At 37.8% G+C, this 57,671-nt stretch carries 52 protein-coding genes and 1 riboswitch (1 of these 53 running past the window's edge); of the genes, 8 read left to right on the top strand and 44 right to left on the bottom strand.

Going from position 1 to position 57,671, the window contains the following annotated elements; all coding sequences use genetic code 11:
* The 4 genes from rnz to miaA all read right to left on the bottom strand — a co-directional run.
* Positions 1–672, bottom strand: partial view of a ribonuclease Z gene (rnz, locus tag E0E02_RS01315; RefSeq protein WP_074559701.1) — the 5' portion only. The gene continues 258 nt to the left of window position 1, outside the view; only the first 672 of its 930 coding nucleotides appear in the window; its start codon is at positions 670–672; its stop codon lies beyond the left edge, outside the window.
* Positions 673–713: 41 nt separating this feature from the next.
* The gene (locus E0E02_RS01310) at positions 714–1,352 is read right to left on the bottom strand and encodes a cystathionine beta-lyase (protein WP_039697133.1); all 639 of its coding nucleotides are present in this window, start codon (positions 1,350–1,352) and stop codon (positions 714–716) included.
* Complete coding sequence (gene hflX, locus E0E02_RS01305; RefSeq protein WP_039697134.1) at positions 1,345–2,583, bottom strand: GTPase HflX; 1,239 nt, start codon at positions 2,581–2,583, stop codon at positions 1,345–1,347. Before hflX ends, E0E02_RS01310 begins: the two co-directional genes overlap by 8 nt.
* Before the next feature lie 84 nt (positions 2,584–2,667).
* Positions 2,668–3,567 carry a tRNA (adenosine(37)-N6)-dimethylallyltransferase MiaA gene (gene miaA, locus E0E02_RS01300; protein ID WP_133017625.1) on the bottom strand — a complete coding sequence of 300 codons (900 nt, stop codon included), beginning with the start codon at positions 3,565–3,567 and terminating at the stop codon, positions 2,668–2,670.
* Positions 3,568–3,753: 186 nt separating this feature from the next.
* Here miaA and E0E02_RS01295 point away from each other — a divergent pair, with 186 nt between their 5' ends.
* Entirely contained in the window at positions 3,754–3,930 is a 177-nt protein-coding gene (locus E0E02_RS01295; RefSeq protein WP_074481996.1) for a DUF3042 family protein, read from the top strand.
* 49 nt (positions 3,931–3,979) lie between these two features.
* On the opposite strand, the gene E0E02_RS01290 is transcribed toward E0E02_RS01295, so the two are convergent.
* Positions 3,980–4,714, bottom strand: a complete 735-nt coding sequence (locus tag E0E02_RS01290) for a PHP domain-containing protein (RefSeq protein ID WP_133017624.1) — start codon at positions 4,712–4,714, stop codon at positions 3,980–3,982.
* Positions 4,715–4,740: 26 nt separating this feature from the next.
* Positions 4,741–5,181, bottom strand: a complete 441-nt coding sequence (locus E0E02_RS01285; protein WP_133017623.1) for a cytidine deaminase — start codon at positions 5,179–5,181, stop codon at positions 4,741–4,743.
* Positions 5,182–5,364: 183 nt separating this feature from the next.
* Here E0E02_RS01285 and E0E02_RS01280 point away from each other — a divergent pair, with 183 nt between their 5' ends.
* Positions 5,365–6,510, top strand: coding sequence for a cobalamin-independent methionine synthase II family protein (locus tag E0E02_RS01280; RefSeq protein ID WP_133017622.1), 1,146 nt, complete (start codon positions 5,365–5,367; stop codon positions 6,508–6,510).
* A gap of 102 nt (positions 6,511–6,612) precedes the next feature.
* Here E0E02_RS01280 and addA read toward each other — a convergent pair whose 3' ends face one another.
* From addA to E0E02_RS01180, 20 genes are all read right to left on the bottom strand, one after another.
* Positions 6,613–10,239, bottom strand: coding sequence for a helicase-exonuclease AddAB subunit AddA (gene addA, locus E0E02_RS01275; RefSeq protein WP_133017621.1), 3,627 nt, complete (start codon positions 10,237–10,239; stop codon positions 6,613–6,615).
* The gene (rexB, locus tag E0E02_RS01270; protein ID WP_133017620.1) at positions 10,229–13,471 is read right to left on the bottom strand and encodes an ATP-dependent nuclease subunit B; all 3,243 of its coding nucleotides are present in this window, start codon (positions 13,469–13,471) and stop codon (positions 10,229–10,231) included. The genes addA and rexB overlap by 11 nt, the downstream gene beginning before the upstream one ends.
* 146 nt (positions 13,472–13,617) lie before the next feature.
* A complete protein-coding gene (pheT, locus tag E0E02_RS01265; protein ID WP_133017619.1) occupies positions 13,618–16,023 on the bottom strand; it encodes a phenylalanine--tRNA ligase subunit beta in 2,406 nt (801 codons plus the stop codon).
* 69 nt (positions 16,024–16,092) lie between these two features.
* Positions 16,093–16,617, bottom strand: coding sequence for an N-acetyltransferase (locus E0E02_RS01260; RefSeq protein ID WP_133017618.1), 525 nt, complete (start codon positions 16,615–16,617; stop codon positions 16,093–16,095).
* A 32-nt stretch (positions 16,618–16,649) separates the two neighbouring features.
* Positions 16,650–17,693 (bottom strand): phenylalanine--tRNA ligase subunit alpha, encoded by a 1,044-nt coding sequence (pheS, locus tag E0E02_RS01255; protein WP_014334511.1) that lies wholly within the window; start codon positions 17,691–17,693, stop codon positions 16,650–16,652.
* Positions 17,694–17,984: 291 nt separating this feature from the next.
* Positions 17,985–18,851: a DNA/RNA non-specific endonuclease gene (locus tag E0E02_RS01250; protein WP_133017617.1), complete on the bottom strand. Its 867-nt coding sequence runs from the start codon at positions 18,849–18,851 to the stop codon at positions 17,985–17,987.
* A 104-nt stretch (positions 18,852–18,955) separates the two neighbouring features.
* Positions 18,956–19,144: a DNA-directed RNA polymerase subunit beta gene (locus tag E0E02_RS01245; protein WP_133017616.1), complete on the bottom strand. Its 189-nt coding sequence runs from the start codon at positions 19,142–19,144 to the stop codon at positions 18,956–18,958.
* A gap of 3 nt (positions 19,145–19,147) precedes the next feature.
* A complete protein-coding gene (murA, locus tag E0E02_RS01240) occupies positions 19,148–20,422 on the bottom strand; it encodes a UDP-N-acetylglucosamine 1-carboxyvinyltransferase (RefSeq protein ID WP_307770178.1) in 1,275 nt (424 codons plus the stop codon).
* Between the two features lie 61 nt (positions 20,423–20,483).
* Positions 20,484–20,720: a DUF1146 family protein gene (locus E0E02_RS01235; protein ID WP_004231090.1), complete on the bottom strand. Its 237-nt coding sequence runs from the start codon at positions 20,718–20,720 to the stop codon at positions 20,484–20,486.
* Between the two features lie 121 nt (positions 20,721–20,841).
* Complete coding sequence (locus E0E02_RS01230) at positions 20,842–21,258, bottom strand: F0F1 ATP synthase subunit epsilon (protein WP_004231089.1); 417 nt, start codon at positions 21,256–21,258, stop codon at positions 20,842–20,844.
* Between the two features lie 12 nt (positions 21,259–21,270).
* Positions 21,271–22,677 carry a F0F1 ATP synthase subunit beta gene (gene atpD / locus E0E02_RS01225; protein WP_039697146.1) on the bottom strand — a complete coding sequence of 469 codons (1,407 nt, stop codon included), beginning with the start codon at positions 22,675–22,677 and terminating at the stop codon, positions 21,271–21,273.
* A gap of 66 nt (positions 22,678–22,743) precedes the next feature.
* The gene (locus tag E0E02_RS01220; protein ID WP_020916491.1) at positions 22,744–23,619 is read right to left on the bottom strand and encodes a F0F1 ATP synthase subunit gamma; all 876 of its coding nucleotides are present in this window, start codon (positions 23,617–23,619) and stop codon (positions 22,744–22,746) included.
* 14 nt (positions 23,620–23,633) lie between these two features.
* Positions 23,634–25,139 carry a F0F1 ATP synthase subunit alpha gene (gene atpA / locus E0E02_RS01215; RefSeq protein WP_039697147.1) on the bottom strand — a complete coding sequence of 502 codons (1,506 nt, stop codon included), beginning with the start codon at positions 25,137–25,139 and terminating at the stop codon, positions 23,634–23,636.
* Positions 25,140–25,154: 15 nt separating this feature from the next.
* The gene (locus E0E02_RS01210; RefSeq protein WP_039697148.1) at positions 25,155–25,691 is read right to left on the bottom strand and encodes a F0F1 ATP synthase subunit delta; all 537 of its coding nucleotides are present in this window, start codon (positions 25,689–25,691) and stop codon (positions 25,155–25,157) included.
* On the bottom strand, positions 25,691–26,188 hold the full coding sequence (gene atpF / locus E0E02_RS01205; RefSeq protein ID WP_039697149.1) for a F0F1 ATP synthase subunit B: 498 nt from the start codon (positions 26,186–26,188) through the stop codon (positions 25,691–25,693). The genes E0E02_RS01210 and atpF overlap by 1 nt, the downstream gene beginning before the upstream one ends.
* Positions 26,189–26,202: 14 nt before the next feature.
* Positions 26,203–26,922: a F0F1 ATP synthase subunit A gene (gene atpB, locus E0E02_RS01200; RefSeq protein WP_039697150.1), complete on the bottom strand. Its 720-nt coding sequence runs from the start codon at positions 26,920–26,922 to the stop codon at positions 26,203–26,205.
* A gap of 38 nt (positions 26,923–26,960) precedes the next feature.
* Positions 26,961–27,164: a F0F1 ATP synthase subunit C gene (locus E0E02_RS01195; RefSeq protein WP_039697151.1), complete on the bottom strand. Its 204-nt coding sequence runs from the start codon at positions 27,162–27,164 to the stop codon at positions 26,961–26,963.
* A 318-nt stretch (positions 27,165–27,482) separates the two neighbouring features.
* The gene (locus tag E0E02_RS01190; protein ID WP_039697152.1) at positions 27,483–28,508 is read right to left on the bottom strand and encodes a diacylglycerol kinase family lipid kinase; all 1,026 of its coding nucleotides are present in this window, start codon (positions 28,506–28,508) and stop codon (positions 27,483–27,485) included.
* A 20-nt stretch (positions 28,509–28,528) separates the two neighbouring features.
* Positions 28,529–30,487, bottom strand: a complete 1,959-nt coding sequence (gene ligA / locus E0E02_RS01185; protein WP_133017615.1) for an NAD-dependent DNA ligase LigA — start codon at positions 30,485–30,487, stop codon at positions 28,529–28,531.
* A gap of 109 nt (positions 30,488–30,596) precedes the next feature.
* A complete protein-coding gene (locus E0E02_RS01180; protein ID WP_074563380.1) occupies positions 30,597–31,106 on the bottom strand; it encodes a QueT transporter family protein in 510 nt (169 codons plus the stop codon).
* A riboswitch (PreQ1 riboswitch) is annotated at positions 31,104–31,216 on the bottom strand. It overlaps the preceding gene by 3 nt.
* Positions 31,217–31,244: 28 nt before the next feature.
* Between E0E02_RS01180 and E0E02_RS01175 the strand changes: the two genes are divergently transcribed.
* The gene (locus tag E0E02_RS01175; RefSeq protein ID WP_074563378.1) at positions 31,245–31,670 is read left to right on the top strand and encodes a GtrA family protein; all 426 of its coding nucleotides are present in this window, start codon (positions 31,245–31,247) and stop codon (positions 31,668–31,670) included.
* 12 nt (positions 31,671–31,682) lie between these two features.
* Here the strand turns inward: E0E02_RS01175 and E0E02_RS01170 are convergent, their stop codons facing one another.
* The 7 genes from E0E02_RS01170 to metK all read right to left on the bottom strand — a co-directional run bounded on the left by E0E02_RS01170 (position 31,683) and on the right by metK (position 39,164).
* Positions 31,683–32,603 carry a YihY/virulence factor BrkB family protein gene (locus tag E0E02_RS01170; RefSeq protein ID WP_074559668.1) on the bottom strand — a complete coding sequence of 307 codons (921 nt, stop codon included), beginning with the start codon at positions 32,601–32,603 and terminating at the stop codon, positions 31,683–31,685.
* Between the two features lies 1 nt (position 32,604).
* On the bottom strand, positions 32,605–33,465 hold the full coding sequence (locus tag E0E02_RS01165; RefSeq protein ID WP_133017614.1) for a methionyl aminopeptidase: 861 nt from the start codon (positions 33,463–33,465) through the stop codon (positions 32,605–32,607).
* Between the two features lie 112 nt (positions 33,466–33,577).
* Positions 33,578–34,861 carry a CBS-HotDog domain-containing transcription factor SpxR gene (gene spxR / locus E0E02_RS01160; RefSeq protein WP_074563377.1) on the bottom strand — a complete coding sequence of 428 codons (1,284 nt, stop codon included), beginning with the start codon at positions 34,859–34,861 and terminating at the stop codon, positions 33,578–33,580.
* Positions 34,854–35,408, bottom strand: coding sequence for a GNAT family N-acetyltransferase (locus E0E02_RS01155; RefSeq protein WP_074564748.1), 555 nt, complete (start codon positions 35,406–35,408; stop codon positions 34,854–34,856). The genes spxR and E0E02_RS01155 overlap by 8 nt, the downstream gene beginning before the upstream one ends.
* A 77-nt stretch (positions 35,409–35,485) precedes the next feature.
* Positions 35,486–36,745, bottom strand: coding sequence for a UDP-N-acetylglucosamine 1-carboxyvinyltransferase (locus tag E0E02_RS01150; RefSeq protein ID WP_039697159.1), 1,260 nt, complete (start codon positions 36,743–36,745; stop codon positions 35,486–35,488).
* 266 nt (positions 36,746–37,011) lie between these two features.
* Positions 37,012–37,857, bottom strand: coding sequence for an AraC family transcriptional regulator (locus tag E0E02_RS01145; protein ID WP_133017613.1), 846 nt, complete (start codon positions 37,855–37,857; stop codon positions 37,012–37,014).
* Between the two features lie 116 nt (positions 37,858–37,973).
* Positions 37,974–39,164, bottom strand: a complete 1,191-nt coding sequence (metK, locus tag E0E02_RS01140) for a methionine adenosyltransferase (RefSeq protein WP_074563374.1) — start codon at positions 39,162–39,164, stop codon at positions 37,974–37,976.
* Positions 39,165–39,549: 385 nt separating this feature from the next.
* Between metK and birA the strand changes: the two genes are divergently transcribed.
* Positions 39,550–40,482, top strand: a complete 933-nt coding sequence (gene birA / locus E0E02_RS01135; RefSeq protein WP_133017612.1) for a bifunctional biotin--[acetyl-CoA-carboxylase] ligase/biotin operon repressor BirA — start codon at positions 39,550–39,552, stop codon at positions 40,480–40,482.
* On the opposite strand, the gene E0E02_RS01130 is transcribed toward birA, so the two are convergent.
* Positions 40,463–40,657 carry a DUF3272 family protein gene (locus E0E02_RS01130; RefSeq protein ID WP_039697242.1) on the bottom strand — a complete coding sequence of 65 codons (195 nt, stop codon included), beginning with the start codon at positions 40,655–40,657 and terminating at the stop codon, positions 40,463–40,465. The two genes, birA and E0E02_RS01130, sit on opposite strands and share 20 nt — an antisense overlap.
* A gap of 329 nt (positions 40,658–40,986) precedes the next feature.
* On the opposite strand from E0E02_RS01130, the gene E0E02_RS01125 reads away from it, so the two are divergent.
* The 3 genes from E0E02_RS01125 to E0E02_RS01115 are packed head-to-tail and all read left to right on the top strand — an operon-like array spanning position 40,987 to position 44,606.
* The gene (locus tag E0E02_RS01125; protein WP_133017611.1) at positions 40,987–41,577 is read left to right on the top strand and encodes a TetR/AcrR family transcriptional regulator; all 591 of its coding nucleotides are present in this window, start codon (positions 40,987–40,989) and stop codon (positions 41,575–41,577) included.
* Positions 41,578–41,591: 14 nt separating this feature from the next.
* Positions 41,592–42,299 (top strand): ABC transporter ATP-binding protein, encoded by a 708-nt coding sequence (locus tag E0E02_RS01120; protein WP_133017610.1) that lies wholly within the window; start codon positions 41,592–41,594, stop codon positions 42,297–42,299.
* A gap of 6 nt (positions 42,300–42,305) precedes the next feature.
* A complete protein-coding gene (locus E0E02_RS01115) occupies positions 42,306–44,606 on the top strand; it encodes an FtsX-like permease family protein (RefSeq protein ID WP_133017609.1) in 2,301 nt (766 codons plus the stop codon).
* 71 nt (positions 44,607–44,677) lie between these two features.
* Here E0E02_RS01115 and dnaX read toward each other — a convergent pair whose 3' ends face one another.
* From dnaX to udk, 8 genes are all read right to left on the bottom strand, one after another.
* The gene (gene dnaX, locus E0E02_RS01110) at positions 44,678–46,357 is read right to left on the bottom strand and encodes a DNA polymerase III subunit gamma/tau (RefSeq protein WP_133017608.1); all 1,680 of its coding nucleotides are present in this window, start codon (positions 46,355–46,357) and stop codon (positions 44,678–44,680) included.
* Complete coding sequence (locus E0E02_RS01105; protein ID WP_014334492.1) at positions 46,357–46,854, bottom strand: GAF domain-containing protein; 498 nt, start codon at positions 46,852–46,854, stop codon at positions 46,357–46,359. The genes dnaX and E0E02_RS01105 overlap by 1 nt, the downstream gene beginning before the upstream one ends.
* A gap of 152 nt (positions 46,855–47,006) precedes the next feature.
* Positions 47,007–47,597: a 3-isopropylmalate dehydratase small subunit gene (leuD, locus tag E0E02_RS01100; RefSeq protein WP_133017607.1), complete on the bottom strand. Its 591-nt coding sequence runs from the start codon at positions 47,595–47,597 to the stop codon at positions 47,007–47,009.
* A gap of 12 nt (positions 47,598–47,609) precedes the next feature.
* Positions 47,610–48,998, bottom strand: coding sequence for a 3-isopropylmalate dehydratase large subunit (leuC, locus tag E0E02_RS01095; RefSeq protein ID WP_133017606.1), 1,389 nt, complete (start codon positions 48,996–48,998; stop codon positions 47,610–47,612).
* 38 nt (positions 48,999–49,036) lie between these two features.
* Positions 49,037–49,315, bottom strand: coding sequence for a DUF1294 domain-containing protein (locus E0E02_RS01090; protein WP_133017605.1), 279 nt, complete (start codon positions 49,313–49,315; stop codon positions 49,037–49,039).
* The gene (gene leuB, locus E0E02_RS01085) at positions 49,312–50,349 is read right to left on the bottom strand and encodes a 3-isopropylmalate dehydrogenase (protein ID WP_039697170.1); all 1,038 of its coding nucleotides are present in this window, start codon (positions 50,347–50,349) and stop codon (positions 49,312–49,314) included. Before leuB ends, E0E02_RS01090 begins: the two co-directional genes overlap by 4 nt.
* Positions 50,350–50,394: 45 nt before the next feature.
* Entirely contained in the window at positions 50,395–51,960 is a 1,566-nt protein-coding gene (locus E0E02_RS01080; RefSeq protein WP_074563365.1) for a 2-isopropylmalate synthase, read from the bottom strand.
* A 308-nt stretch (positions 51,961–52,268) separates the two neighbouring features.
* A complete protein-coding gene (gene udk / locus E0E02_RS01075) occupies positions 52,269–52,901 on the bottom strand; it encodes a uridine kinase (protein ID WP_039697172.1) in 633 nt (210 codons plus the stop codon).
* A 155-nt stretch (positions 52,902–53,056) separates the two neighbouring features.
* Between udk and E0E02_RS01070 the strand changes: the two genes are divergently transcribed.
* Positions 53,057–54,139, top strand: coding sequence for a DEAD/DEAH box helicase (locus E0E02_RS01070; RefSeq protein ID WP_133017604.1), 1,083 nt, complete (start codon positions 53,057–53,059; stop codon positions 54,137–54,139).
* A 101-nt stretch (positions 54,140–54,240) separates the two neighbouring features.
* Here the strand turns inward: E0E02_RS01070 and E0E02_RS01065 are convergent, their stop codons facing one another.
* The gene (locus E0E02_RS01065) at positions 54,241–55,884 is read right to left on the bottom strand and encodes a phosphoenolpyruvate carboxykinase (ATP) (protein WP_074559644.1); all 1,644 of its coding nucleotides are present in this window, start codon (positions 55,882–55,884) and stop codon (positions 54,241–54,243) included.
* A 183-nt stretch (positions 55,885–56,067) separates the two neighbouring features.
* Entirely contained in the window at positions 56,068–57,498 is a 1,431-nt protein-coding gene (locus E0E02_RS01060; RefSeq protein WP_133017603.1) for an NADP-dependent glyceraldehyde-3-phosphate dehydrogenase, read from the bottom strand.
* Positions 57,499–57,671 lie beyond the last annotated feature (173 nt).

Here is a 57,671-nt window from a genome sequence, read left to right as displayed (position 1 = left end):
CACACTAGCATCAGTCTTACGTGTATCACCTAAAACAGTGATAACTTTTCCTTTTTTCGGTGCTGAGATGTAATCTTTGGCGATAATTTTTGTGCCATCTTCTAAGACAACATCTTGACCGCTCTTGATTTTTCCAAATAATGGACCAAATGGCACACCTGCAGCTTTCAACGCTTCTGCATCAAGTGTTCCTTCCAAATCTTTTTGCATCACACGATAACCAATACAGAAAATAGTGTGGTCCAATTTTTCAGCATATACCACGAACTTGTCAGTTTCCATGATTTTGCCCAGACTGTTTTCGTCAAATTCATGAAAATGAATACGGTATGGCAAACGAGCACCAGACAAGCGCAAACTGCTCAAAACGTATGAACGAATACCAACAGGACCATAAATATCAAGGTCAGTTTGTTCTTCATTTGCTTGGAAAGCACGACTTGCCAAAAAGCCAGGAAGACCAAAAATGTGATCACCGTGCAAGTGCGTGATAAAAATGCGTTTCACTTTACGAGGACGGATCGTTGTTTCTAAAATCTGACGCTGTGTTCCTTCACCACAGTCAAACATCCACACCTCATTAATCTCGTCAAGTAACTTTAACACTAAGCTTGACACATTACGTGACTTTGAGGGCTGACCCGCTCCTGTTCCCAAAAATTGTAATTCCATATATACCTATAAAAACCGAAGTTTTTACTTATCCTTCCTATTTACGATACTTTTACATAAGCGATAAATTCACGTTGATCAAACGTATAATAAACTTGCCCTTGATAGTGAGCTAGCAAGTCTGACAATTCATCGCGATTAAAACTTTTTAGCTTAACCATATTTCCTTTTAATTTTGAAACATGGCTGAGCAAACTACTTTCTGGTGTAAGGTCTTCAAGTTCTTGGTCATCAAAAGTGATTTTTGACATTTTGATTTTACCATTTTCAACATAAATTTTATATTGAGGAAAGACCTGAGCCAATTCAAACAAGACATCTCTTGTCAAAGCTTCATCTTTTTCAGAAAAGACAAGAGCAACCTCTTTATCATTTTCATAAGTGAAACCATATGATTTCCCTGATAAATTCAAACGAATAAAAGGCTTGCGTTCGTCAAAAGATGGCTTATCATTTAAAAGCTGCAATTCTTTTGATAGTTCAAAATAGTAATCTGTTGCGGCTTGCGGAGATTGTTTTTGATACATTTCTGCAAAATAAGCATTGATAACACTTGGAGGTGGTGTGATGAAACTCAATTTTTGTTCATCTGTTAAATCCTCCAAAACATTTTGCAAATACACTTTATCTAGTGACGTAAAGCCACCATATTTTAAAGCTAAGCTTATATAATCAGTCATAAAATTCTTCTAGTCTCCATTTATTTTTTGGATTAATGTAACCAGTGATATTTTCGTATTCTTCAACAAAATCATAACGATCAAGCAGCGCGATTTTATTTAAATCGTATAGCTTATAGGCTTGATTTTGGTGAACACGAATGCTAAATGGTTCAAAAATCTCACGAATTTCATTGATAATCAAACGGCGCAAAAGTGAACGAGCATCTTTATCACGCGCAGAAATACGCACATTTGGAAAAGCTGTCGCTGCAAAGTGCTCCGCCACATCCATCTTGTTATAAACAGCTAAACGTGGAATGTCCAACATATCTAACTCTTTTAACAAATTCAAAACCACTTTTTCGTGTTCAGCATGATTTGGATCACTGGCATCAATCACGTGTAGCAACAAATCAACATGACGGCTTTCTTCCAAGGTTGACTTAAAGGCCGCCACCAACTCAGTTGGCAAATTTTGAATAAAACCAACCGTATCTGTAAGCGTCACTTGAAATTGATTTTGCAGGTAAATTTGCTTAGTAGTGGCGTCCAGTGTCGCAAATAACTCATCAGCCTCATACTGCTTATCATTCGTTAACACATTCATAATGGTTGATTTACCAGCGTTTGTATAACCAATGAGTCCAATTTTAAAGACTTGTGATTCTGTACGTTTTTCACGACCAGTTTCACGATTCTTTTCAACCACCTTCAATTGGCGTTCAATATCTGAAATCTGATTACGAATCGAACGGCGGTTCAATTCCAATTGACTTTCACCAGGTCCACGGCTACCAATTCCACCTGCTTGACGGCTAAGCATAACCCCTTGACCGACAAGGCGTGGCAACATGTATTTGAGTTGAGCCAGATGAACTTGCAATTTACCTTCGTGACTACGAGCACGCATGGCAAAAATATCCAAAATCAACTGCATGCGGTCAATGACTTTAACCCCAAGCTCTGATTCTAAGTTAACATTTTGACGGGGTGTTAAACGGTCATTAACAATGACGGTATCAATCTCATCAGCGTCAACAATCGCTTTAATTTCAGCTAATTTTCCTGAGCCAATCAATGATTTACTATCGTATTTTTCGCGTTTTTGGCGATAAGATGAAACAACCTGCGCTCCTGCTGTTTTAGCCAGCGAAGCTAACTCTTCCATAGACATGTCAAAATTTTCAGTGTCTGGCAGCTCAACGCCCAGTAAAATCACGCGCTCTTGATGTTCGCTTGTTTCAATCATGCACTCACCCCTCTTCTTAATTAATCCGTAAATCTCATTATATCATAAAATCTTTTCAAAAGTGAAAGGGAGCGTTTTACTCCCTTACAATTTCTTATCATTTAAAAAACAATCTACATCACTTGTTACATTAGTTTTAAAGTCATCTTCTGAAACATTATAAAACTTAACTGCCATACGGTTTCTAAACCATGTTAACTGGCGTTTTGCAAAGCGACGCGTGTTTTGTTTTAATTTTTCAACACAGTTTTCAAGAGAATCTTCCCCAGCAAAATATGGAAAAAGTTCCTTGTAACCAATTGCTCGCGCGGCTTGAACCTCACGATAATTGTCATAAAGCCATTTTGCCTCATCCAAAACACCATTTTCAACCATAAAGTCAACACGGCGATTGATACGGTCATAAAGCACTTGACGGTCATCATTTAAACCAATCAAATAGGCATCATAGTTAGTTTCTTTATTTTGCAAATCTTGTCCAAACTTAGCTAACTCTAAAGCACGAATGGCACGACGGCGGTTGATTTGAGGAATCTCAATCTTCTGCTCTGCTATTTTTTCAAAAAGCTCTTCATCACTCAGCAAGTCCAACTCTTTTCGGTAAGCAAGGACTTTTTCTTGATCAACCTCACCACCTAAATGATAACCTTCTAGCAAACTTTGAAGATAAAGTCCAGTTCCTCCAACAATGATAGGCAACTTACCTCGACTAACAATATCATCGATAGCAGCTTTGGCTTCTGTCACAAAGTCATAAACAGAATAAGTTTCATCAACATCACGCACATCTATTAAGTGGTGAGGAGCTGCTGCTTGTTCTTCAGGCGTTGCCTTAGCCGTTCCAATATCCAGCTTACGGTAGACTTGTTGACTATCACCGCTGATAATTTCTCCGTTAAATTGCTTGGCGAGTTCGATTCCTAAAGCTGTTTTTCCAACAGCTGTCGGTCCAACCACAGCTAGCAGTTTTATTTTTTTTGACATCTATTTTTTTATCCGTCCTAAGCCTGATTTTTTAGTAAATATAACGTTTTCACTTGAATTTTTAGGCAATTTTCGTTACCATTATTATAACATAAGGTGGTAGGACAAGAAAACAAATCCTACTGCTATAAAAGAGTATAAAGACCTCTTTATACTCCCTGTTCTTATCAGTGAGGAGGAATTATTATGGCTAAAAAATTTGCATTCGCTAAAGGTCTTGCTACTGGTGTTGTAGCCACTGCAGCTACTGTCGCAGGTGCTATTTTCGCAGTTAAGAAAAAAATCATTGATCCTGAAGAAGAAAAAGCTGCTTTCATTCAAGAAAATCGTAAAAAAGCAGCCCGCAAACGTATTTCTCACTAATTTTTAAACGCTAAAAAGCCCTGAGCCTTATGCTCACGGGCTTTTTATTTTACAAAATTTCCCAATCCTCAATGCCAAATTCATCAAGTAAGTCTTGGATTTTGTCAAAAGCTAGACGAAAATGCTCTAACTTATGACCGTCTGAACCGATAGAATACTTGTGGCAGCCCAATTCTCTAACCAAGCCTAAAGCATAACGGTAAAGGTCTTCCTTGCCATACAAGTACATCGATTTGCTATTTAACTCAAAAGCCAAATCATAATCAATCATCTTCTGGAAGATACGTTTGAGTTGAGGTTCGTAAACTTTTAAATCCGCAACGGTCATGTCGAAAATGCGAAAACCATAGTCAAAATGCGCTAAAACATCCGCATCCACGCGTCCAATAGCATACTCCAATTTGTCCAGATACTCTTGGATAATCTCATCTCTATTCATATCTGCCACTTCATCATCAAGGTAATCATTTGTCCCATTATGATGAACCGACAAGAGTTTCAAATCATAGTCCTTATCCGCCAAATAAGCAAGAATATCCGCTTCACGTGGCTGATAATAACCAATTTCAATGCCTTTTTTAATGCGATTGCCGTATTTTTGATTAAGCTTAGCTATTTCACGTGAGTAAGCCTCATAATCTGGCACATCATCTTGCTTGGTATATGGATTTGACAAATCATAATGCTCAGTCGTCACAATATCCCCTGTATAATGGTCTAAATAATCTTCAAACCGCGCATCTGAATCATAAGAAAAATGTGTATGTAAATGATTATCTCGCATCCTCAACCTCGCTGTATTTAATATTGTTAGTCTAAATCATCAATGCCTGCTGCCATGCGCTCTGTCCCCCACCATAAAGGCATCAATTCACCTAAGGTAATGGTTTCACGTTTCTCATAATCAAGCATAAATTCCAAATCTTTATTTTTCGGAGACAATTGCATCAAGAATTCGCGACAAGCTCCGCAAGGCATTCCTGAACCTTCTCCGTAAGGTGGTCTATCTCGAAAAGCAATAATGCGCTTGATTGTCGTTTGACCAGATTGTTGAAACATGTTAAAAGCTGCTGCGCGTTCCGCACAAAGATGAAAAACACCAGAAGTCGCTTCAAAACAATAGCCTGTAAAAATCTGACCATCTTCTGCTTCAATTGCTGCAACCACATGATTTGAATAGATAAATGGCGTCACATAATGAGGATTATAATCCTTTTTTGCTGCTTGATATAACTTTTCCCAAATATCCATTCTAAATCTCCTTGTAATTATCTGTATTTTCTTAGTATATCAAATTTTCTGTTAATTAGATAGAGATTTTGATTTTTTTAGTTATAGTTTAAAACTATACATAGTCCTAAAAAAATAACTATTTTTCAAAATGGCAAAGCTCCGCTACAATAGGAATCACAAAAAACAAACGAGGTATACGAAATGGCAAAATCAAGATTTCAATTAGTTGGTTCGCTTCTACGACCAGCAGATTTACGTGAATATAAAATCGCAATCGAACATCGTGATGATATCACATACCCTTTCTACGATGCTTTTGATGGTTATCAGGAAACAGAAACAGCTGACATCAAAAAAGTTATCGCAAAAGAAAAAGCAAATGGTATCGATGTGCTTACTGATGGTGAATTTTCAAAATCAATGTGGCACCTTGACTTCGTCTGGGGACTAAAAGGGATTCAACGCTACATTGCAGACCACGGTTATACTTTCAAAGACCATGATGGTGGTCACTTCGAAACACGTAAAGACATTGGTATCCGCATCACAGAGCCACTTTCAGGTAAGAACCACCACTTCCTTGATATCTTTAATTTGCTTAAGGAAGAAGCTGGAGACTCAGATACAAAATTGACTATCTGGGGACCTGCTCACGCCTACACAGAATTCACAGTCTTTAATCAATTAGTTGGCGAAGACCAAGTTTACAAAACTAAAGAAGAACTTAAAGCTGGTCTTACAAATGCCTATAAAGAATTCTTGAAAGAATACAAAGAAGCTGGTGGAGAAATTATCCAATTTGACGATTGCCTCTGGGAACTTTTCGACGAAACAAACCCAGCTGGTTTCTTTGCTCAAGGAAATAGCGCTCTTGCTAACCTTGCTGACGAATTCATCGCAGTAAATAACGATGTTGCTGACTATGGTCATGAGCTTGGTTTGCAAGTTTGGACTCACAACTGCCGTGGTAACTACGAAAGTCGTTCTGCTGCTGGTGGTACTTACGAAGCTATCGCAACAAAATTCTTGAAAGACCAACACTATGACCGTTTCTTCCTTGAATGGGATAGCGAAGTGGCTGGTGACCTCAAAGCTCTTGAAAGCTTGAAAGACTCAGATGCTGAAGTCGTTCTTGGACTTCTTTCAAGTAAAACAACTGATCTTGACGATGAAGAACGTGCGCTTAAAATGCTTGAAGAAGCTAGCCAAATCATCCCTAAAGACCGTCTTTTCCTTTCTCACCAATGTGGTTTTGCTTCATGTGATTCAGGAAATGAACTTGCTATCCCACAACAATGGGCTAAAATCAAGCAAGGTCAAGACATCGCCGCTAAATTCTGGAGCTAATAAAGCCAACTCACCTTTATTTTTTCAATATACAATAATACAATATACTATACCAAAAACGGCCGCAAGCTTTATGCTAAACGGTCGTTTTTTTAATTACTTTTAAAGTTTAACTACTTCCAGACGCTCTCCACCAAGTAAAACAAGGTATTTATCAACTTGATCAATATGATATGACTTGCTAAGTGCTTCGGCATAAAGTGCCATTTGACCTTGGTATCGTTCTTTGATTTCCTCGCTGTTTGTGTATTTATCAGTCTTGTAATCTAAAAGAACCAAACGATCCTCTAAAAGAAGATAAGCATCGACAATCCCACGAACAACGAATTTTTCTTTGCTCTCAGGGTCTTCTTTTAGCATGGCAAAAGGTGCTTCACGATAAATCTTGTCAATATTTTTCTGAATCAATTGTCCAAGAGCTGAATTTTCAAAGAAATCCAAAACATTTTCTAGACGAATGCGCGCTTTAACCTCATCTTCAGCTGAAACTTGTGCTAGAGCTGTCGAAATATCCTCTAGTGTCACTTTTTGAGACAAGGAAATTCGCTGCATGAGCTCATGCATGGCAGAACCAATCGCTGTTGCTTCGACTTTGGCTTTTTTCGAAAAATCAGGTAAGGCAAAGCTTGGTTTTACGTGGTCAGTCTTAGCCATCACATCAACACCATCAGTATCCATGACAGGCTCATAAAGTTTCTTGACCTGACTAGGTGTTCTTAAGCTTGGTAAGTTAATGGCTGATTGATATTTGGCATTCAACTCTTCAACTGCCTCAAGTCTATCCAAAGCTTCTGCGATATTTTCAGACTGACGGTTATTTGACAAATCATCAGGTTTAATAGCTGATTTGACTTCGATCTGACCGATTTTTTCTTCTGTCAGGTCTTCATCTGTGACAAATTCGACTTTAAATGGCAAGTTTTTATATGCTTCGTGAATGGCTAACATCCAATCTTGGAAAGTCATGAAAGCCTCTCGTTCTGCAACTGGAAGGTGATTATTTTTAGACTTACCGCTGTATTTATCAACCAATTTTTCAGAACTTGCTTTTCCAACTAGATACAATTTCTTCTCAGCACGGGTCATGGCAACATAGAACAAACGCATTTGTTCAGATAAGGTTGCTAGTCGCAGTTCACGTTTATTAAGCTGATAAGGCAAAGTGTCCATGCTGACTTTAACAGTTGGAAAAACATCCGTATCTAACTCTTCTCGCATGTCAGCCAAATATTTAATTCCAGCTCCATTTTGACGTGACAAGATTAACGGTGACATCATGTCTTGAATACTGAATTTCTTGTCAATATTCAAAATGAAGACATACTTAAACTCAAGTCCCTTACTCTTGTGGATAGTCATCAAATTCACAGCATGTTTTGGAAGGGCCACTTCAACGTCAGCCAAATCATTTTCGCTTTCTAAGACGCGATCAATCATGCGAATAAAACGTGATAAGCCTTTAAAGCCGGTCTTTTCAAAATTATTAGCACGAAGGGCAAGGGCGTAAAGATTGGCTTGACGCTGCTCGGCACGGGGAAGATTACCCACGTAATCATAATAGAAACGCTCATTATAAATCTTCCAAATCAAATCATAAAGCGAATGCCATTTGGCAAAATCACGCCACTTGCTAAAGCAAGTCATGAAATCTTTTAATTTTTCACGTAAAGCTGGTGTGACTAGCTCTGCATGTTGCCCTTGATTAGCCAAAGCATGTTCTAGTTTTTGGTAAAGATTAGCTCTAGTCTCATCTTCATTGGTTTGAAGAGCAAGACGAGCAAGGTCATCTTCGTTAAAAGCAAACATTGGTGAACGCATAAGAGCTACCAAAGCATAGTCATTGAGCGGATTATCCAAGGCTCTAAGCGTATCAAGCATCACCATTACTTCAACTGATTTGAGGTAATTTTGCTCACCGCCATCCGTCACCAAAGGAATGCCATAATGCTCGAAAGTCTGTAAAATGCCATCATTACGTGTGCGCGATGATACCAACAAAGTAATATCTTCAAAGGCAACACCTTCTTCATTATGCAGACGAATAATTTCTTTAGCTACCAGCTTAACCTCGTTCGGATTGATTTGCTCCTCTTCTGGACTACTTGCAAGCTCACTACTGTCATCAGTGTCGTAAATAAGAACTTGTGTTTCATTTTCTGGGTGAGCTTCTTTTTGCAAGAGACTTCCTGCTACCAGCTGGTGCATGCCATCATACAAAATTTCTCCAACAGACTCGTCCATCAAATGCGTAAAGACGCTATTTGTCGCATCTAGGACTTCTGATTGACTACGGAAGTTTTCTTTTAGCAAAATTAATTTTCCATGTTCTGGATGCTCTTGACAATCCTTAAATTTTTGGTTGAAAATCTGCGGATCAGCCTGACGGAAACGATAAATGGATTGCTTGATATCTCCCACCATGAATCGATTATGACCATTTGACAACAATTCAAGCATGCGTTCTTGCGTGTGGTTGTTATCTTGGTACTCATCGACCATGACTTCGTGGTATTTATCTTGGTAGAGCTCACGAATATCTGGATTTTCTTCCAAAATCTGGATAGCAAAATGCGCGATATCTGAAAACTCAAAAGCATTTTCTTGGATTTTAGCTTGCAAATATTGCTCAGAAAAATCCTGCATAAACGCTTGTAAAAGTTCTAACAAAGGCAGACTTTCCGATTGATAGTTGAAGATTGTTTCTAAATGCTTCAATCCAGTCAAACGTCCCTGAAGAGTTTTAAAAACGGGATATTTCACTCCTGCCACAGTCACTGCTGGACCTGAGGGAATTAAATCAGCTACGTCAGCAGCCAAACGACCAAGACCATCACGGCCATACAAAGTCTCAAAATGCATTGCCCATTCATGCAAATGCTCAATCATGTTCAAATGTTTTTTATAAGCTGCCGTTGGTGTACCCTTAGCTGTTTTTTGCTTATAATCTTCTAAATCTGTTACATCTTGCAATTGATTAGCTGTGTCGTGTAAGCAAGTTAGAAAATCTGATACTTCTTGATCAGGAATAGCTGAAAAGTCTGTGTAAGTTTTAGCACCCTTTAAAAAGACTTCAGCTAACCATTTTTTCGGATTGTCAGTAGCTTGACTGAAATCATAAATCTTGTAGACAATCCCTCGAAAAGCTGAACTATCCTTGCGATTGCCTGAAAAATTACGAACTAATTTACGGAAAACATCCTTGTTCTTTCCTGTCATGTAATCTGAAAAAAGATCTGAAAAGACATCATTTTTAACAATATCTTGTTCACTTTTATCCGTCATAATACGAAAAGTAGGTGAAATTCCCAACGTGTAGCCGTATTGGTTAACTAATTTTTGCGTAAAGGCATCCATGGTTCCAATATCAGCAGTCTGCAAGGCTAGCAACTGTTCGTTAAGATAACTTTTTAAATCATTATCCGTCGCTTTTTGCAAAGCTTGGCTGATTTTTTTCTCAAGACGCTCCTTTAATTCTCCCGCTGCTTTAACCGTAAAGGTCGAAATAAAGAGCCGGTCAACGGTAATGCCACGCAAAATCTTATCAATAATGCGCTCAACCATAACGAAAGTTTTCCCAGAACCAGCCGACGCTGATACCAAAATATTGTTGCCATAGCTATAAATGGCTTCGATTTGTTCAGGTGTTCGTTTTTGCGCTTTAGATGACTGAGCCTCTTTTTGCTGTAGAGAAGAAATAGCTTCAGCCGTTAAAAATGGTTTAAAGGTCATCTTTTTCCTCCTCTTCTTGCATCAGGCTCAAAAAGCCTTGACGTCTATCTTTTCTTGGTAATTTAAACCACTTACGTGCGTATGGCATGTGACGGTCCGCTTCAAAGCGTGTGATAGCTTTTAATTGGTCACCCTTAACCGTCTTACCATCTTCACTGTAAGGATTAATCAAAAAGTGTCCTTGTTTAATTTGCTCAGCTGCTTGAAGGAATAATTTTTGATTGTAAGCTAGTAAAATATCTAACTCTTCTTGCGTGTAAACTGAGTCATTAAGATGGTAATTTCCATTTGATAAATAACCTTTTTCATCTTCTAAGAACAAGCCACGGTAGCGCAACTCTTTAGACAAATTCTCCAAAATTTTCTCTGTGGTTGCTACCGATGACAAATCCACCTTAGGCTCTTGCATGTGTAGATACATGGCACCAAAAATCTTATCAGACTCACTTCTCTCCTTCTTATCGCGAAGAGCTTGCATGTAAGTCACTAATTGCGGGTTGAGACCATTGTAGAATTTTTGAATATCAAAGGTATTGTGACTTGATTTGTAATCAACCACCCCAAGACTACCATCTGACAAACGGTCCACACGGTCAATAATACCTCGAATACGTACTGCATTTGCAAGCATTAACTCAAAAGGTTCTTCTTCATTTTCCACCTGAATCTGAGCATCCTGACGTAAAATTGTCGCCGTGCTTCTAGCAATATCTTCTAAGACTGTCAATGAGTAGCGGCTTTCCTCGTCTTCTTCATAGACAAATTTGAAAGTATCTTCAGCGTTGGTTGTTTGAATAGCTCGATTTAATTTGTCGTCAAAAGCTTGATCCGAAGCATCTTTCATAACCAATTCAAAGACACGATGCAGATAAGTCCCGTGATTTCTAGCGTCAGGGTGAATGGTTTCAACCTCTTGCAAACCAAGGACATACTGTAAGAAATACTTGTATTGGTTGTTATAAAAAGTAGTCACAGCTGAAGAAGACAAATTAATTGGCTCATCACTTGGAAAACGTGTCTCAATCACTTCGGCAGAAACTGGTTTGGTCTGCATATTATCCTTAATCAGTGGCAATTCAACACCTTCGTTAGCCAGTTTTTTACGAAGATAACGTACAGCTACTGACCAGAAGGTTTGCTCTTCTTTGCTAAGCTCGCGGTCTTCTTCAATAGCCAAGCGATTAACCTCAATCACACGAGATAAGAGCGCTTTGTAATTTCCAATGTCTTCAGCATCTGTCGACAAACGATTTCGTCCCTTAACCAAAACAGGCACACCAAAGCTAGCTAATTCCGCAAGATAAGAAGATCCCTTATCTTCTGACTCATTAGCAATTTGTGGCAAACTGAGCACCAGTTCTTCCGTCGCTGAATTAAACAGTGACAAGGCAGCAAAATGATTTTTCTTGATGTTTTCACGACTAATCACATCAAAACGTTGATTTTCAGCTGTTGTTTCATTGACCTTGGCACGTTCCTCATCTGAAATCAAACTACGATTTTGCGCAATTTTTGGGAAATGCGACTGCGTCATACCAAGTGCAAAGACAAATTTATTGGTGTGTGGTTCAACCAAATCATAAGATTTTACAGAAACTACATCAACGCTTGCCGGCACCACACGGTACTGTGCAGCCAACATGCCGCTTCTTAAAAGTGATAAAAATTCATCCAAAGATAATTTTTCTTGTCCAAAAATCGTTTGAAATTGCTCGAGAATGCCAGTAAATGTTCGCCAAACTTGCTCGTGCTTTTCTTGTTCATTTTCTGAGAAAGTGGCTACCATACGCTCTAAATTCTCAGGTAGAGAAATCGCACGCAAGAAAGTCATCAATTTTTCAAGTAAACTTGAGCCAAGCTGCTTTTGTGCCTTAAATAAAGCTAGCAAAGGCGCCATGATTTGCTCGCGCATACCATTAACAAAGTCTAAATGCTCCTCACCTTTATAAGCAATGGTAAACTCTTTAGCAAATTTACTTTGTCCCTTGATATCCGCATAAATCAAATATTGCTCAAAAAGGTCTAAATCATCTTGAGTGAAGGAACCATATAGCCCTGTTTTCAAAAGATTAACAACATCTTCCATACGAAAACGATAACGTTTCACACGCTCCAAGGAATCAATAAAATGCACCAAAGGATGGTCACTCATCGACTCTGCTTTTCCGAAATAATAGGGAATTTCATATTTATCAAAAATTTTGCCGATTTGCAGACGATAGCTATCCACATCACCCAAAAGTACCAAAATATCCTTATAGCGATAGCCTCGGTGAAGCTTATGACGAATAGCCTTTGCCACAAGCTCAACTTCTTCTTTTTGATTAATAACATCCCAGATGGCATAATGTTCCTTATCATCTTGCGTTAAAGTGATGTCTGATGTTGTAAAGTCGTGCTTCGCTTCAAAGAGTTTTGACAATTTAGCAAATGCTTCTTGAGATTTTTGAGAACTCTCGACATACTCTGGCTGTGTTTGAAATTTAGCAGCCAAAGAACGCAAAAAATCCAAACTTGCCTGATAGACATTCCCAGTTGAAAATGTAGCCTTATAAGCCTTTTGACTACTGTAAGTTCCGATAATCACTTGAGCACATTTTTCCTCTAAAAGGCTGACTAGGTCCTCCTCTTCTGCTGAAAAACGAGTAAAGCCATCGATAACCAAAACAACATTTTCAAGCGCATCATCCAAATGACCCGATGCTACCTGCTTAGCAAAAAATGCAATTTTTGACTGATTGTCATACTGGTTAGCTAACAAAATGTCATTAACTGCCAAAAAGATTTTCACCAAATCTTCTTGCTTCTCAGCCGAATGCAATTCCGTTAAATCAAGCACGGTCATGTTAGCCGTTTTTAATTCCTTATACAAATCAACCAATTGCTTGATGAAATTCGTATCTTGCTTTAAACGCCCGAAAACTTTCAAATCCGTATCAGAAAAATGAGACAGCGCACGATAAAAAATCATGGCTAAGCCATTATCATCAATCGTTTCTTTGGTCTGAGGTTCATTTAAGACAAAATAGCGCGCCATTTGAGCAAAACGTGTAATGGTAATGGCAAAAGACGCTTGGTCAGGCAGAAGCTCTAAAACAACCCTTTCTTTTTCAAAAGACAAAGAGTTTGGAGCGATGTAGAAAACACGCTTACCAGCTTTAGCCTCTTCCATCGCTTTTCTTGCCAAAATTTCAGTCATATCAAACTGAATATCTGTATATAATAATTTCATAATAATCCTTCGTCATGTCACTAGATAATCCTATTATACCAAATTCTGTTATCGGTTTGGATTTTTGATAAACAAGAAACCACCACTACTTTCGTAGCGGTGGTTTATCTATATTAACCCAAATAGCCTAATATTGTATCAAATGATTAACGAACTTCTGCTCCTAGTTGTTCAACAAGGACTTTAGTGATTTTATCCATGTATTTAGTAACTTCTTCATCAGTCAAGTTATCATTTGGATTTTGGAATGTTAAGCTGTATGCCATTGATTTCATACCTTCAGCAATATTTGCACCAGCATAGACGTCAAAGAGCTTGATATCAGTCAAACGTTTCACTTTAGCTGATTCAATAGCAGCAACGATTTCTTTGTGAGTAGTAGTTGCTGGCAATAGCAAAGCAATATCACGAGAAACTGCTGGGAATTTAGTGATTTCAACAAACGCTTTATCAGCTTGAAGAGCAGCTTCGATGATATCCAAGTTCAATTCAGCTACGTAAGTTTCTGGAACGTTGTAGTTTTTAGCTGTTTGTGGGTGAATTTGACCAACAAAACCAACCAATTGACCATCCAAGTAGATGCTTGCTGTACGACCTGGGTGCATGCTTTCAAGACCTTTTTCAGCAACGTATTCAACTGTCAAATCAAGTTTGTTAAAGATAGCTTCAACGATACCTTTTGCATAGAAGAAATCAACTGGAGTTGCTTTTGTTTGGAAGTCTTTTTCAGCAACTAAACCAGAGATAGCAAAGGCAAATGTGCTGATTTCGTTTGGTAATTCTTCTTTTGGATTACCTTTTTGTTCAAAGACTTTACCAATTTCATAGATTGCCATGTTACTATTTTTACGAGCAACGTTGTAAGCAATGGTATCAAGCATACCAGAAACAACGTTTTGACGAAGAACTGAACGTTCTACTGACATTGGCCACATCAATTCAGTCAAATTGCTTGGTTGCAATGTAAATTCAGTTGCTTTTTCAGGTGTTGTCAAAGCATATGAGACTATTTCAGTCAATCCAGCACCTTCAGCAATTGAACGCATTTTACGACGCAATTTTTGTGTTGCTGTCAATTCACCTGCAGTACCAGCAGCTTGTGGAAGTGTTGTTGGAAGATTTTCGTAACCGTAAATACGAGCAATTTCTTCAACCAAGTCAGCTTGGATAGCAATATCCCAACGACGACGTGGTACTGAAACTGTGAATTTATCAGCATTTCCTGACAAACCAAAACCAAGTTTAGCAAAGACATCTTCGATATCAGCAAAAGTCAATTCTGTTCCCAAACGAACGTTAACGTAGTCAAGTGTTGTTGATACTTCAACATCTTCAGTTGGAACTGAACCAGCTTCCACACGACCAGAAAGAACTTCGCCTTCAGCTAATTCTGTAAGCATTGCTGCTGCAAAATCAAGCGCTTCATCAACAGTAGCGTAGTTGATTCCTTTTTCAAAACGAGCTGAGCTTTCAGAACGAAGGTTCAAACGAGATCCAGTACGACGGATAGCTGTACCATCAAAGACAGCAGCTTCAAGAACAACGTTTTTAGAAGCGTTGTCGATTTCAGTAGCTTGACCACCCATCACACCAGCAAGAGCAACTGGTTTGTCAGCAACTGTGATAACAAGGTCTTCTTCTGTCAATTCACGTTCTTCACCATCAAGAGTGACCAATTTTTCACCAGCACGTGCATTGCGAGCAACGATTTTATTGTCTTCAAATTTATTCAAATCAAAAGCATGCATTGGTTGACCGAAGTACAATAGCACGTAGTTTGTCACGTCGACAACATTGTTGATTGGACGAATACCAGCGTTCATCAAAAGGTTTTGCAACCATTGTGGACTTGGTTTAACAGTCACGTTTTCAACGACACGTGCTTTGTAAGTCAAGACTTTATCAGACTCGATAGCAACATCGATAACGTCTTTTGCAGCTTTAGAAACTTCTTTAAGTTCTTTTTCTGGGAAGTGAACTTCTTTTCCGTAGATAGCAGCTACTTCATGTGCAACCCCACGCATTGAAAGGGCATCTGCACGGTTTGGTGTGATTGACAACTCAACAATTTCATCATCCAAATCAAGGTATGGGAAAATGCTGTCACCTGGTTTAGCATCTTCTGGCAAGATTTGAATACCGTCTGAAAATTCTTTTGGAATGATTGATTCTGGCAAACCAAGTTCTTGGAGTGAGCAAATCATACCAAGTGATTCCATACCACGAATTTTACCTTTTTTGATTTTGTAGTTATCAGCAATACGTGCACCTGGTACAGCTACGATAACTTTGATACCTGCAGTAACATTTGGAGCACCACAAACGATTTGGCGCAATTCATCATCACCAGTATCTACTTGGCAAAGGTGCAAGTGTGTTTCAGGAACATCTTCACAAGATACAACGTGACCAACAACCAATTTTGTCAATCCTTCAGATGGTGATGAAACTCCTTCAACCTCAATCCCTGTTGTTGACATTTTTTCAGAAAGCTCATGTGTTGTAACATCAACATCAACAAGCTCTTTTAACCATTTATAACTTACTAACATAATATGTGTTAAAAGCTTTTCGCAGTCAAAATACATTTGACAGGTAAGCTTCTTTATCCCTTTCTACTCTTATTCTTTTAAGGCTTTTCGCATAAGCCAATCTGTGTCTACTTTATCACCAACTTTAAATGAGTGCTCTGAAAATTTTTCAAAGCCGTATTTACGGTAGAAACCTTGAGCTTTGACATTGCCTTCCCAGACACCTAACCAAGCCCAATCAAATTTGCCTGCCTTAGCCATATCAAGCGCCAGCTCAAATAATTTCTTACCTAAGCCAAGTCCCTGACATTCACTAAGAATGTAAATACGTTGGATTTCAAAAGCATTTTTTAGTTCATGCTCTGTCTGTGCTGCGCCCCAGTTCACTTTCATAAAGCCAACCTCGCGCCCATCAACTTTGACAAAGCGAACATCAGATTCTTTATCTGTCACGTCTTTTTTAAGTTGCGCTAAAGTATAATTCTCATCGAAAAATTCTTGAAGTTCCTCCTCGGTATTATCAAAACCAAATGTTTCACGAAAAGTATCGATGCTCAATTTTTGTAGCATATCTAACTTATCCAAGGTTACTTTTTCAACTTTGATTTCTGCCATGATGACCTCCAATTCTTTTTCTTACTAATTAATTATTTAAATTGATCTGAGAAACGGACATCGCCTTGATAGAAGCCACGGATATCATTGATACCGTAACGAAGCATCGCAATACGTTCTTGACCAAGACCAAAAGCAAATCCAGAATATTTTTCTGAGTCAACGCCAGACATTTCAAGAACGCGTGGGTGTACCATACCGGCACCAAGGATTTCAATCCAACCAGTTTTCTTACATACGTTACATCCTTTACCACCACATTTGAAGCATGAAACGTCAACTTCTACTGATGGTTCAGTGAATGGGAAGTATGATGGACGAAGACGGATTTTACGATCTTCACCAAACATTTTCTTGATAATCATTTCAAGCGTTCCTTTTAGGTCACCCATAGAAATGTTTTCACCGACAACAAGACCTTCAATTTGGTGGAATTGGTGGCTGTGAGTCGCATCATCTGTATCACGACGGAAAACACGTCCTGGTGAGATCATTTTCAAAGGACCTTTAGAAAAGTCGTGTTTATCAAGTGTACGTGCTTGTACTGGACTTGTGTGAGTACGAAGCAAGATTTCTTCAGTAATGTAAAAAGTATCTTGCATATCACGTGCTGGGTGATCTTTTGGCAAGTTCATGCGTTCAAAGTTGTAGTAGTCAGATTCAACTTCATAACCATCAACAACTTGGAATCCCATACCAAGGAAAATATCTTCAATTTCTTCGCTTGTTTGTGTCAATACATGACGGTTACCAAGGTTTACTTGACGTCCTGGAAGAGTCACATCCAAGCTTTCTGATTCCAATTGTGCTTTGATTTTAGCAGCTTCAACGATTTTAGCTTGTTCTTCAAAAGCTTTTGTCAAAACGTCACGTACTTCGTTAACTTGTTTTCCGACAACTGGACGCATTTCTTTAGAAAGATCTTTCAAACCTTTCAACAATTCTGTCAATGATCCTTTTTTACCAAGAACTTGCACACGTAATTCTTGAAGTTCTTTTGCATTGTTTCCACGCATTTCAGCCAATTTAGCTTGCGTAGATGATTTTAATTCTTCTAACTGCGCTTGTAAATCCATTAAAATTCCTTCCTTGGGGCAACCCCTAATGTTTTTAAACGAAAAAAGCGTGCCACACTCCAATAGCGGAGCGTTGACACGCGGTACCATCCGTTTTTTATCTGACTAGCAGACCTTAATTCATCGTCTTTAACATGAGTGAATTCGCCAAACTTTCATCTAGGAAGCTTCCAGTCACGACTTCCATTCCCTGATAAACTGCCATAAGGTTACTAGTCTCATAAGACACTATTCAATTTACACCCCATTCTAGCAAATTTTTTGCCATTTGACAAGGTTGAATATAGCAGCTTAATTCACACTAACCTGACCTGAATAATAATCGAAGCTTAAACCACTTTGCACATTTGGAATAAAGACATTAAACTCTAAACTGCCATCAGATGACTTAGCTTCCAAATGTGTCCCGCTAGCAAGAATATTATCGCCATCATAAATCAAGGTCACGCGGTAACGAACACGCTTATTCTGATCAAGTGCTCTTCTGACCTGACCTTCGTAGTAATTTTGACCCGTTGAGTCTTCTGAACTAGCTTCATTTGCCCAGGCTGTCTGAGTGGCTACATTTTCAGGATTGCTTGTTGAAGCATCAAAGCCTTTTAAGCCACCAACTAAAGCATAGCCGAGCAAGTGCCCACGGTCCACGGCGTGACTGTATGTTCCAGAAAGATTTTGCACTTGATGCCAGCCCGCTGGTGTCCATGAAGTTGAGCCATTTCCAGTTTCCTCACGGTTTCTATATTGACGTGTCGACTTACTCAACAAAGCATTTGCGACCGTTGGAATAGTCTGACCTTGCACAATTTTTGTTTTGTTATTGGCATAAGGTTTGCTGGCTACTCTTGCGTTCAAATCGGTTTTATTTCCGTTAACCAAATAAGCTCCCGCACCGTTCCATTCTAAATTTGAACCAAGCTGTGCTTTGACACTGTCTGTTAAGACTGTATCTGCCAATTCTTGACTTGGTGTTGCTTGATTAGCAGATGACTGATTTGACACAATCTTTGCAGAAGATTGACCTGTAATTAAGGAAATCACCTGATTAACAGGATCACTTGAATCTGATGTTGTCAACCAACCCGCACCAATACTAACCAATAAAACTAATAAAGAAATAAATGATTTTGTCTGTTTAGACAGTTTTGATTTTTTTGCCATAAAATCCTTTCACTAAAAAAGTGGAACATCGTGCTTTATCAAAATCATAAAGTCGATTATCCCACTTCTACATTTTCGTCAAGCTGCTCTAAAATACAAATAGCTTATTGGCCTGTAAATTTGCCAATAATTGCTTGCCATTTATCAATCGATAAAATTGAGAGTGGATTTTTACCATCACCAATGACGGCATATCCAATCATCAATCCAACTGCTAAAAATAAACAAGCCAAAAGAGCAACCACTAGAACTAATCCTAACTGTTTTGCTACGTATTTCCAGCCACTTGTCATTTTTTAAGCCTCACTTACACGTTTAATATTTGCACCGAGTTTAGCCAATTTTTCATGGAATTTGTAGTATCCACGGTCAAGGTGATTCAAGCGACCAACTGTTGTTGTTCCTTTTGCCACCATCCCTGTCAAAATAAGGGCTGCACTAGCACGAAGGTCAGTTGACATAACTGGAGCACCTTGAAGCTCTAGCCCACCATGAATCATAGCTGTATCGCGCATGATTTCTGACTGCAAGCCCATACGGCGCATTTCTTCCAAATGTTGGAAACGATTCTCAAAGACCGTTTCAATCATTGTTGATTCGCCATTGACAACTGCCATCAAAGCTGTAAATTGCGCTTGCATATCAGTTGGGAAACCTGGGTGAGGAAGTGTTTTAACCGTTACAGGTTTCAATTTTGCTGTATCAGCAATAACACGAATCCCTTCAGGTTCATCAATAACGGTCACACCCATCTCAATCAATTTTGAAATCAAAGGACGATTGTGTTCCCAGATAGCATCCTTAACAAGAACATTACCTGATGTCATAGCTGCCGCTACCATGAAAGTTCCAGCTTCAATACGGTCTTGAACCACATCGTGTTCAGCACCATGAAGGCTATCAACACCAGTAATGGTCAAAGTCTCTGTACCAGCACCTTTAACGATAGCACCCATTTTATTAAGTAGCATCGCTAAATCAACGATTTCTGGCTCACGTGCGACATTTTCAATAACAGTCACACCTTCTGCCAAAGTTGCTGCCATCATCAAGTTTTGTGTTGCACCAACTGATGGGAAATCCATGTAAATTGTTGTCCCTTTAAGTTTCCCATCAACAGTCGCTGTGATATCACCACCAGCTTGTGTGATTTTTGCCCCCATAGCTTCCAAACCTTTAAGGTGAAGGTCAATTGGACGACTACCAATCGTGCAGCCACCAGGCATTGATACTTTTGCATGACCTTTACGCGCTAAAATTGGTCCTAAAACAACGATTGAAGCACGCATTTTGCTAACATATTCATATGGGGCAATATCCAAAATATCTCCTGAAGCATCCACTTCAATCGTGTTATTCGCTTCATCAAAATCAACTTGAATATCTAAACCACGGACAACATTATTCATCGTAAAGACATCTGAAAGGATTGGGACATTTGTTAAAACTGTCTTTCCTTCCTTCGGTAAAATTGTCGCTGCAAGAAGAGGAAGAACCGCATTCTTTGCTCCTTCAATGATTACTTCTCCTTCTAGGCGTGTATTACCGCCTTCAATAATAATTTTATCCAAAATGAACTCCATTCTTATATTATAATATCAAAATTATATCATAGTTTAGCGATTATTGCTTTTATTGAAAACCAAAGAAGAAAGTCTGACTAACTGTAATGATTTCCAAAATAAAGTGGCTTACCATATAACCAAGTGCAATACTAACCAAAAGAATAAATACTTTAAGGCGACCAATATTCTCAGGTGTATTTTTAATTAATTTTGACCAATCAAATAAATTTCGAAGAATTTGATGTGTCATTGCAATAAAAACAAGGTGACTAATCAAAGTCACTGAACTATTTAAAATTTCCATAGAACTATTATATCAGATTTCATTTTCGACAACAAAAAACTGCACAAGTGTAAGCTTTCTTCATGAAAAAATCATCAAAAAGTAACAAAAAAGTCTGAGATAAACTCTCAGACCTTTTCTTTTATTTATTACCAACACTGATACGGTTCAAAGCACGGCGAAGAGCAACTTGTGCACGACGTACTTCGTCGATATCGTGAGTACTTTGAGCTTGTTCCAATTTACGTTCAGCACGAATCTTAGCGCGTTCAGCACGACTAACATCGATATCGCGTTCACGTTCTGCAGAATCTGCAACAATTGTCACAAGATTATCTTTAATCTCAATAATACCACCGTTGATAGCTACCCAATCCACGTGATTAGGATCATCTGTACGATGAATTTTCATCTCGTGAACTGTTAGCGGAGCAATGAGGTTAATGTGTTCTGGCAAAATCCCCATCTCACCATCCGGTGTTTTTACTGAAATAAAATTAGCATGGTGATCATAGCGAATACCATCTGGTGTTACTACCTGAACAGTCATAAATGTCATGGTATCACCTCATTAGTAATTCATTTTCTTAGCTTTTTCAACTACATCCTCGATTGGACCTACGTTACGGAAAGCATCTTCTGGAAGATCATCGTATTTACCTTCCAAAATTTCTTTGAAGCCTCGAACAGTTTCAGCAACTGGTACGTATGAACCAGGCATACCTGTAAATTGTTCAGCAACGTTGAAGTTTTGTGACAAGAAGAATTGGATACGACGAGCACGTCCAACCAATGTTTTTTCTTCGTCTGACAATTCATCCATACCAAGGATTGCGATGATATCTTGCAATTCACGGTAACGTTGAAGAACACGTTGAACTTCTGTTGCAACTTCATAGTGTTCTTGACCAACAATTTCTGGTGCAAGGGCACGTGAACTTGAAGCAAGTGGGTCAACGGCTGGGTAGATACCCATTTGAGTCAACTTACGTTCAAGGTTAGTTGTTGAATCCAAGTGAGCGAATGCTGTTGCTGGCGCTGGGTCAGTGTAGTCATCGGCTGGCACGTAGATGGCTTGGATTGATGTAACAGAACCTTTTTTAGTTGATGTGATACGTTCTTGCAATTGACCCATTTCAGTAGCCAATGTTGGTTGGTAACCAACGGCTGATGGCATACGTCCAAGAAGGGCTGATACTTCAGAACCTGCTTGAGTGAAACGGAAGATGTTATCGATGAAGAGAAGCACGTCTTGTCCTTCAACATCACGGAAGTATTCCGCGATAGTCAAACCAGTAAGGGCAACACGCATACGTGCTCCAGGTGGTTCATTCATTTGACCGAAGACCATGGCTGTTTTTTCGATAACGCCAGATTCTTTCATTTCCCAGTAAAGGTCATTACCTTCACGTGTACGTTCCCCAACACCGGTAAATACTGAGATACCACCGTGTTCTTGGGCAATGTTGTGAATCAATTCTTGGATAAGAACGGTTTTACCAACACCGGCACCACCGAAAAGTCCGACTTTACCACCTTTTAGGTAAGGGGCAAGAAGGTCAATAACTTTGATACCTGTTTCAAGGATTTCTGATGATGTTGATAATTCATCAAATGCTGGTGCTTTTTTGTGAATTGGTTCGCGTGGTGCATCTTCTGCAAATGGTTCGTCAAGGTCAATTGTATCCCCGAGAACGTTAAACACACGACCCAAAGTTTCTTTACCAACTGGTACACTGATTGGACGACCAGTATCAAAAACTTCTAATCCACGTGTAAGCCCATCAGTTGATTCCATAGCGATAGTACGTACAAGACCGTCTCCAAGTTCAAGAGCAACTTCGAGCACGATTTTTTGAGATTTATCGCCATCTTTATAAACAATCAATGCATTATTAATCTCAGGTAGTTTGTCGCCAGCTGCAAACGCAACGTCAACGACAGGACCAACAACCTGAGCAATTTTGCCTGAGCTCATGTTTTTCTCCTTTTAGATTTTTTAGGGATTTTCTCCCTTTTTATGAGGCTAAAAAGCACTCACATTTTATTCTAGTGCGTTAGCACCTGCTACAATTTCTGTAATTTCTTGTGTAATAGCAGCTTGACGTGCACGGTTGTACTGAATGGTCAAATCGTTAATAACGTTTTTGGCATTATCAGTGGCTGTTTGCATAGCTGTCATACCAGCGGCATGTTCAGCAGTTTTAGCATCAACAATGGCACCATAAATAAGGCTTTCAGTATATTGTGGTAAGAGTTGTTCCAAAATCATTTCACGATTTGGTTCCAATTCAAATCCACTTACACCTTCTTCTGCTGCTTCATCAGCATCCAATTCAGCAATTGGAAGCATTTGTTGCACACGAACTTGACTAGTCAAGCTGTTCACGTGGTGATTGTAACATACATATAATTCATCGAACAATTCGTTTTTATACATCTCAACAGATTTTGCGATGATATTTCCAACTTGTTCAAATGATGGCTGATCTTCCAAACCACGCAATTCAAAGACAACGTTCATTCCACGAGCTTTAAAGAAATCAGCACCAATACCACCGATGGCAATAATAGCATAGTTGCCATCTTGGTGATATTCCTCAATAAGATCCATCATTGCTTTCAAGATTTTTGAGTTATATCCACCAACAAGTCCTTTGTCAGACGTGATAACAATGTAACCAGTCTTTTTAACCGGACGAGCGGCTAGCATTGGATTTTTTGAACCATTAACTAGTTCTGATTTCAATAAGTCAGTAGTAATTTGACGAATTTTTGAAGCGTAAACTTGGAAATCTTTTGCTGCTTGCTCAGATTTAGTCAATTTTGCAGCAGATACCATTTGCATGGCACCTGTGATGTGACTTGTTTTCTGAGTTGAAATAATTTTCCCTTTGATTTCACTAAGAGAGCCTGCCATATGCTACCTCCCTCTTATTTGAATTCTGACTGATCTTTAAAGGCTTGAATAGCTGCATCTAAGACAGATTCTTCTGGTAAATCTTTGGTTGTACGGATAGTTTCAAAGATTGATTCGTAGTGTGCATCAAAGTAATCATACAAAGCTTCTTCGAATGCTAAGATGTCATTTACTGGCACATCATCCAAGAAACCATGAGTAAGTGCATAAAGAATCACAACTTGTTTTTCAACAGGAAGTGGTTTGTGAACAGGTTGTTTAAGCACTTCAACTGTACGACGTCCACGGTTAAGTTTAGCTTGAGTTGCGGCATCCAAGTCAGAACCGAATTGAGTGAAGGCTTCAAGTTCACGGTAAGAAGCCAAGTCAAGACGAAGTGTACCAGCAACTTTCTTCATTGCTTTGATTTGTGCTGAACCACCAACACGTGATACTGAAGAACCAGCATCAATCGCAGGACGAATACCTGAGTTGAAAAGATTTTCTTGCAAGAAGATTTGTCCGTCAGTGATTGAGATTACGTTAGTTGCGATGTAAGCTGAGATATCACCAGCTTGTGTTTCGATAAATGGAAGAGCTGTAATTGAACCACCACCAAGAGCATCAGAAACTTTCGCAGAACGTTCAAGCAAGCGGCTGTGAAGATAGAAGACATCACCTGGGTAAGCTTCACGTCCTGGTGGACGACGAAGAAGAAGTGACAGTTCACGGTAAGCTACCGCTTGTTTTGATAGATCATCATAAACAATCAAGACATGTTTTCCGTTGTACATGAATTCTTCAGCCATTGCAACACCAGCATATGGAGCGATGTAAAGTAATGGAGAAGGTTGTGAAGCTGAGGCTGTCACAACGATTGTGTAATCAAGGGCACCGTATTTACGAAGTGTTTCAACTTGTGTACGAACAGTTGATTCTTTTTGACCAATCGCAACATAGATACAAATCATATCTTGTCCTTTTTGGTTCAAAATTGCGTCAATCGCAACAGATGTTTTACCTGTTTGACGGTCACCAATGATCAATTCACGTTGACCACGTCCAATCGGAACCAAAGCGTCAATCGCTTTAAGACCTGTTTGGAGTGGTTCAGAAACTGATTTACGTTGCATAACGCCTGGTGCAGGTGTTTCAACTGGACGTGTAGCAGTTGTCTTGATATCACCAAGACCATCTACTGGTTGACCAAGTGGGTTAACAACACGACCGATAAGAGCTTCACCTACTGGTACTTCCATGATTTTACCAGTACGTTTTACTTCATCACCTTCACGAATTGTAGAGAAATCTCCAAGAATGATGATACCAACGTCATTTGACTCAAGGTTTTGAGCCATACCGAAAGCACCATTTGAAAATTCAAGAAGTTCTCCACTCATGGCATTATCAAGTCCACGAGCACGAGCGATACCATCACCGATATAAGTGACAACACCAGTTTCTGTGACGTCAAAATTTGGCTGGAAGTTTTCAATTTGCTTTTTAATTAAAGCGCTAATTTCTTGTGCATTAATTGCCAAAAGTCACACCACTTTCTATTTCAAATTCATTTTAAATTCTTGCAATTGACGACGAATACTTGTGTCAATTACTTTATTGTTAACATTGATAACAAATCCACCAAGGATTGATTCGTCAATGTTTTCAACGAGTTTTCCAGCTTTAACACCGAATTTTTCAGCAACTAAAGCTAGGATACGTTCTTTTTGTTCATCAGTTAAAGCTACTGCGGTTGTCACAACAATATCGTGTTGATTTGTAGCAATAACAAAATCTTTTTGAACACCTTCTAAGATGGCTTTCAAGAACGCTTCTCGTTCATTTTGTAAAATTACCTCAAGAAAATTGTTCATGTAAACTGAACTAGACTCTTGAAGCAACCTAACAAGTTTTACTTTTTCATCACGTGAAACGACTAAACTTGACAAGAAGTCAGCTAAGTTTGTCTCTTCAAAAACAGACAACAAAGCTTCTGTTTCTGATTGGAGTTCAGCTAAACTGTCTTTTTCAATAGCAATTTCTACGAGACTTTTCGCATATTGCTCAACAAGAGCTTGTGTCTTTTTATCCATTAGGCATCTCCTAGCTTGTCAAGATAGCTATCAATGAGATTGCTTTGAGCTTCTTTGTCAAGATTAGCTGTCATGATTTTTTCTGCCAAAAGGACAGTCAAATCAGCGACATCACCTTTAACACTTGAAAGAGCTTCTGCTTTACTTTGTTCGATATCTTGATTAGCTTTAGCTTTCAAGCGGCTAGCTTCTTCGCGTGCTTCAGCGACAATTTTAGCCTCTTGATTTTTACCAGTTTCTTTGGCATCATCAATAATTTGAGTTGCCTCAGTACGAGCGCCAGCTAACTCTTCTTGGCGTTTAGCAGCAAGAGCTTCTGCTTCTTTACGTGCTGCTTCTGCACCATCAATATCATTAGCAATTTTTTCTTCACGAGCGGTAAAGATCCCTGTCAATTGTTCCCAAGCAAAAAGTTTGATGAGAACCAACAAAAGGATCACTGAACCAGCAGTAATAATAATATTACCAATACTTGTACTATTGATTAGTGTTTCCATTGATTATTCCTTTCTTAAGATTCATCCTCATCTTCTGGGAGTTTTTCTGAGATATATTTAGATGACAAAATAGTAAATACGTACGCTTGAATGCATCCGATAAAGGCTGAGAAAGCAACCCAAGCCAAGTTAAGGGCAAAGGCAAATGGAGCAAAAATCAAGCTTTTTGTACCAAATCCTACAATCAAAGCAGTAACAACTTCACCAGCATAAATGTTACCAAATAAACGTAGAGCAAGTGACAAAACGTTAGTAAATTGCTCTAAGATGTTCATTGGAAGCATCATTGGGAAAGGACTCAAGTAACCTTTCAAATATGCTTTGACACCTTTCTTTCGAACACCTTCAACATGGACAACAATCGCGACGATTAAAGACAAAGTAAAATCGACCATGAAAGTTGATGTTGGAGATGTCCAAAAGTTATAATCTTCAGACTCCAATTTAACTAGCAACCCAAGGTTGTTAGCAATCAGAATGAAAAAGAAGAATGTGAACATCAACAAGCTGTACTTAGGAGTGTATTCTCCAAGATTAGGTTTAATCGTATTTTGTACGAACTCGTAGACATACTCAATGAAATTTTGTTTTCCTTTAGGTTTTAGAGTCATTTTTCGAGTTGCCCAAAAAATGATACCGAAGGAAATAATCACCGTCAAGAGAGACATCGCTAAAATGGTTAAGTCAAACTCAATACCAAAGACATGCGCTGTTGGATTTACAGATGTTTCCAACTTTATCCCTCCTTCTTTTTATAAGTTCTTAGTTAGAATTATCCAACGAAGAATGTAGATGCAAGAAGGACGAAGAATGTACCTTCGATGAAGGCTACTCCAAGGAACATAAGTGTTTGCAATTTACTGAACATTTCAGGTTGACGTGCTGCAGATTTTGCAATGTTGGCAACGAGGATACCTTCACCAAGACTAACTCCTAGTACGGCAAGACCAAGTGCTAAGATTTTTAAATTCAACATGATATGAATCTCCTTTTAAAATTTTTTACTTCGTTATTTTAGTCCTATTTTAAGGAATTGTCAACGAAATCACCGTTTTCGGAAACGTTTTCCCAAACTATACTTAACCTTTGTTTAGTTTTTGAGCAATAATAAAAGGAAAACGGTCAAATCCGCTTTCCTCTAGGCTTTATGAGCCTTATTTACTAACATTTTATGATAGATTTTCTATACAAATGATGTTGGAAAACACGTTTTTGGACATAATGTCCAGAAACTGCTTTCATAAACAATTTTCCATATAATTTTGAAAACACTTTCTACTATTTAAAGTGTGAATTATTTGTCCATTGACTCATCTAAGTCTTCAACTTCATGAGCAAATTTTTGAGCAATAGCTTCTAGCGCTAAATCTTCTTGATCCCAAACTAAGGCATCATCTGAAATTTCATCCGTGTTAGCAAAGAAAGTAATATGATTTTTAAGATTACGAAGCACGATTGGCGCGTCACCACCGTACTCACCATCCAAATTAATCATCATTTTCTTGTCTGATAGAGGTTCAATTTCCAAGAAGTCTGTCTTGATGTACTCAATGCGCTTATCGCCGATATGTTTACCACCATCAAGAACTAGTCGAATCAAACGTAAAATCTCAATCAAGTTAGCAGTCTTCACTAAAATCAAAGTGAACTTACCATCATCAAGTTTAGCATCTGGAGCGATTTGTTCAAAACCACCAACTGAATTAGTGATGGCAGCAAAAATCATTGACACATCACCTTCAAAGACACCTTTTTCATGTTTAATTCGAACTGGAACTGTACGAATTCCTGGTAGAAGTTCAACCCCCTTTGCCAAATAAGCTAGGTAACCAAACATGGTTTTCAACTGACTTGGCACACTGTAAGTCAATTCTGTGAATGAACCTGCAGCAGCGATATTGATAAAATACGTATCCTCACGCGCTTGACCAATATCCATGTGAATCAGTTGGTTTTTACCAATAATTTTTGCAGCTTCAACGGGATTTCCACGAGGAATCTTAAGGGCACGCGCAAAGTCATTTGTCGTACCTGTTGGAATAATTGCCATTTTTGGTCGTTTTTCTAGCGGAGCAATTCCGTTAACAACCTCATTAATCGTTCCATCACCACCCGCAGCAATGACTAAATCGAAGCCAGCCTTTGCTGCTCTCTCAGCTTCATTGCGAGCTGAATTTTCTTCGGGTGTTGTTTGAAAGGCAGAAGTTTCATAACCAAAGCCTTCTAAAATATCTAGAACTTCGGCAACATTTTTCTTCATAATTTCCTGGCCAGAGGTCGGATTATAGATTAAACGTGCTCGTTTTTGTTTTTTGACCATATTATATTACCTCAAAAAGATTATAAACTTTCTAACCAAGCTTCATCACGAACGTCAATTCCAAGAGCTTGGGCTTTTGTCAATTTTGATCCTGCATCTGCTCCTGCAACGACAATATCTGTCTTTTTAGAAACACTGCCTGTAACCTTAGCTCCTAAATCCTGCAACTTTTCTTTAGCTTCATTTCGCGTTAAGCGTTGGAGTTTCCCAGTTAAAACCACTGTCAAACCAGCTAATTGAGCATCTTTGGAAACTTTCTTTCCAAGATAAACAAAATTAACACCAGCATTTTTCAATTCTGCCAAAAGTTCTTCGGCTTCTTTTTTTGCAAAATAGCTGCGCAGTGACTTAGCAATAACTGTTCCAAGACCATCAATATTAGCAATAGCTTCTTCGTCTGCTGCCACAAGGTTTTCGATACTTTCAAAAACTTCTAGGAGCTGACGACTTGCTTTAGCACCAACATGACGGATTCCTAAACCAAATAATAATTTTTCTGCTGAATTAGCTTTTGATGCTTGGATAGCATTGTAAAGTTTTTCAGCTGATTTTTCTTTAAAGCCATCAAGCGTCAGCAAATCTTCGACACTTAGTCGATAAATATCTGCAACGTCATGAACCAAATCCGCTGTAAAGAGTTTCTTAACGATTGAAGGTCCAAGACCAGTTATATTCATGGCATCTCGACTGGCAAAATGCGTTAAGCGCTCTTGAATCTGGCTTGGGCAAAGTGGGTTAATACAGCGAAGCGCCACTTCATCCTCATAGTGAATCAGCTCACTGCCACATGACGGACACGTCTCAGGAATTGGCATTGGGACTTGATTATCACGCTTACTTTCAACCACGTGAAGTACCGCTGGAATAATATCTCCCGCCTTGTAGACAATAACGGTATCTCCGATTCGGATATCTTTTTCAGCAATATAATCCACATTGTGCAAAGTCGCACGACTAACAGTTGTTCCTGCAAGTTGAACAGGCGTTAAATTAGCTGTTGGGGTAACAACTCCCGTGCGACCAACCGTCCAATCTACTGACAAAATCTCAGCTTCTTTTTCTTCAGCTGGAAATTTATAAGCAATCGCCCAACGTGGTGCCTTAACTGTAAATCCAAGTTCTTCTTGCATAGCAAGGCTATTAACCTTAATAACGATACCGTCAATATCATACGGAAGGCTATCACGCTCTGCAGCCACTTCTTGAATAAATGCCCAGATATCTTCCATTGAAGATGTTGTAATGCGTTTTGGATTAACTGAAAAACCATAACGAGACAATTCTTCTAAAACGTCATTTTGTGTGGTCATACTTGTTGACGCCACTTCTTGGTACAAGAAGGTTGCTAGATTACGTTTTGCAACGACTGCAGTATTCAACTGACGAAGGGTACCAGCTGCGGCATTACGAGGATTGGCAAATTCTGACTGACCACTTTCCCGACGTTCTTCGTTAATCTTATCAAAAGATTCTCTCGGCAAATAAGCTTCGCCTCGAACCGTGATTGTCAAAGGCTCGTCCAATTTGTGTGGAATGTCTTTGATGCGTTTGACATTTTCAGTGATATTTTCACCGATTGAACCATCACCACGTGTTGCACCAACTTGAAGTACACCGTCTACGTAGACTAATGATACTGAAAGTCCATCAATCTTAAGCTCAGCCATGTAAGATGCATTTGGAAATTCTGCCTTGACGCGACGATCAAAATCATCTAATTCCTCACGTGAAAAAGCATCTTGTAAACTATACAGTGGTGTTTCATGTTGATATTTTTCAAAGCCATCTAAAATAAGACCCCCAACTGCTTGTGTCGGACTATCCGGCAAAATCAAGTCTGGATTAGCCTTTTCAAGCTCTACCAATTCACGATAGAGCTTGTCATACTCACTATCAGAGACCGTTGGTTGGTCTTGTGTATAATACTCTTTTCGATACTGGTTGAGTTCATCAACCAATTTTTGAATACGTTCTTTCATATATACTATTTTAACACATCTAAAGAAAAATACTCTTTAAAACTTATCATTTTTTGAAGATATTATATAGAAAAAAAGAACTTCCACTTTTGGAAATTCTTTTGGTATATCAAGCAGTCAATTCAATGCGACTGGCTAATTTATCCATGACAAGTGAGCCGATTAGAAGTGATGCAAGTTCTCCCACAGCTGATGTAAACCACGTCATCAAGAAAGGTGCGTTAGCAACAATATGCAACTCTGTGGCAATGGTAAACATTGAAGCCGCAAATAATAGTGAGAAATAAAAGAATGCTTTGTTAAATAAACCATTAAAGAGATATTGATCTTTATAGCGGTCAAACAAGGTTACACCTAGCATCAAGAAAATAAAAGTCTGGCTACCACCGACAAAGACATCGATGAGACCAAAACTATATAAATTAGCAATCATACAACCTGCTGTTAAGCCGATAATATATTTACGATTATAAAAAGCCAAAAATACTAACATTTCTGATACTCGGAACTGATAAGCACCGTAAGAAATCGCATTTAGAGGCGGTGTGATTGTTAAAACAACATAAAGTGCTGCAACAAGGGCAACTCGAACAAAATCACGCATAGTGAATTTTTCCATTTTCTTCTCCTTTGACGTTTGAAAGGCTAGCTTCCAACGTTTGTAATATGCTTGGCGAAAGGGAACTAAGCACCAAGGGTCGTCAAGACAACGCTTAAAAGTATAGCACATTTTTCTAAAATTTGATATAGTAGACCTATGAAAAAATTAATCACAAGCGAAGTTTTTAAGTATCTCTTTTTTGGTGTTCTAACAACTCTTGTCTACATGGGAACACGTTTAGTTATCTTTTCACTGACAAGTTCTGCAACTTTCTCAGCTGTTATTGCTAATATTGTTGCTATTTTATTTGCCTTCTTTACCAATGATTATTTTGTTTTCAATCAAGTTCGTAAAGGTTGGTTTGAGCGTTTAGTCAAATTCACCATTGCACGTTTGTCAACACTCATTTTAGATTTAGCTTTGGCATTCTTTTTGGTCACAAAATTCCCGCACATCATCGGACAATTTGTTAACAACAACATTTCAATGGTCAATGCTATCGAAACTCTCTTTTCTCAAGTATTAATCATCGTCTTAAATTACGTCCTTAGCAAATTATTAGTCTTTAAAGACAAAAAATAACACCCAAAGGTGTTATTTTTTTTTGCCTCGTTGTGCCAAAAGTGACAACAAATCGCCTCGTCTACTTTCCATTTTTCCTTGACGCAGTTCTTGATAAGTAGCGTTAAAAATAGCTCCTAAAATCAAGATATGGGCAAGAAAGATAAACCATAACATTAATACAAAAATCACGACCGATCCAAATGTTTTAATGTCAACCATTCGTTCAAAAGTTCGTAGAATATAGCTACTAAACAAGTTATTCAAGAACACAATGACGACTGAGGTAAAAATGGTTCCTGGCAAGATATAGCGAAAACGTCGAATTCTGACATTAGGCAGAATAAAATACAGTAACATCAATCCGATAACAATGGTCAAGACAGTCACCGGCTGTGCTAGATTCAAAATCACGGTAGCCATCGTGTCACTTAAATCATAGTATGAATTGATCACTTGCAAAACAGCTTTTGAAAAAGTCGAAAAGATTAAGACGAAAGTCAGTAAGAAAAGAATCAAGAGACTTCCAATTACTCCCACTAATCGACCAATCACAAAATCTCTGTGTTGCGCTACGCCATAGGCTTTATTAATTGCTTTTTGAAGAGAGGTCAACGATTTAGACATAGTCCAAAATGCTGTTAAAGTGGCAACTCCCAAAATACTACCTGAAGGTTTTGAGAAAATATCAATCGTAATAGCCGATACCGATGGGTAAAGGTTAGTTGGCAAATTTTTCTTCATAAATGCCAACAAAATATTAACATCAATGTTCAGATAAGGGAAAATATTAGCTGCAATGACAATCAGCGGAAAGGCTGTCAGCAGTAAATAATAAGCAACAGCAATTGCTGATAAATCAATCTCAGCACTGCGATAGTGTTTTAAATAAACTTGCAGCGGTTGCCACTCTAATTTAGACCATAATTTGTCTAAGAATTGCTTTCGCTTCATCTTAGTAAGTTCTTTCTTCTCCTTGGCTTGTTAGAATAACAGGACCGTCTTTTGTGATAACAAATTGATGTTCGTATTGACATGATAGCCCACCATCAAGGGTTTTGTGAGCCCAGCCAGTTTTCATGTCAGTATCGATTTCCCATGTTCCTGTATTAATCATTGGTTCAACAGTCAATACCATACCTTCGCGCAAACGAAGTCCACGACCTGCTTTACCATAGTGAGGTACCATTGGTTCTTCGTGCATTGTAGGACCAACACCGTGACCTACCAAATCACGAACGACACCGTAGCCGCGGCTTTCAGCATATTCTTGAATCGCTGCACCGATATCACCGATACGGTTACCAACAACAGCTTTTTCAATACCAATATAAAGGCATTCTTTGGTAACATCCATCAGATTTTTAACTTCTTCTGAAACTTCACCAACAGCGTATGCCCAACATGAGTCGGCCACACCACCAGAATATGATTGCGTGTATTTTTTAACTTGTTCAACGTTATCAAAGTTTAGTTTTGATACGTCAACCACTGACTTATCAAGTGGTTCACTCATAACCATATCAACTTTAAGCAAATCGCCTTCTTTTAGGATGTAGTGACGTGGAAAAGCGTGAGCCACTTCATCATTAAGACCACAACATGTAGCATATGGGTAATCCATGATTGAACCATCAACACCAATTTGAAGTGGAAGAACATTTTCTTCTTTACAACGGCGACGAACATATTCTTCAACTTCCCACATGTCAACACCTGGTTTAATAACATCACGTAAACCGATGTGGATAGAAGCAAGGAAATCTCCTGCACGATCCATTGCTTCGATTTCACGAGCTGATTTTAATGTAATCATATTATCTATCTCCTATAATAAACTCTAAAAAGAATCAGTACTCTTAATTATACACTGATAGTCACCAAACTGTCAAAAAGGTAACGTTCTAGTCACTTTTTGATAGAAAAAATTAATTGATTTTTGTCGTTACCAGAGCTTTGGCGACAATTTGATCATCTAAAAGAATTTCAAAATCAATCACCGAGCTACGACGTTTTTCTGTAATAATCCTTGGTTGAATCACCAAACGATCATCAATCTGAACAGCTTGCAAGAAATAAAGCATCAATTGTTCAATAATAATATTCTTTTGGTGTTTTTTCGTTAAGACTCGAACACTAATTTCTTTGATAAATTCGGTCAGAACACCTTGCGCAAAATTTCCTGCATGGTCAATCATCGCTGGTTCAACAATGAATTGGTAAACACCATCTTCTTGCTTCAAATTAGACAGCATCTGATCACTGTAAGTGTAAGGACTTGAATGCTGTAGGTTCTGTAAATTCTCGACAGCCTGACGGCGTGTAATCACTCCAAGTAAAGTCAAATCTTCAGCCACAACTGGCAGCATATTAAGATCTTCAAAAATCATTTTTTGACTAATATTAGCCAGACTCGCTTGCGGTTTAGCTACAATCAAATTGCGAGACATGATACTTTTGATATCAACGTTATTTTCCTTATCAACAACGTCAAACATACTGACAACACCGACAACAAGATTTTTACTATTGACGACTGGAAAACGGACATTCTTGGTTTGCTTAATCAAGGTGTTAAAATCACGAACAGTGTCACCTTCGTGCAAAAATCCGTATTCTGCTTTGACTTGATAAACTTGCTCAACCGTTGTCAAATCTGTCTTAATGCGCAAATTAGACAAAGCATGGTTAATCATCGTGGCAACTGTAAACGTATCGTAATTAGTCACCATGACAGGAATGCCAAGCTCATCAGCTAGACGAATAACAGCTTCTGAGACAGAAAATCCTCCAGTTACCAAAATGGCGTTATGTTTTTCAAGCGCCAGCAATTGGATGTTTTCACGGTCCCCAACAATCAAAAGCCCACCTTTAACCAAATAACGCAAGATATTTTCTTGGGTCATAGCCCCAATTGAAAACTTGCTAAACTCTCGGCTAAGCCCTGCTTTTCCTGCTAAAACCTCCGAATCACTGATACGAGCAATTTCTGAATAAGTCAATCGCTCAATGCGAACGGCAGGTTTCTTTTCGATACGAACCGTTCCACTTCGAGGTCTCGTCTCTACGATACCACGATTTTCGGCTTCTTTGATAGCACGATAAGCGGTCCCATCACTAACATTTAAATGATTAGAAATACTTCGCACACTCACGCGCTTACCAACCGCCAAATTCTCCAGATACTCTAATATTTTCTGATGTTTACTCATAACGATAGTCACCTTTACTCAACTGATAATCAACATAATCGCGCATTTTTCGGCTATAGCGGTCACTTCCCTTGAATTGACGTTTCAAACGAAAACCTGATTTTTGCGCTACTCGCTGACTGGCTATATTTTCTGCATGAGCAATCACATGTAAATTTTGCAGACCTAACTCTTGAAAGCTCAAAAAAGCAAGTGTTTTTAAGCACTCTGTCATTAACCCCTTGCCCCAAAAAGCTTGATTCATAAAATAACCAATTTCTGCTGTCATACGATTATGGTCAAGTTTTTCAAAACGAATACAACCAATCATTTTACGAGTTTTTTTGTCTTCAATCGCCCAAACACCGAGCGGTTCCTTCATAAAATAATGAACCATGAGAAAATCACTTTCCTCATGTGTGGCACGACTTGGAAAAATAAAACGAAGATTATCAGGATTGCTACAAATCTCAAAAAAATCCTGACTATCCTTGTATGTAAAAGGACGTAAATACATGCGTTCTGTTTCAAAAGAGGCATAACGTCCTAAACGCGTCCAAATATCCATGTCCTTATTATAACACACGACTTTAAAATTTGGTTTAGCAGAATTCAAACAAAAAAAGAAGCCCTAAGACTCCTTTCTTATTCTTCGATTAATTTAATATCAGCACCTAAGGCTGTCAATTTTTCGATAATATTTGAGTAACCACGTAAAATAAATTCAACGTTGGTAATTTCTGTTTGACCTTCTGCCATCAAACCAGCTGTCACAAGAGCTGCACCAGCACGCAAGTCTGACGCTTTAACAGGTGCTCCTGTCAATTTATTAGGTCCTTGATAAGCAATACGTCCGCCAACAATTGAAATATCCGCACCCATTCTCACCAATTCAGCGACGTGGTTAGTACGTTTTTCATAGATGGTATCCAAAATCGTACCACGACCTTCTGCCACTAACAACAATGGTGTGATTGGTTGTTGCAAATCAGTTGCAAAACCAGGATATGGTGATGTTTTTACTGAAACAGCTTTTAGAGTTGACTGTTTTTCAACAAAAATAGCATCTTCTTCAACGGTCATACGAACACCCATTTCTTCGAGTTTCGCAATATAGCTCTCTAGGTGTTCATAAAGGACGTTAGTAATACGAACTCCTTCACCGATTGCTGCTGCCATAGCAATATAAGTACCTGCTTCAATACGGTCAGGAATCACTTGATGACGTGTCCCGTGAAGGCTTTCAACACCTTCGATAGTGATAACGTCAGTACCTGCACCGCGTACGTGAGCTCCCATATTGTTCAACAATGTCGCAACATCAATGATTTCTGGTTCACGAGCAGCATTTTCAATGATAGTACGACCTTTAGCTTTTGTCGCAGCAAGCATAGTGTTGATGGTTGCACCAACACTAACAGTATCCATATAGATGTGAGCACCATGAATTGGTTCACCATCTGTTGCAAGACGCATTGCTTCGCCTTCATAAGATACTTGAGCTCCCATAGCCTCAAAAGCTTTCAAGTGAAGGTCAATCGGACGAGGCCCAAGATCACATCCACCTGGAAGTCCAACAGTCGCTTCACCAAATCGGCTAAGCAAACTACCATAGAAATAATAAGAAGCACGCAAGCTATTGATTTTTCCATATGGCATTGGTTGATTTTTAACACCACGTGGATCAATTTCAAGCGTTTCGCCTTCTCGCTTAATCTTAGCTCCCATCACTTCCATAATCTCAATCAAACTATCAACATCGGAAATGGCAGGAACTCCATCCAAAATAACAATATCATCAGATAGAATAGCTGCTGGAATCAAAGCCACAACACTATTCTTAGCACCCGAAATAGCAACCTCTCCCTTTAAAGGTTTGCCACCATTAATAACAATTTTACGCATACATTCAAAACTTTCTGCTAGAATTCAACCTTTACATTTTATCATAGATTATGGCATTTGACAAACTGATTATGGTGAATATTTTGACACTTTGTTAAGATTTTGTCATATTTTTTCGTGTTTTAATATCATAAGCAGAAACTACTACTTTTATTTTTCAAACTTTTTTAGTCAAAAAACTTTAAAATCAAGGTTAAACCTGTTTCAAATGTCTACTTTATGGCAAGTGTAACAAACTGATGGACTTTATTAAAAATATTGGTCAGCTATTTAACCTCTTCTTTAACAATCGGTATCCACAAAGCCATTTCATAATCTTCAGCGTGAATATCTCCTTCTGCATAAACCTCAAAATCTGGAGCACCAGAGTGGCGATAACCATTTTCTGGAAAAAATACTTCAAGAACATATTTCCAAGCTTCGTGAATAGACTCTGGAACATTGCCTCTGACTGGAACAATCGCATACTGCATTTCTGCTACTTCTAAAAGACTCAAGCCCAACTCTTGTGCCTTTTTCTTATCTGTAACATCATATCCCGCTAAGTAATTAAGTCCCACACCAGATGAGAGCTCTGAGCAGACACCAAAACTTTGACCATTTCCTAATGCTTTTAAATCAGCAATATCAAATTTAGCATAGAGTTCATCCCAAACTCCTGGGCAATCTTTACTTTCAATCTGCGATGCTAAAACACCAGCAACCGCAAAAGCCGCTTTCTTTTCAATTGTGATATTCATAGACTTACCTCCACTTACCGTTAATGATAAGTAAACTTTTGGAAATACTTTGTAGGGCATTCCCTTACGAACTTCAGTTGGCGTTGAACCGTGGAATTTTTTAAAAGCTGCGCTAAAACTATCCGCAGAATCATAACCATATTTCATAGCAATATCAATCACCTTATCAGATGACATCTTCAAATCATTAACCGCTTCTGATAATCTACGCTTACGCAAATACTCCGATAAGGTCATATCTGCCAAGACAGAAAATAAGCGAGAAAACATAGCATAGGAATATCCTGATAAGTGTTGAACTTTTTGTTTATCAATTTCGGTCGTTAATACACTTTCAAGGTAGGTCATTGTTTGATTAAATCGTGAAATCATTACCCTCACCTCCTACTGTATAGTCTAGCAAAAGATTGAAAGATTTTCCCCTTATTTTTAAAACAAAAAATCTAGGATAAAAAAAACGCCGCACTATCAGTGCAACGTTTCTATATTTATTTTACAGCTTCTTTCAAAGCATCGACTTTATCAAGTTTTTCCCATGGAAGATCGATATCTGTACGTCCCATGTGTCCGTAAGCAGCTGTTTGACGGTAAATTGGACGTTTCAAATCAAGCATCTTAATGATACCTGCTGGACGAAGGTCAAAGACTTCACGAACAGCAGCTTCCAATTTGCTTTCAGCAACTGTGTTAGTACCAAATGTATCAACACGAACTGAAACTGGATGTGCCACACCGATAGCATAAGCTAATTGCACCTCTGCTTTGCTTGCAAAACCAGCAGCAACAATATTTTTAGCGATGTAACGTGCAGCGTATGATGCAGAACGGTCAACTTTTGTAGCGTCTTTACCAGAGAAAGCACCACCACCATGACGTGCATAACCACCGTAAGTATCAACGATAATCTTACGACCAGTCAAACCAGAATCCCCTTGAGGACCACCGATTACAAAACGACCAGTTGGATTGATGAAGAATTTAGTCTTGTCATCAAGGTATTTAGCTGGAATAACTGCTTTGATGACTTTTTCAATCACGTCATTGTGAATTTGTTCGTTGGTTGCTTCTGGGTCATGTTGAGTTGAGATAACGACAGTATCGACACGAACTGGTTTGTCATTTTCATCATATTCAACTGTGACTTGTGATTTCGCATCTGGACGAAGGTATGAAATTTCGCCTGATTTACGCAAATCTGCCAATTTTTTAACCAATTTGTGAGAAAGTGAAATTGGCAATGGCATCAATTCTGGCGTTTCATCAACAGCAAAACCAAACATCAAACCTTGGTCACCAGCACCAATCAAGTCAAGTGGATCTTGATCGGCATTTCCACGAACCTCTAATGCTTCGTTAACCCCTTGTGCAATATCAGGTGATTGTTCAACCAATGATGGATGAACACCAACTGATTCAGCAGCGAAGCCATACTCAGCATTTGTATAACCGATTTCTGCGATAGTATCGCGAACAATACGGTTAATATCAACATAAGCTGTTGTTGAAATTTCTCCAAAAACATGGACTGACCCAGTGTATACAGCTGTTTCTGCTGCAACGTGTGCATCAGGATCTTGTTCCAACACAGCATCTAAAATAGCATCTGAAATTTGGTCTGCAATCTTATCTGGATGCCCCTCAGAAACTGATTCAGACGTGAAAAGTTTACGTTCTGACATAAAAATGTCCCCCCATATCATTAATTTTTCATTTTAATACCTATAGGCATTAAAATGTCGGGAATTTTTCCCTTTCGAAACCTCCACATTAAAAGTAGACATTTCTAATGAGTTACAAAGTACCAATCTAAATCATCTAAAAAGAGATGGCACGGTCAATAGCGTGTTAGTCAAGTTAGCGAAATCGCAGATAATACTGAAGAATATCAAGATGAGCTAACGAAGAAGAACACACTATTAAACCGCCAGATTGTCTTATCGGGACTCATTGACTAGAATATTGTACCACGTTTTACCCAAATTGCCTATAGAAAAATTCTTACCATTTCGTAACAAATTCATTTTTCATTAAGAATATTTAGAAAAAATATATTATACTATTGATATGAAAACCTACGAAAAAATTTATCATTATTTACAAAACCAAAATGATTACATTAGCGGAGAAACGTTAGCAAATGAGTTCGAGCTTTCTAGGACCGCTATTTGGAAAGCCATCAAGACTTTAGAAGAAAAAGGCGTTCAGATTGATTCTGTTAAAAAACGTGGCTATAAAATTCTCTCAGGTGACTTGCTACTTCCGGAAATCATTTCTAAAGATTTAAAGATAGCCGTTAGTCTCAACGAAAAAAGCCAATCAACTCAATTAGATGCTAAAAATCATTTAGATGAAGATAAAGAAGCGCACCTCTACTTAGCTCCAAGTCAAGAGCAAGCCAAAGGACGCTTTGGTAGACAATTTTTTGCCTCAAAACAAGGTGGCATTTATATGTCATTTCACCTTAAACCAAATGTTCCTTTTGAAGAAGTGAAACCTTATACACTCATGGTAGCCTCAAGCGTTGTTAAAGCCATTTCGCGACTAACTGGCATCGAAACAGACATCAAATGGGTCAATGACATCTATTACAATGGTAAAAAAATCGCTGGCATTTTAACTGAAGCTATCTCATCGGTTGAAACTGGCTTGATTACCGATGTTATTATCGGCGTTGGCATTAATTTTCACGTTACGGATTTTCCAGATGATATTTCAAAAAAAGCTGGCTCACTTTTTTCTGAGCAACCTAGCATCACGCGCAACCAACTCATCACCGAAATTTGGAAACTCTTCTTCACTATTCCAGAAAAAGATTTAATCAAAGTTTACAAAGAAAAATCACTTGTCTTAGATAAACAAGTGACTTTTACAGAAAATGATTGTCTATACTCAGGAATCGCCCAAGACATTACCAATCAAGGGCATCTGATTGTCAAACTTGACAATGGTCAAGAAAAATTGCTTCGTAGCGGTGAAATCAGTCTTTCTTCTTGGTAGTTGATGTTAGGGTCTGCAAGACCTTATCAACCGTGTAGGCACGTTGAAGGTCACGTAGCAAAAATAACCCCCAAAAGAAAGCAAAGAAATAATCTCCATTAAATAAACATTCATTAAAAAAGTAGGTTTCAAAGGCGCACATGAGTGCCATTAAAATAAAACGTCTTATAGTCATATCTTTATTATAGCATAGATAGCTGCTTTTAGCAGTTTTCGCTGGTAGGATTTCACGTTAAAAGGAAGTTTCGATTGAAACTTCCTTTTAATCTTCTACTTTGTTAATTTTATCTGCTAGAAAATCAAAACCTTCTGGAATGAAAGAGTCATCTTTAACTTCTTCTTGAACAGGTGCTTGTTTTTGTTTTTTCAGACATGACTGTTATGTCGTTGCATACCTTTATAGTTTTTTTGTCAAGGACTATTTGATATTTTTTAAAAAAAATTATATAATCACTGTGACTAAAAAAAGTTTTTTTAGTCACGAATAAACTATGAGGTGATAAGATGTCAAAAGGATTCACACCCGAAGAAAAAAGCGCAATCACTACTGCATTAATCGATGCATTTGAAGATGAATTACGTTTTCAAAAAATTAATAAGATTACAGTTGATGAACTAGTTAAAAAGGTTGGTATTTCTAAAGGTTCATTCTATAATTTTTTCCCTTCTAAAGAAATTCTATTCTTTCATGTAGTAACTAATATTCAGCAAAAATTAATTACTGAAATAGTTTCTATTGTAAACAAAAAACAACAGCCTAACAAAAAAAAGCTGAAATTAATTTTATTACTTATTTCTGAAAGACTACAGAATTACCCTTGGATTCATGAATTGGATGGAGTTGAGTTTGAAAAAGTTTTGAGGAAACTACCTCAGAATTTGAAAGAAACTCTTATTTCTCAAGATATTATTGATGTAGAAAATATCTTAGAACAATTACATCTTGAATCAACAATTCCCACTTCTCGACTTGTTGTGATGATTCAAATTATCCTTTTCTCAACTATTAGAGCTAAAGACTTCGGGAAACAATATAACAATGCTCTAAAAACAATTATCGACTCTTTAGTAGATAACTTTTTTGATGAAAAATAGGAGGAAATTACAATATGAATAAAAATATTATACAGCTTACTAATGTCTGTAAGATTTTTCAAACGAATAATATAACAGTAAAGGCTGTTAATAATATTTCTTTTAATATTGAAAAGGGAGAATTCGTAGTGATCCTAGGAGCTAGCGGAGCAGGAAAAACAACGCTATTAAACTTACTTGGAGGTATGGATTCTCCAACTTCTGGAGATATCATAGTTGATAATGATAATATTTCAAAATACACTAACAAACAATTAATATCCTACAGAAGAGATAAAATAGGTTTTGTCTTTCAATTTTATAATCTTATTTCTAACTTAACTGCTTTAGATAATGTCAAATTTGCTAGCAATTATGTAAAAAATCCTCTTAACGCTGAAGAAACTTTATCCAAAGTCGGATTAAAAGAACGTTATAATAATTTTCCTGCCCAACTTTCTGGCGGGGAACAACAGCGTGTCGCTATTGCCAGAGCTGTTGCCAAAAATCCACTACTTCTACTATGCGATGAGCCAACGGGCGCTCTTGATTCTTTCACCAGTAAAGAAGTTTTAAAATTACTTCAAGAAATAAATCAAAAAGATCATAAAACAATAATAATCATTACTCACAATGCTGAAATTGCAAAAATTGCTGATAAAGTTATAAAAATTAAAAATGGTACAATTGACAATCTCTATTTAAATAAACAAAAAGCAAATATTAACGATTTAGACTGGTGATTTATTATGATTTATATTATTAAAAGTTTCTTTAAAGACATAAGGAAAAATTTTTCTCAAATTTCTACAATATCAATTATCATAGCTATTGGAGTGGCATTTTTTATAGGACTTTCTTCTGCTTACGACACCCTTAATACGTCTATTTCAAACTATTATGAAACTTCAAATTTATCAGATGTGTATGCTACAGGTAATGGTATTTCAACTATTACCTCTAGCATCAAGAAATTAAAAGAAATTAAATCGATTGAAAATCGTATACAAATTTTAGGGCAGTATCACGATTCAGATTTAGTGATTAATAGCAATACACATAAAATAAATAAAGTATCTATTTTAGAAGGAAGACTTCCTAATAACGAATCATCTGAAATTGCTTTGGATCACCTTTTTATGACGAAAAATCATCTAAAAGTGGGGGATTCAATTAAAATAAAAGTGTTGGGGATTGAAAAAAACGTTAAAATATCCGGTAAAATCCAATCAGCCGAGTTTCTCTACCAAATCAAAGACCCTAGTCAGCCCGTTCCAAATCATAAAACATATGGCTACGCCTTTATGAATAAAAAGTATTTAGAGAATAATTTTCAACTCATTCCAAATCAACTCCTAATTACAGTTAGTGGCACTAATAAAAAAGCGTTAGTAAAAAAACTAGAAACAAAATTTAAAAACTTAAACTTTGTCTCTAGTGATAAAAATGTTAGCTACGCTATGTTTAAGTCTAAGTTAAAAACAATTAGTGCTATGAAATTTATTTTACCTCTTATTTTTTGTCTGCTATCCGTACTTATCACATTGGTAAGCATGGGCCGCTACGTCGAAAATCAAAGACAGACTTTAGCTATTTTTAAAGCAAATGGGCAACCTAATAGAATTATTTACTCTAGTGTTTTAATTTTGCCGACACTAACAGTAATACTCGGAAGTTTCATAGGTAGCTTTTTAGGAATTTTAATTTTTCCAAAACTACTCATAAGTACCCTAACTATTCTTTTTGATTTTCCAAAACTCAACTCCCCAAGTATTGCAATTTCACTTGGTGTTTTCATACTACTGCTTTTAATTTTAGAAAACTCAATTACATTTCTTACATGCTGGAAAATAATACAAGAAAAACCAGCAAGTCTATTAAGACCAAAATTATCTAAAACAGCTACTCACTCAATCCTAGAAAAAATCCCATTTATATGGGATAATCTAAGTCTAGAAAATAAACTTGTATTTAATAATATCAAATTAAATAAGAGACGCTTTATTTTCAGTTCAATCGGAATTATCTTTTCAGTTTGTCTAATCATTTCATCCATTGGACTAAATTTTTCACTATCAGATATTATCAAAACAGAATTTGAAGTAAATAGAAAATATGATATTTGTGCAACACTAACCCAACCTCAAAATAAACAAGCGTTAATAAATTATAAATTGAGTGCAGTTAAATCTTATACTCCTTATTCGGTAGTACCAGTTCAAATTGGTTCTAAATCAACAAAGTTAAATATCATTGACAATAGTAATCATTCAATCAACTTACTTAATTCCAAAAATAAATCAATAAATATCAACAAGGCAAACGGAGTATTCATCTCCGAAAAATTACTGTCAGAATTAAATTTAAAGACTAATGACAATATTAAATTGTCAATAACTGATACTACTGGTAATACAAAAATAATTACTACAAAGGTAACAGGAACATACTTAAGTTATACTAATCAAGGATTATACACCAATTTTGATTATTTGGATAAAAAAGGGATTACTATACCGATTTCTAATATCCTTGTCAAAAGCAATGACATAAGAAAAACTAAAAATAGTCTTTCAAATAATCCGTATTTCTCCACTTATACAGTAAAAGATAATCAAAAAATAGATTACACAGTTGCTAGTCAATCTATTTACAAAATGATTGTATTAATGATTGTTGCTTCTGCACTATTATTATTTACAATCATTTATAACATAAGTTCTATTAACATATTTGAACGTACAAGAGATATTGCCACAGAAAAAGTGTTAGGTCTAATAGATTCTGAAATTAACTCATTAATACTAAGAGAAAATCTTATTTTGGTTGTTCTTTCAACTATGATTGGAAGCCTCCTTAGTTATAAGTTTTATCTTATGTTATGTCGTAATCTAGCTCCCGATGATATGGCTTTCCCAAGTGTATTAAATGTAAAAAGTTTTCCAATCTCTTACATACTCATACTAATTTTCCTAATCATTACTAATCTTTTCTTAAAACCTAAAATCAAGAAAATTAACATGCTTGAATCTCTAAAAAGTGTTGAATAAAATTTCTAATTAACTTCCCCCGTAATACCATAATTTATTCACTTAAAAAAGCCCAACAAAATGTTGGGCTTTTAATCTTCTACTTTGTTAATTTTATCTGCTAGAAAATCAAAACCTTCTGGAATGAAAGAGTCATCTTTGACTTCTTCCTCTACTGGGTTTTGCTTTTTCTTTTTAAGATTTTGAGCAAATTCAGTTCGGATGCTGTTAAAGTCTTTTCTAGGCACAGCCAAAATATTTGGTGAGAAACCAGCAGCTTTACTCATGATATTACCAAACATGTCATTAAGGTCTGTTCGTTTCATGGCTTGCTCGGCATTAAAGGCTGCATCAAAAGCTAAAATGGCATTTTCGCTATTTGCAAGAACTGGTTCAGAACCAAGCAAAAGTGCGCGGTCTTGAGCTGAAATGCTATCCAAAATTTCATTCCAAGCGCCTTTAAGGGCTTCAAGATACTCTCTTGATTTCTGACTATCTACGATTGTCTCTTCCATAATCGTCAAAATCTTAACACGATCAACCTTGTATTGATAACTTGCCTTAGATTTTTTACGGCTTGGCGCCTTTTGTGAAATTGCAGAGCTATCTAGTTTAGCTAGTTCATCTTTCAAGTCCTTGATTTCTGACTGTAGTCTTGCAAGTTCATCTGATAAACCTTCTGGTACTTGGGCTAGAGCTGCTTGTTTACCTGATTCTGATAATTGAATGGTTAACATTTCAGCATAAATTTTAGGCTGAACACCGTTTTTTATTTCAGGTAAGGCTTTGGTCACCAAGTCAATCATCGCAAAAATACGCTCTTGTTGAACATTAGCCAAATTCTCTTGAAAAACTTGACTCGTGTGTGTATTTTCACCGCCACTTTGAACCACTAATAAATCACGAAGATAGTTCAATAAATCTGTGGCAAAACGACTCATGCTCTTGCCACTATCGAAAATTGTTTCAAGATTTGTCAGAGCTTGGCTTGTTTGATTGGCTAAAATATTTGCTACAAAATCATCCAGAGCTGTCATTGAAATACTGCCTGTGATTTCTTCAGCAATGCCAAGTGAGACATGATTATCACTTGTAAGACTTAGTGCTTGGTCAAGAATAGATAAAGCATCACGCATTCCACCTTCTGCGCAGCGTGCAATCAAGGTCAAAGCATCTTCTTCGTATGTAATGCCTTCTTTGCCAAGAATATTAGCCAAATGGTCTCGAATAGCCGCTAACTTAATCGCTTTAAATTCAAAACGTTGAACACGTGACAAAATTGTCGCAGGAATTTTATGCAGTTCAGTAGTCGCTAAGATGAAAACAACATTTTCTGTTGGTTCTTCTAAGGTTTTTAGAAGCGCATTAAATGCCCCCGTTGAAAGCATGTGAACTTCATCGATGATATAAACTTTATAAGTGGCACGACTTGGTGCATAGGTTGACTTATCACGAATTTCACGAATTTCATCAACCCCATTATTAGACGCCGCATCAATCTCAATGACATCTTCAAGACTACCATTTGTAATATCACGACAAATATCGCAATGATTACATGGTTCACCATTGACCTGGTGAGGGCAGTTCATAGCCTTTGCAAAAATTTTAGCGGCACTGGTTTTACCAGTTCCTCGTGGACCTGAAAACAAGTAAGCATGGCTGATTTTGCCAGAAGAAACTGCTTGTTTTAAAGTCGTTGAAATAACCGTTTGCCCAACCATTTCATCAAAGGTTTGGCTACGGTATTTTCGATAGAGGGCTTGATACATTATTTTTCAACTCCAAACATATCTAGATTCCAATATGATTTTTCGACAAGAATAGCTGCAAATTTTTCAAGATACTCTTGGTCAACAGCATCATAATCATCTGTCAAACGTGAATCCAAATCTAAAACACCAACAAGTTTGTCATCTTTAACCATTGGAACAACGATTTCACTCATGGCAGCAGAATCACATGCAATGTAGTTGGCGTGTTTTGTCACATCTGCAACAATCATTGTTTCGCGTTTAGCTGCTGATTCTCCACAAACACCTTTACCAAGTTTAATGTGTACGCAAGATACCCCACCTTGGAATGGCCCAAGAAGCAACTCTTCACCATTGAAAAGGTAAAAGCCAGTAAAAACAGAATTTGGCAAAGTCATCTTCAAGAGCGCACTTGCATTTGAAAGGTTAGACAACAAGTTTTTTTCGTTAGCAAACAAAGCATTTGCTTGCGCTAACATGATTTCATAATTCTCAATTTTCTTAGTATTTTCCATAAGCTTAATTATATCAAAAAAAGCCTGCTTCGTCATACTTTGAAAAAATGATATTTGGGTGAATTTGATGTAAAAAAGAGCTGAGACAATGGCATCTCAACTCAATTTATATTAAAATGACTGCTTAGTTAGGTTGCCTACTGCTTAATACTTTATTGCCAGTAACTTGGACGATTTTTTTCGTAGGCTGAAATCAATTCTTCATACTGAAGAGTAATCCCGATATCATCAAGACCAAGAACAAGCTTACGTTTCCACTCACTATCGATTTCAAATGGAAATTCGCCAGCTGATGATTTGATGACTTGATTTGGTAAATCAATGGTAATTTCTTCTCCTGCAGGTAGCGCAGCTAATTTTTGACGCACTTCCAATGGTTGAACAATGGGAAGCATGCCATTTTTTAATTCATTGTTGTAATGAATGTCTGAAAACGAACCCGCAATCACACAACGAAAACCATAATCTTCAAGTGCCCAGGCAGCATGTTCACGTGATGACCCTGACCCAAAATTATCTCCAGAAATTAAAATCGTCGCATCACGATATTCAGGCTGATTAAAGATAAAATCTGGATTTTCATCGTAATTATCATTTAAATAACGCCATTCAAAAAGGAGATCTTTTCCGAAACCTTTTTTATCAACAGCTTTTAAAAATTGCTTTGGAATCAGTTGGTCAGTGTCAATATTATCATTCATCAAAGGGACAGACTTCCCTGTATAGACGGTAAATTTTTCCATGGTCTCTCTCCTTTATTCTACTTCTGATAGTTGACGAACATCTACAAATTTACCAGCAATCGCTGCCGCTGCCGCCATGGCAGGACTACAAAGATGTGTCCGAGCTCCAAAACCTTGGCGCCCTTCGAAGTTACGGTTACTTGTTGAGGCACAATGTACACCTTCTGGCACATGGTCTGGGTTCATTCCAAGACACATTGAACAGCCTGGCTCACGCCATTCAAAGCCAGCATCCAAGAAAATCTTATCAAGTCCAAGTCGCTCAGCTTCTTTCTTAACAGGACGAGACCCTGGAACAACGATAGCTGTCAATTTTGGAGAAATGTGTTTTCCTTTAACAATTTTAGCTGCTAATTGAAGGTCTGAAAGACGAGCATTGGTACAAGAACCGATAAAGACATAACCAAGGTCAATATCTTCTGCTTTCTCACCCGGTTTCATGTCCATGTAGTGATAGGCACGTTCGTCATTCATGTCTTTGATTTCTGGGAATGGTTGACCAAATTCAACACCCATTTCAGGGTTTGTCCCCCAAGTCACCATAGGTGCCAAGTTAGAAACATCGATAGTGATTACCTTGTCGTACTCTGCATCAGGATCAGAAACTAATGTCTTCCAATCTTCTACAGCTTGCTCAAATTTATCACCTTTTGGTGCAGCCTCACGACCTTTCACATAATCAAAGGTCTTTTGATCTGGGTTCATCAAGCCCATTTTAGCACCAAATTCAATCGACATATTGGCAATGGTCATGCGTTCATCCATTGAAAGAGCATCAATAGCTTCACCACAATATTCGACCGCATAACCCACGCCAGCATCAACACCATATTTAGCAATCAAAGCCAAAATAAAGTCTTTTGAATAAACCCCATTTTGTGGTTTTCCGACAAACTCGACCTTCATTTTTTTAGGTTTCACTTGCCAAATGCATTGTGTCGCAAACACATGCTCCACTTCTGATGTTCCAATACCAAAAGCAATAGCTCCAAAAGCGCCATGTGTCGCCGTATGGCTGTCCCCGCAGACAATAAATTTGCCAGGTTGACTGCGTCCTGTTTCCGGACCAACCATATGAACAATCCCTTGACGTTCGCTTCCATGTGTTGCTGCGTCAATACCAAATTCTTCAACGTTTCTTGCAAGAGTGTCAATTTGATTTTTTGAAATCAAATCACGAATATTGAAAATGTCAACCGTTGGAACATTATGGTCAGTTGTTCCAAATGTTAACTCTGGACGACGCACTTTACGATCAGCATCTCTAAGACCTTGAAAGGCCTGCGGACTTGTTACTTCATGAATATAATGCTGATCCACATACATAAGCTGAGGTTCGCCTTCTTCACCAGTAATCACGTGACGTTCCCAAAGCTTATCAAAAATCGATTTTCCGCTCATATTTTCCTCCACTGTCTTTACTCTTATCTTTTTAGTATTTAATGCCACACGACTGAAATCCAATAAATAAAAGCAATATCAATAATAATCCCTAAATACCAAGACGCTTTAAAATACCACTTTAATGTTTTGTGATGAAATATCTTTCCACCAAGAAAAGCTCCAAGACCACCAAGCAAGATACTTTCCCACAACAATGTCTTTTCAGGAATTCGCCAATGGCCAGACTTAGCTTTTTGTTTATCAACCCCATAAGTGATAAAAACAAAAACATTCCAAAAGATAAAAGCAAGGACTGTATAATCTTTTAAACTCATAGATTTGCAATAATGGCTGCTGTCATTTCTGCTGTTGTTGCCTGACCACCTAGATCACGTGTCAAAATACCTTGGTTAAAGGTCTTGTCGACAGCTTCTTCAATCATTTCTGCCCCAGCAAGTTCCCCGAAACTTTCACGAAGCATCATCGCAACAGACAAAATCATGCTGACTGGATTTGCAATACCTTTGCCAGCAATATCTGGTGCTGAGCCATGAATTGGTTCATAAAGACTTGGCCCATTTTCTGAATGGCTAGCTGAAGGCATTACGCCAAGAGTTCCTGGAAGCACACTTGATTCATCAGACAAAATATCACCAAATAAATTTTCAGTTACCACAACATCAAAACGTGATGGATTAGTAATCATAATCATGGCTGCGCTATCTACCAATTGGTGTTCCAAAGTCACATCTGGGAATTCTAGCGCAACTTCTTCAGCCACTTTTCGCCATAATTTTGATGTTGCCAAAACATTTTGTTTGTCAATGCTAGTCACTTTTTTGCCACGAACTTGTGCCAATTCAAAAGCTTTTCGAATGATGCGACGGATTTCTTGAGCAGAGTAGTCATTGATATCACGCGCAGCTTCATCTTCTAATTTGTGTTCGCCAAAATAAATGCCACCTGTCAATTCACGAACCACCACAAAATCTACACCTTCAATGCGTTCAGGTTTTAATGGTGATAAGTGTTTAAGCGCATCAAAAATACGAACAGGACGGATATTAGCAAACAGATTCAATTCTTTACGAATAGCAAGTAAGCCTTGCTCTGGTCGAACTGTTGCATTATCGTATTTTGGTCCACCAATAGCTGCTAACAAAATAGCATCCGCAGCTTTGGCAGCATCCAATGTATCTTTTGGTAGGGGATGACCACAAGCGTCAATCCCTGCACCACCAAAAGGTTTAGCATCGATATCATAATCAAATCCAATCTTATCAGCAACAGCTTCAAGAACTTCAAGACCTGCTGCCATGATTTCTGGTCCGATACCATCACCAGCCAATGTCACAATTTTTTTAGTCATCCTTGTATCACTCGCAAGAAAATACGTTACTTGCTCTATCCTTTCTTAATCATTTGTTGGCACATCACGGAATGAAACAGCCTTGCCAATTTCTCCCGCATTTTCCTTTTGAACCAAAGCATTAGCATTCACATAAGCAATGGCACCAGCTTTAAGAACATCAAAATCAATACCTGAGGCGTTAAAAATAGTACCTGTATCATCATTTTCGACTGAAACGGATACGCGCGCTTGAGAATCAATACCATCTGTCACGGCATCCATAGTGTAGCTAAGCAGACGAACTTTTTGGTTGAAGAATTTATCAACGGCATTGTAGACAGCTTCAACAGAACCTTTACCATCAGCTGTTACATCGACTTCTTCATCCTCAGCATTAATCATTGTCACTTCAGCAGTAACCGTTTCGTCTGGATTAGATGTCAATTTCAAATCACCAAAGTGGAAGCCTTCAGGATTTTCAATTTCTGTTCCAGCAACCAAAGCACGGATATCAGCGTCTGTAATTTCTGTTTTCTTATCAGCCAACTTTTTGAATTTACCAAAGAGTGGTTTAATTTCAGCCTCTTCAAACGCAATTTCAAGTTCTTTTAATTTTTCAACAAAAGCATGTCGACCTGAAAGTTTTCCAAGAGGAAGTGAGTTATGCTTAACCCCAACAAGCTCTGGTGTAATGATTTCATAAGTAAGTGGATTTTTAAGCACACCATCTTGGTGAATCCCTGATTCGTGTGAAAAGGCATTTCCACCAACAACTGCTTTATTTTTAGGAATTGGAATACCTGAGAAGCGAGAAATCAATTCTGAGGTGTTAACTGTTTCATTAAGAACAATATCTGACGTTGCTTGATAGTAATCTTCGCGGATATTAAGAGCTACTGCAACTTCTTCAAGGGCAACGTTACCTGCGCGTTCACCGATACCATTGACCGTACCTTCAATACGTCCTGCACCATTTTTAATGGCAGCAAGTGTGTTAGCTGTCGCCATTCCAAGGTCATCGTGACAGTGCGGACTAAAGATAATTTCACGGTCAGATGTTACATTTTCAATAAGGTATTTGAAAATATGCCCAAACTCTTCAGGCGTTGTAAACCCAACAGTATCAGGAATATTAATGTAAGTTGCGCCAGCATCTACCGCTGTTTGAACCACTTGAAGAAGATAATCAAGTTCCGTTCTAGTAGCATCTTCTGGAGAAAATTCTACCACATCAAATTTACTACGCGCATAAGTTACATGTTCTTTGATAATATCAAGAATTTCTTCTTTTGTCTTTTTCAGTTTGTATTCACGGTGAATTGGACTTGTCGCGATGAAGACGTGACATTGCGGGTATTTAGCATCTTTCAAAGCTTCATAGCAAGCATCGATATCGGCTTTGACTGAACGAGCCAATCCTGACACCGCTGTTGTTGTCATAGCTTCAGCAATTTGGCGAACAGCTTCAAAAGAATCTGGGCTAGCAGCTGGGAATCCAGCCTCAATTGATGCAATGCCCCATTTTTCAAGTTGCTTAGCAATCGCAACTTTTTCTTTAACTGAAAAATTCACCCCTGGCGTTTGTTCGCCATCACGAAGAGTGGTATCAAGAAATTCAACTTTACGCATAGTAACCTCTTTCTAATTCTAGCAAAAACAATAAGATAAAAATAAAAACATCTCACGGTCAAGCGAGATGTTTTTATCCCGCTTGGTAAGCCAAACAGGACTAATGCTTATGCTGCACTAGCCCTCATTACGCAATAGCAAGACTGTCATTGTTGCGAATGTCATTGACTTATTTTCCCTTCGATGTTTTTCGTTTTTTAACATAATACCCCTTTCTAAGGTAAAAGTCAACAGAATAATCTAAATAAAACAAATTTTCTGAAAATAATTACTAAAAGTAAAAAGAGCTGGATTTTCCAGCCCTTCACTTATTCTTCATTTTCTTTCAAAATTGCAGCAATTTTAGTGTTAATAAGGTCAATCGCGACAACGTTTGAAGCACCTTCTGGGATGATGATGTCAGCATAACGTTTTGTTGGTTCGATAAATTGGTGGAACATTGGTTTAACCACAGAAGTGTATTGTTCAATAACACTATCAAGGCTACGTCCACGTTCTTCCATATCACGTTTAATACGACGGATGATACGGATATCGTCATCAGTATCAACAAAAAGTTTGATATCCATCAAATCACGAAGACGTTTGTCTTCAAGAACCAAGATACCTTCAACGATGATAACATCTTGAGGTTCTTGACGATATGTTTTTTCACTACGAGTGTGTAGTGTGTAGTCGTAAATTGGAATATCTACTGGGCGACCTGCAATCAATTCATTGATGTGTTCAATCATCAAATCAGTATCAAAAGCAAGTGGGTGGTCATAGTTAGTTGAAACACGCTCTTCAAAAGTCAAATGGCTTTGATCTTTGTAGTAAGAATCGTGTTGAATCATAGCAATTTTTTGGTCTTGAAAGTTAGCCAAAATTGCTTTAGAAACGCTGGTTTTTCCGCCTCCAGAACCACCAGTCACACCAATAATAATAGGTTTTTTACGCATTTATTACTCCAAATAAAAAATATTTCCTATCTATTCTACTACTTTTTTTAAAATTTTCAAACATTGAAATCCCTTACTTGCCCTTTAAATAAAAAAAGTTAGCTTTTTCTATGTTATAATGAAGTAAAGACTAGATAGAATAGAAAAGGAAACCTATGATTTCACAATTTCCACAAGTTTGGCAAGAACAGCTAAAATCACTTAGCTTTTCAGAGCTGACAGACATTCAAAAACAGGTATTTGAGCCTATTTCACAAGGAGATAACTTACTCGGCATTAGCCCGACTGGTACTGGTAAAACCCTAGCTTATCTCTTTCCCGCACTTCTAAAATTAAAGCCTAAAAAATCTCAGCAATTGCTTATCTTAGCTCCAAATACCGAGTTGGCTGGGCAAATTTTTGAAGTTACAAAAACATGGGCTGAGCCATTAAACCTGTCTACACAACTCTTTATTTCTGGCTCAAGCCAAAAACGTCAAATCGAACGTTTGAAAAAAGGTCCTGAAATTCTTGTCGGAACACCAGGTCGTGTCTTTGAACTCGTTAAACATAAAAAAATCAAAATGATGAACGTTGATACCATCATCTTAGACGAATTTGACGAATTGCTTAGCGATTCACAATATCACTTTGTTGAAAATATCATTCACCGTGTTCCGCGCGACCATCAAATGATTTACATGAGCGCAACAGATAAAGTTGATCCTGAAGTTTTAGCTGAAAATACGATTACTATCGATCTTTCTGACCAAAAACTTGACCAGATTGCTCACTACTACATTTCAGTTGACAAGCGTGACCGTGTTGAATTGCTTCGTAAATTCGCAAACATTCCTGATTTTCGTGGTCTCGTCTTCTTCAATAGCCTTTCAGACCTCGGTGCAGCTGAGGAACGCTTACAGTTCAACCGCACATCTGCTGTTTCTTTAGCCTCAGATATCAATGTAAAATTCCGTAAAGTCATCCTTGAAAAATTCAAGAATCATGATATCTCACTTCTTCTGGGAACAGATTTGGTGGCACGCGGTATCGATATTGACAATCTTGAATATGTCATCAATTTTGAAGTTGCTCGTGATAAGGAAACCTACACACACCGTGCTGGCCGTACAGGACGTATGGGAAAATCAGGTGTTGTTATCACATTTGTCAGCCACAAAGAAGACTTGAAAAAACTTAAAAAATACGCACCTGTTTCAGAAGTTTACCTAAAAAATCAAAAATTACATTTGAAATAAAAGCAAAAAGAGGCTAGGACAAAATGTCTAGCCTCTTTTTTTATGTTCCTAAAATATGGCAATATCCAATCAATGTCAACTTTCTCGTGATTTTGATTGTACTATTTCAAATTATTAATCACTTTTTCCAAACGTGAAATGGCTTCTACTGGCAAAGCAAGTTTTGGGTTGTTTTGGTTGAATGAAAGCAAATAATTCAAACGGAACTGCATACGTGAACGGATGAGTTGTTTATACTTGCTGTCAAAATGATGAACAGGGTATTCTGCCAAATCCAAATATTGGAAACCTTCGATTGGTCCAAAATCTTTAAACTCAGCATCACCATCAACTAACTTTTCAATAATACCTAAAGAAACTTCTTTCGGAATACTTTGTCCCATGTAAGTACCAGTATTGATGATGTAACAATCAACATCTCCTTCAAATAGTGAACGGAATTTTTGATAATCTTCAACGAGCGGATAAACCCTAAATGGGTTGGCAAATGGTTCGATGACAAGTGTTTGTTTATTTCCTTCAATATTTTCAGCACTTGACCGTTTAGTCATCAAGGTACATCCCATCGTTGCTGCCATGAGAGGGTCATTAACCTTAATCAATGGAGGTAGAGAATCGTCTTTCATAATCCAAAAGATGGCATTAATCGGCTCTTCGATATGGTCAACACGATTTGGTGTCGCAAAACGAGATTTAACCGTTCGACCGTTACCATTTCGGATATCTTCTGTCATCAATTTTTTACGACCATTTTCATCCAAAGTCACCCCGCAGTTTTGAACTGTCACAAAGAAATCTTGTTCAGGATGTCCTGTTGGGTAATCATTTGTCTTATCAAAATATGATGGTTCTAGGGCAATTGATGAGCCATCTTTTTCAGAAATAACAAAAGCATCATCGTGTAGAACTTTGATATCATATTTTCCATTATGTTTAGCGTGAGTCAAAGTAGATTTTCCTGAACCTGACAAACCAAAGAATGAAGCTACATAATCCTTCTGACCTTCTTTTCCTTGGAAAATCTTCAAACCACCGTGGCATGACACGTAACCATTACGTGCAGCTGTTCCCCAGGCAAGTGTCAAAGTCGCTTTCTTCAATTCACCAAAATAATTGAGTCCTAAAATAGCTACACAGTTGTGATTAGTATCAAAATAGACCAAACCATCTGGGTAATCTGGATGAGACCATCTTGGATTAAAGAAGACAAAAATATCATCTTCATTGTAGACCTTAGAAACTTTCAAACGATTTTTGAATTCTTCATCTAGAATTTGGAAATTCAATAACCATGAATAAAGATTATTGACTTCTTCTTCTGGCACCATCAAATGGGCGCGTACCATGAATTTTTCATCTAACCCAACAATAGCATCAGCTTTGTAAAATTGACGACGATGTGCTTGATAGACAGCACTTCTGACAATGGATAACAAACGCTCATCTTCCTCTTCGTCTTGGCCAAAAATTCGACGGGCTTTAGCTGTTCGTCCAACGACTGCACCAGAATTTGTTAACAACACACGAGCATAGGAAGGCAGTCCCAATTCCTTAGTATGAATGACAGGCATGTCTAAAATCACTGTACCTGCAGCATTTGAAGCCAGTTGATATGCCTCTTCTAAGGTTTTAATTGGGTGAACCTGGTTTTCATAAAATGCTGTTTCGACAATAGTTTTTAATGCAGAAAAATACGGACTTGATTTGCGCATTTCTAAAGTTGAAAATTGATTACGTGTTACCATTTTCTACCTCCTATTGTATGGTTAATTTCATTCTACCAAAAAAGTATGCGTTTTCATAATTAAAAGTGTAAAAATATTAGAAAAAAGAAATAATTTCTAAAAATTTTCAAAAAAAGAACAACTTCCCTTCCTCTATTTCTGAAAAAACAAAAAGGCTAGAACAATGTTCTAACCTTAAATGTATTATTTGGCAATATCAAATACAGTAGATTTGACAGTTGTCATAGCTTCAATTGAATATTTCACACCTTGTGTTCCAGCACCAGATTTCTTAGCACCAAGGAATGGGAAGTTATCTGTACCACGTTGTGTTTTATTGTTAATGTGAACAGTACCCACTTCAAGTTGTTCAGCAATCTTGAATGCCAATGGGAAGTTGTTTGTAAATACAGAAGCTTGAAGACCGTATTCAGATTTGTTTGAAATTTCGATAGCTTCTTCAACTGAGTTTACACGGATAAATGGAAGGACTGGACCAAATGGTTCTTCCCAAGCCAAGCGCATGTCAGTTGTTACATTATCGAACAAGACTGGGCTGATAAGGTTACCTTCACGTTTGAATGAGATAACTTCTTTAGCACCTTTTTCTTGAGCATCTTTGATAAGACCTTCAACATAGTCAGCAGCTTTTGTATCGATAAGTGGAGTGATATCAGCGTTATCTTCTGGCATACCAACAGTCAAGTCGTTAACAAGTGCAGAAACTTTTTCAACTAATTTGTCAGCAATGCTATCCATAACAAGAACACGTTTTACAGCTGTACAACGTTGTCCTGAGTATCCATAAGCACCAGCAACGATGTTTTTAGCAGCCAAGTCAAGATCAGCATCTTCAAGGATGATAGCTGAGTCTTTACCACCAAGTTCAAGCATGATTGGACGCATACCAGCCAAGTGACCAATGTGTTCACCAACTGGTGTTGAACCAGTGAAGTTGATGTAGTTAACAGCTTCGTGTTCTACAATATAGTCACCGATAACAGAACCACGTCCAGTGATTGTGTTAAATACACCTGCAGGAAGTCCAGCTTCAGCAAATGCTTCAGCCAAAAGAAGACCTGAGATAGAACCTTGCGTAGGTGGTTTAAGGGCAACAACATTCCCTGAAATAAGGGCAGGAGCAATCTTAGAACCTGCAAGGTTGATTGGGTAGTTAAATGGTGAAATAGCAAGTACCAATCCTACTGGTTCGCGACGAACAATAGCGATTTTTTTCTTGCTTGCTGGATCAAAGCTTCCACCTTCAAGAACTTCACCTTCAAGACGTACGCCTTCTTCAGCGGCATAGTTAATGATTTCAGCAGTACGGATAACTTCTCCAACAGCTGATTTGTAACCTTTAGCAATTTCTTTTGAAAGAACAGCACCGATTTTTTCAGCGTCACGTACCAAAATATCAGCTGCTTTGTGAAGGTATTCAGCACGTTCAACATATGAAAGTGCACGCCATGCTTTTTGAGCTGCTTTGGCTGATGCATAAACATAGTCAACTTCTTCTTGGCTCATTGCAGGAACAGAACCAAGTTCTTCACCAGTTGCGGGAGCGTAAATTTTGATTTCTTCTTTAGAAAGTTTCCACTCACCGTTGACGTAATTTTTATATTGTTTAGTCAAGCGATATCTCCTTTTAAATGTGATAACTCCATTTTATCACTTTTTTAGCTTTTTTCAATATTTTAACACGAAAAAATTCTGAAAATTTAGACAAAAACTTTGCGGTGTCAAATAGTTATAATTATAAAACTTATAAATAATGTTTATAATCCCATTGTAATACCTCTATGTGC

Source organism: Streptococcus sp. KCJ4932 (assembly GCF_004352745.1).
Classification (GTDB): Bacteria; Bacillota; Bacilli; order Lactobacillales; family Streptococcaceae; genus Streptococcus; species Streptococcus ruminicola.
Note: the sequence above shows the minus strand (reverse complement) of the source record. Positions and strands in the feature narration are given on the sequence as shown.

Bases quoted from the DNA above. Each gene is read 5' to 3' on its own strand.
- leuD (WP_133017607.1), bottom strand. From the start codon at position 47,597: ATGGAAAAATTTACCGTCTATACAGGGAAGTCTGTCCCTTTGATGAAT.
- E0E02_RS01165 (WP_133017614.1), bottom strand. From the start codon at position 33,465: ATGATTACATTAAAATCAGCTCGTGAAATCGAAGCAATGGATCGTGCA.
- E0E02_RS01145 (WP_133017613.1), bottom strand. From the start codon at position 37,857: ATGATTTCACGATTTAATCAAACAATGACCTACCTTGAAAGTGTATTA.
- pheS (WP_014334511.1), bottom strand. From the start codon at position 17,693: ATGGATTTACAAGCGCAGTTAGAAGAATTAAAATCATCTACGCAAGCT.
- E0E02_RS01230 (WP_004231089.1), bottom strand. From the start codon at position 21,258: ATGACATTTATGACTGTTCAGGTAGTAACACCAGATGGTATTCGCTAT.
- E0E02_RS01290 (WP_133017624.1), bottom strand. From the start codon at position 4,714: ATGCGAGATAATCATTTACATACACATTTTTCTTATGATTCAGATGCG.
- E0E02_RS01295 (WP_074481996.1), top strand. From the start codon at position 3,754: ATGGCTAAAAAATTTGCATTCGCTAAAGGTCTTGCTACTGGTGTTGTA.
- E0E02_RS01170 (WP_074559668.1), bottom strand. From the start codon at position 32,603: ATGAAGCGAAAGCAATTCTTAGACAAATTATGGTCTAAATTAGAGTGG.
- leuC (WP_133017606.1), bottom strand. From the start codon at position 48,998: ATGAGCGGAAAATCGATTTTTGATAAGCTTTGGGAACGTCACGTGATT.
- atpD (WP_039697146.1), bottom strand. From the start codon at position 22,677: ATGAGCTCAGGCAAAATTGCTCAGGTTGTTGGTCCTGTCGTTGACGTT.
- E0E02_RS01285 (WP_133017623.1), bottom strand. From the start codon at position 5,181: ATGGATATTTGGGAAAAGTTATATCAAGCAGCAAAAAAGGATTATAAT.
- E0E02_RS01245 (WP_133017616.1), bottom strand. From the start codon at position 19,144: ATGACAAGTGGCTGGAAATACGTAGCAAAACAGTTAGGATTAGTTCTA.
- E0E02_RS01210 (WP_039697148.1), bottom strand. From the start codon at position 25,691: ATGGATAAAAAGACACAAGCTCTTGTTGAGCAATATGCGAAAAGTCTC.
- E0E02_RS01175 (WP_074563378.1), top strand. From the start codon at position 31,245: ATGAAAAAATTAATCACAAGCGAAGTTTTTAAGTATCTCTTTTTTGGT.
- E0E02_RS01280 (WP_133017622.1), top strand. From the start codon at position 5,365: ATGGCAAAATCAAGATTTCAATTAGTTGGTTCGCTTCTACGACCAGCA.
- E0E02_RS01065 (WP_074559644.1), bottom strand. From the start codon at position 55,884: ATGGTAACACGTAATCAATTTTCAACTTTAGAAATGCGCAAATCAAGT.
- addA (WP_133017621.1), bottom strand. From the start codon at position 10,239: ATGACCTTTAAACCATTTTTAACGGCTGAAGCTATTTCTTCTCTACAG.
- E0E02_RS01250 (WP_133017617.1), bottom strand. From the start codon at position 18,851: ATGGCAAAAAAATCAAAACTGTCTAAACAGACAAAATCATTTATTTCT.
- metK (WP_074563374.1), bottom strand. From the start codon at position 39,164: ATGTCAGAACGTAAACTTTTCACGTCTGAATCAGTTTCTGAGGGGCAT.
- hflX (WP_039697134.1), bottom strand. From the start codon at position 2,583: ATGATTGAAACAAGCGAACATCAAGAGCGCGTGATTTTACTGGGCGTT.
- pheT (WP_133017619.1), bottom strand. From the start codon at position 16,023: ATGTTAGTAAGTTATAAATGGTTAAAAGAGCTTGTTGATGTTGATGTT.
- E0E02_RS01105 (WP_014334492.1), bottom strand. From the start codon at position 46,854: ATGGAAAATACTAAGAAAATTGAGAATTATGAAATCATGTTAGCGCAA.
- E0E02_RS01235 (WP_004231090.1), bottom strand. From the start codon at position 20,720: ATGGAAATTTTAAATAGTTCAGTGACTTTGATTAGTCACCTTGTTTTT.
- E0E02_RS01180 (WP_074563380.1), bottom strand. From the start codon at position 31,106: ATGGAAAAATTCACTATGCGTGATTTTGTTCGAGTTGCCCTTGTTGCA.
- E0E02_RS01080 (WP_074563365.1), bottom strand. From the start codon at position 51,960: ATGCGTAAAGTTGAATTTCTTGATACCACTCTTCGTGATGGCGAACAA.
- E0E02_RS01220 (WP_020916491.1), bottom strand. From the start codon at position 23,619: ATGGCAGGCTCTCTTAGTGAAATCAAAGGGAAAATTATTTCAACTCAG.
- E0E02_RS01190 (WP_039697152.1), bottom strand. From the start codon at position 28,508: ATGGTCAAAAAACAAAAACGAGCACGTTTAATCTATAATCCGACCTCT.
- E0E02_RS01155 (WP_074564748.1), bottom strand. From the start codon at position 35,408: ATGGATATTTGGACGCGTTTAGGACGTTATGCCTCTTTTGAAACAGAA.
- spxR (WP_074563377.1), bottom strand. From the start codon at position 34,861: ATGAGTAAACATCAGAAAATATTAGAGTATCTGGAGAATTTGGCGGTT.
- miaA (WP_133017625.1), bottom strand. From the start codon at position 3,567: ATGTCAAAAAAAATAAAACTGCTAGCTGTGGTTGGACCGACAGCTGTT.
- E0E02_RS01120 (WP_133017610.1), top strand. From the start codon at position 41,592: ATGAATAAAAATATTATACAGCTTACTAATGTCTGTAAGATTTTTCAA.
- E0E02_RS01310 (WP_039697133.1), bottom strand. From the start codon at position 1,352: ATGACTGATTATATAAGCTTAGCTTTAAAATATGGTGGCTTTACGTCA.
- dnaX (WP_133017608.1), bottom strand. From the start codon at position 46,357: ATGTATCAAGCCCTCTATCGAAAATACCGTAGCCAAACCTTTGATGAA.
- E0E02_RS01090 (WP_133017605.1), bottom strand. From the start codon at position 49,315: ATGAGTTTAAAAGATTATACAGTCCTTGCTTTTATCTTTTGGAATGTT.
- E0E02_RS01195 (WP_039697151.1), bottom strand. From the start codon at position 27,164: ATGTTGAATTTAAAAATCTTAGCACTTGGTCTTGCCGTACTAGGAGTT.
- E0E02_RS01260 (WP_133017618.1), bottom strand. From the start codon at position 16,617: ATGGCAGAAATCAAAGTTGAAAAAGTAACCTTGGATAAGTTAGATATG.
- E0E02_RS01070 (WP_133017604.1), top strand. From the start codon at position 53,057: ATGATTTCACAATTTCCACAAGTTTGGCAAGAACAGCTAAAATCACTT.
- E0E02_RS01115 (WP_133017609.1), top strand. From the start codon at position 42,306: ATGATTTATATTATTAAAAGTTTCTTTAAAGACATAAGGAAAAATTTT.
- udk (WP_039697172.1), bottom strand. From the start codon at position 52,901: ATGCGTAAAAAACCTATTATTATTGGTGTGACTGGTGGTTCTGGAGGC.
- birA (WP_133017612.1), top strand. From the start codon at position 39,550: ATGAAAACCTACGAAAAAATTTATCATTATTTACAAAACCAAAATGAT.
- E0E02_RS01125 (WP_133017611.1), top strand. From the start codon at position 40,987: ATGTCAAAAGGATTCACACCCGAAGAAAAAAGCGCAATCACTACTGCA.
- E0E02_RS01130 (WP_039697242.1), bottom strand. From the start codon at position 40,657: ATGACTATAAGACGTTTTATTTTAATGGCACTCATGTGCGCCTTTGAA.
- ligA (WP_133017615.1), bottom strand. From the start codon at position 30,487: ATGAAAGAACGTATTCAAAAATTGGTTGATGAACTCAACCAGTATCGA.
- atpF (WP_039697149.1), bottom strand. From the start codon at position 26,188: ATGGAAACACTAATCAATAGTACAAGTATTGGTAATATTATTATTACT.
- leuB (WP_039697170.1), bottom strand. From the start codon at position 50,349: ATGACTAAAAAAATTGTGACATTGGCTGGTGATGGTATCGGACCAGAA.
- E0E02_RS01150 (WP_039697159.1), bottom strand. From the start codon at position 36,745: ATGCGTAAAATTGTTATTAATGGTGGCAAACCTTTAAAGGGAGAGGTT.
- rexB (WP_133017620.1), bottom strand. From the start codon at position 13,471: ATGAAATTATTATATACAGATATTCAGTTTGATATGACTGAAATTTTG.